Source organism: Cupriavidus phytohabitans, assembly GCF_017815025.1.
GTDB lineage: Bacteria > Pseudomonadota > Gammaproteobacteria > Burkholderiales > Burkholderiaceae > Cupriavidus.
In genome coordinates, this window is sequence record NZ_JAGIQB010000049.1 from 1 (window position 1) to 56,137 (window position 56,137).

56 protein-coding genes and 2 pseudogenes are annotated in these 56,137 nt (G+C 63.2%); 43 read left to right on the top strand and 15 right to left on the bottom strand.

What is annotated here, in order from left to right; translation table 11 throughout:
- Positions 1–491: 491 nt before the first annotated feature.
- Positions 492–1,157 carry a GntR family transcriptional regulator gene (locus J8I34_RS26790; RefSeq protein WP_209774529.1) on the top strand — a complete coding sequence of 222 codons (666 nt, stop codon included), beginning with the start codon at positions 492–494 and terminating at the stop codon, positions 1,155–1,157.
- A 34-nt stretch (positions 1,158–1,191) separates the two neighbouring features.
- On the opposite strand, the gene J8I34_RS26795 is transcribed toward J8I34_RS26790, so the two are convergent.
- The 9 genes from J8I34_RS26795 to J8I34_RS26835 form a co-directional block, all read right to left on the bottom strand.
- A complete protein-coding gene (locus J8I34_RS26795) occupies positions 1,192–2,382 on the bottom strand; it encodes a porin (RefSeq protein ID WP_209807391.1) in 1,191 nt (396 codons plus the stop codon).
- Between the two features lie 95 nt (positions 2,383–2,477).
- Positions 2,478–3,029 carry a flavin reductase family protein gene (locus tag J8I34_RS26800; RefSeq protein ID WP_209807392.1) on the bottom strand — a complete coding sequence of 184 codons (552 nt, stop codon included), beginning with the start codon at positions 3,027–3,029 and terminating at the stop codon, positions 2,478–2,480.
- A gap of 21 nt (positions 3,030–3,050) precedes the next feature.
- Positions 3,051–3,797 (bottom strand): dienelactone hydrolase family protein, encoded by a 747-nt coding sequence (locus J8I34_RS26805; protein WP_209807393.1) that lies wholly within the window; start codon positions 3,795–3,797, stop codon positions 3,051–3,053.
- A gap of 17 nt (positions 3,798–3,814) precedes the next feature.
- A complete protein-coding gene (locus tag J8I34_RS26810; RefSeq protein WP_209807394.1) occupies positions 3,815–4,489 on the bottom strand; it encodes a 4-carboxy-4-hydroxy-2-oxoadipate aldolase/oxaloacetate decarboxylase in 675 nt (224 codons plus the stop codon).
- Positions 4,486–5,163: an RraA family protein gene (locus tag J8I34_RS26815; protein WP_209807395.1), complete on the bottom strand. Its 678-nt coding sequence runs from the start codon at positions 5,161–5,163 to the stop codon at positions 4,486–4,488. The genes J8I34_RS26810 and J8I34_RS26815 overlap by 4 nt, the downstream gene beginning before the upstream one ends.
- Positions 5,164–5,166: 3 nt before the next feature.
- Positions 5,167–5,829 (bottom strand): RraA family protein, encoded by a 663-nt coding sequence (locus tag J8I34_RS26820; protein WP_209807396.1) that lies wholly within the window; start codon positions 5,827–5,829, stop codon positions 5,167–5,169.
- On the bottom strand, positions 5,826–6,842 hold the full coding sequence (locus J8I34_RS26825; protein ID WP_209807397.1) for a DODA-type extradiol aromatic ring-opening family dioxygenase: 1,017 nt from the start codon (positions 6,840–6,842) through the stop codon (positions 5,826–5,828). Before J8I34_RS26825 ends, J8I34_RS26820 begins: the two co-directional genes overlap by 4 nt.
- Before the next feature lie 30 nt (positions 6,843–6,872).
- On the bottom strand, positions 6,873–7,886 hold the full coding sequence (locus J8I34_RS26830) for an amidohydrolase family protein (protein WP_209774550.1): 1,014 nt from the start codon (positions 7,884–7,886) through the stop codon (positions 6,873–6,875).
- A gap of 28 nt (positions 7,887–7,914) precedes the next feature.
- On the bottom strand, positions 7,915–8,877 hold the full coding sequence (locus J8I34_RS26835; protein ID WP_209807398.1) for a PDR/VanB family oxidoreductase: 963 nt from the start codon (positions 8,875–8,877) through the stop codon (positions 7,915–7,917).
- A gap of 279 nt (positions 8,878–9,156) precedes the next feature.
- Here J8I34_RS26835 and J8I34_RS26840 point away from each other — a divergent pair, with 279 nt between their 5' ends.
- From J8I34_RS26840 to J8I34_RS26975, 28 genes are all read left to right on the top strand, one after another.
- Positions 9,157–10,296: a WD40/YVTN/BNR-like repeat-containing protein gene (locus J8I34_RS26840; protein WP_245176153.1), complete on the top strand. Its 1,140-nt coding sequence runs from the start codon at positions 9,157–9,159 to the stop codon at positions 10,294–10,296.
- A gap of 106 nt (positions 10,297–10,402) precedes the next feature.
- Entirely contained in the window at positions 10,403–11,620 is a 1,218-nt protein-coding gene (locus tag J8I34_RS26845) for an acyl-CoA dehydrogenase family protein (protein ID WP_209807400.1), read from the top strand.
- 23 nt (positions 11,621–11,643) lie between these two features.
- Positions 11,644–11,952, top strand: a complete 309-nt coding sequence (locus J8I34_RS26850) for a hypothetical protein (protein ID WP_209807401.1) — start codon at positions 11,644–11,646, stop codon at positions 11,950–11,952.
- A 61-nt stretch (positions 11,953–12,013) separates the two neighbouring features.
- On the top strand, positions 12,014–13,267 hold the full coding sequence (locus tag J8I34_RS26855; protein WP_116331608.1) for a Rieske 2Fe-2S domain-containing protein: 1,254 nt from the start codon (positions 12,014–12,016) through the stop codon (positions 13,265–13,267).
- Between the two features lie 7 nt (positions 13,268–13,274).
- A complete protein-coding gene (locus J8I34_RS26860) occupies positions 13,275–14,072 on the top strand; it encodes an amidohydrolase family protein (RefSeq protein ID WP_209774559.1) in 798 nt (265 codons plus the stop codon).
- A gap of 1 nt (position 14,073) precedes the next feature.
- Positions 14,074–15,177 (top strand): zinc-dependent alcohol dehydrogenase, encoded by a 1,104-nt coding sequence (locus tag J8I34_RS26865; protein ID WP_209807402.1) that lies wholly within the window; start codon positions 14,074–14,076, stop codon positions 15,175–15,177.
- A gap of 87 nt (positions 15,178–15,264) precedes the next feature.
- Positions 15,265–16,116, top strand: coding sequence for an amidohydrolase family protein (locus J8I34_RS26870; protein ID WP_209807403.1), 852 nt, complete (start codon positions 15,265–15,267; stop codon positions 16,114–16,116).
- A 1-nt stretch (position 16,117) separates the two neighbouring features.
- Positions 16,118–16,813, top strand: a complete 696-nt coding sequence (locus J8I34_RS26875; protein WP_209807404.1) for a GntR family transcriptional regulator — start codon at positions 16,118–16,120, stop codon at positions 16,811–16,813.
- Between the two features lie 313 nt (positions 16,814–17,126).
- A complete protein-coding gene (locus tag J8I34_RS26880; RefSeq protein WP_209807405.1) occupies positions 17,127–18,203 on the top strand; it encodes a porin in 1,077 nt (358 codons plus the stop codon).
- A gap of 18 nt (positions 18,204–18,221) precedes the next feature.
- Positions 18,222–18,713 carry a hypothetical protein gene (locus J8I34_RS26885; protein ID WP_209807406.1) on the top strand — a complete coding sequence of 164 codons (492 nt, stop codon included), beginning with the start codon at positions 18,222–18,224 and terminating at the stop codon, positions 18,711–18,713.
- On the top strand, positions 18,710–19,249 hold the full coding sequence (locus tag J8I34_RS26890) for a DoxX family protein (protein ID WP_209807407.1): 540 nt from the start codon (positions 18,710–18,712) through the stop codon (positions 19,247–19,249). The genes J8I34_RS26885 and J8I34_RS26890 overlap by 4 nt, the downstream gene beginning before the upstream one ends.
- A 51-nt stretch (positions 19,250–19,300) precedes the next feature.
- Positions 19,301–20,350, top strand: coding sequence for a Rieske 2Fe-2S domain-containing protein (locus J8I34_RS26895; protein WP_209807408.1), 1,050 nt, complete (start codon positions 19,301–19,303; stop codon positions 20,348–20,350).
- A 25-nt stretch (positions 20,351–20,375) separates the two neighbouring features.
- A complete protein-coding gene (locus tag J8I34_RS26900) occupies positions 20,376–21,947 on the top strand; it encodes an FAD-dependent oxidoreductase (protein WP_209807409.1) in 1,572 nt (523 codons plus the stop codon).
- 45 nt (positions 21,948–21,992) lie between these two features.
- Positions 21,993–23,357, top strand: coding sequence for an MFS transporter (locus J8I34_RS26905; RefSeq protein WP_209807410.1), 1,365 nt, complete (start codon positions 21,993–21,995; stop codon positions 23,355–23,357).
- Between the two features lie 64 nt (positions 23,358–23,421).
- The gene (locus J8I34_RS26910; RefSeq protein WP_209807411.1) at positions 23,422–23,889 is read left to right on the top strand and encodes a hypothetical protein; all 468 of its coding nucleotides are present in this window, start codon (positions 23,422–23,424) and stop codon (positions 23,887–23,889) included.
- 93 nt (positions 23,890–23,982) lie between these two features.
- Positions 23,983–24,156, top strand: coding sequence for a hypothetical protein (locus J8I34_RS26915; RefSeq protein WP_209774577.1), 174 nt, complete (start codon positions 23,983–23,985; stop codon positions 24,154–24,156).
- Between the two features lie 7 nt (positions 24,157–24,163).
- The gene (locus tag J8I34_RS26920; protein ID WP_209807412.1) at positions 24,164–25,336 is read left to right on the top strand and encodes a mandelate racemase/muconate lactonizing enzyme family protein; all 1,173 of its coding nucleotides are present in this window, start codon (positions 24,164–24,166) and stop codon (positions 25,334–25,336) included.
- Positions 25,337–25,383: 47 nt separating this feature from the next.
- On the top strand, positions 25,384–25,881 hold the full coding sequence (locus tag J8I34_RS26925; protein WP_209807413.1) for a hypothetical protein: 498 nt from the start codon (positions 25,384–25,386) through the stop codon (positions 25,879–25,881).
- Between the two features lie 24 nt (positions 25,882–25,905).
- Positions 25,906–26,094, top strand: a complete 189-nt coding sequence (locus J8I34_RS26930) for a hypothetical protein (protein WP_115665994.1) — start codon at positions 25,906–25,908, stop codon at positions 26,092–26,094.
- A 121-nt stretch (positions 26,095–26,215) separates the two neighbouring features.
- The gene (locus tag J8I34_RS26935) at positions 26,216–26,710 is read left to right on the top strand and encodes a hypothetical protein (protein ID WP_209774582.1); all 495 of its coding nucleotides are present in this window, start codon (positions 26,216–26,218) and stop codon (positions 26,708–26,710) included.
- Positions 26,711–26,724: 14 nt separating this feature from the next.
- Positions 26,725–26,943, top strand: a complete 219-nt coding sequence (locus J8I34_RS26940) for a hypothetical protein (RefSeq protein WP_209774583.1) — start codon at positions 26,725–26,727, stop codon at positions 26,941–26,943.
- 20 nt (positions 26,944–26,963) lie between these two features.
- A complete protein-coding gene (locus J8I34_RS26945; protein WP_371748145.1) occupies positions 26,964–28,274 on the top strand; it encodes an MFS transporter in 1,311 nt (436 codons plus the stop codon).
- A gap of 36 nt (positions 28,275–28,310) precedes the next feature.
- Positions 28,311–28,976, top strand: a complete 666-nt coding sequence (locus J8I34_RS26950; protein WP_209807414.1) for a GntR family transcriptional regulator — start codon at positions 28,311–28,313, stop codon at positions 28,974–28,976.
- 384 nt (positions 28,977–29,360) lie between these two features.
- On the top strand, positions 29,361–30,407 hold the full coding sequence (gene gtdA / locus J8I34_RS26955; protein ID WP_209807415.1) for a gentisate 1,2-dioxygenase: 1,047 nt from the start codon (positions 29,361–29,363) through the stop codon (positions 30,405–30,407).
- Positions 30,408–30,506: 99 nt separating this feature from the next.
- Positions 30,507–31,205, top strand: a complete 699-nt coding sequence (locus J8I34_RS26960) for a fumarylacetoacetate hydrolase family protein (RefSeq protein ID WP_209807416.1) — start codon at positions 30,507–30,509, stop codon at positions 31,203–31,205.
- 20 nt (positions 31,206–31,225) lie between these two features.
- Complete coding sequence (maiA, locus tag J8I34_RS26965) at positions 31,226–31,867, top strand: maleylacetoacetate isomerase (RefSeq protein WP_209807417.1); 642 nt, start codon at positions 31,226–31,228, stop codon at positions 31,865–31,867.
- Positions 31,868–31,899: 32 nt separating this feature from the next.
- Positions 31,900–33,111, top strand: coding sequence for a 3-hydroxybenzoate 6-monooxygenase (locus J8I34_RS26970; RefSeq protein WP_209807418.1), 1,212 nt, complete (start codon positions 31,900–31,902; stop codon positions 33,109–33,111).
- A 156-nt stretch (positions 33,112–33,267) separates the two neighbouring features.
- Positions 33,268–34,305 carry a TRAP transporter substrate-binding protein gene (locus J8I34_RS26975; RefSeq protein ID WP_209807419.1) on the top strand — a complete coding sequence of 346 codons (1,038 nt, stop codon included), beginning with the start codon at positions 33,268–33,270 and terminating at the stop codon, positions 34,303–34,305.
- A gap of 276 nt (positions 34,306–34,581) precedes the next feature.
- Here J8I34_RS26975 and J8I34_RS34865 read toward each other — a convergent pair whose 3' ends face one another.
- Entirely contained in the window at positions 34,582–34,734 is a 153-nt protein-coding gene (locus J8I34_RS34865) for a transposase (RefSeq protein ID WP_245176154.1), read from the bottom strand.
- 277 nt (positions 34,735–35,011) lie between these two features.
- On the opposite strand from J8I34_RS34865, the pseudogene J8I34_RS26985 reads away from it, so the two are divergent.
- The 3 genes and pseudogenes from J8I34_RS26985 to J8I34_RS26995 all read left to right on the top strand — a co-directional run.
- Positions 35,012–36,443 (top strand): annotated as a pseudogene (locus tag J8I34_RS26985) (ISKra4 family transposase); the annotation flags it as partial.
- Positions 36,444–36,447: 4 nt separating this feature from the next.
- Positions 36,448–37,353 (top strand): FecR domain-containing protein, encoded by a 906-nt coding sequence (locus tag J8I34_RS26990; RefSeq protein ID WP_209807436.1) that lies wholly within the window; start codon positions 36,448–36,450, stop codon positions 37,351–37,353.
- A 199-nt stretch (positions 37,354–37,552) separates the two neighbouring features.
- The gene (locus J8I34_RS26995; protein WP_209807420.1) at positions 37,553–37,831 is read left to right on the top strand and encodes a hypothetical protein; all 279 of its coding nucleotides are present in this window, start codon (positions 37,553–37,555) and stop codon (positions 37,829–37,831) included.
- A gap of 516 nt (positions 37,832–38,347) precedes the next feature.
- Here J8I34_RS26995 and J8I34_RS27000 read toward each other — a convergent pair.
- From J8I34_RS27000 to J8I34_RS27010, 3 genes are all read right to left on the bottom strand, one after another.
- Complete coding sequence (locus tag J8I34_RS27000; protein ID WP_245176155.1) at positions 38,348–39,022, bottom strand: TetR/AcrR family transcriptional regulator; 675 nt, start codon at positions 39,020–39,022, stop codon at positions 38,348–38,350.
- A gap of 437 nt (positions 39,023–39,459) precedes the next feature.
- Positions 39,460–40,596 (bottom strand): porin, encoded by a 1,137-nt coding sequence (locus J8I34_RS27005; protein ID WP_209807422.1) that lies wholly within the window; start codon positions 40,594–40,596, stop codon positions 39,460–39,462.
- A gap of 89 nt (positions 40,597–40,685) precedes the next feature.
- Positions 40,686–40,847, bottom strand: a complete 162-nt coding sequence (locus J8I34_RS27010; protein WP_209807423.1) for a hypothetical protein — start codon at positions 40,845–40,847, stop codon at positions 40,686–40,688.
- Between the two features lie 390 nt (positions 40,848–41,237).
- Here J8I34_RS27010 and J8I34_RS27015 point away from each other — a divergent pair, with 390 nt between their 5' ends.
- From J8I34_RS27015 to J8I34_RS27065, 11 genes are all read left to right on the top strand, one after another.
- Positions 41,238–42,083: a phytanoyl-CoA dioxygenase family protein gene (locus tag J8I34_RS27015; RefSeq protein ID WP_371748146.1), complete on the top strand. Its 846-nt coding sequence runs from the start codon at positions 41,238–41,240 to the stop codon at positions 42,081–42,083.
- A 35-nt stretch (positions 42,084–42,118) separates the two neighbouring features.
- On the top strand, positions 42,119–42,517 hold the full coding sequence (locus J8I34_RS27020) for a RidA family protein (RefSeq protein ID WP_209807424.1): 399 nt from the start codon (positions 42,119–42,121) through the stop codon (positions 42,515–42,517).
- A gap of 14 nt (positions 42,518–42,531) precedes the next feature.
- Positions 42,532–43,362: a phytanoyl-CoA dioxygenase family protein gene (locus J8I34_RS27025; protein ID WP_209807425.1), complete on the top strand. Its 831-nt coding sequence runs from the start codon at positions 42,532–42,534 to the stop codon at positions 43,360–43,362.
- A 112-nt stretch (positions 43,363–43,474) separates the two neighbouring features.
- On the top strand, positions 43,475–44,923 hold the full coding sequence (locus J8I34_RS27030; protein WP_209807426.1) for an MFS transporter: 1,449 nt from the start codon (positions 43,475–43,477) through the stop codon (positions 44,921–44,923).
- Between the two features lie 37 nt (positions 44,924–44,960).
- Complete coding sequence (locus J8I34_RS27035) at positions 44,961–47,267, top strand: molybdopterin-dependent oxidoreductase (RefSeq protein WP_209807427.1); 2,307 nt, start codon at positions 44,961–44,963, stop codon at positions 47,265–47,267.
- A gap of 133 nt (positions 47,268–47,400) precedes the next feature.
- Positions 47,401–48,432: a phosphotransferase gene (locus tag J8I34_RS27040; RefSeq protein ID WP_209807438.1), complete on the top strand. Its 1,032-nt coding sequence runs from the start codon at positions 47,401–47,403 to the stop codon at positions 48,430–48,432.
- Positions 48,433–48,509: 77 nt separating this feature from the next.
- Positions 48,510–49,274, top strand: a complete 765-nt coding sequence (locus J8I34_RS27045) for an SDR family oxidoreductase (RefSeq protein WP_209807428.1) — start codon at positions 48,510–48,512, stop codon at positions 49,272–49,274.
- A 113-nt stretch (positions 49,275–49,387) separates the two neighbouring features.
- Positions 49,388–50,506 carry a Re/Si-specific NAD(P)(+) transhydrogenase subunit alpha gene (locus J8I34_RS27050; protein ID WP_209807429.1) on the top strand — a complete coding sequence of 373 codons (1,119 nt, stop codon included), beginning with the start codon at positions 49,388–49,390 and terminating at the stop codon, positions 50,504–50,506.
- 10 nt (positions 50,507–50,516) lie between these two features.
- Entirely contained in the window at positions 50,517–50,858 is a 342-nt protein-coding gene (locus tag J8I34_RS27055; RefSeq protein WP_209807430.1) for an NAD(P) transhydrogenase subunit alpha part 2, read from the top strand.
- Complete coding sequence (locus J8I34_RS27060; RefSeq protein WP_209807431.1) at positions 50,858–52,336, top strand: NAD(P)(+) transhydrogenase (Re/Si-specific) subunit beta; 1,479 nt, start codon at positions 50,858–50,860, stop codon at positions 52,334–52,336. Before J8I34_RS27055 ends, J8I34_RS27060 begins: the two co-directional genes overlap by 1 nt.
- A gap of 204 nt (positions 52,337–52,540) precedes the next feature.
- Positions 52,541–53,467, top strand: coding sequence for an MBL fold metallo-hydrolase (locus J8I34_RS27065; RefSeq protein ID WP_245176156.1), 927 nt, complete (start codon positions 52,541–52,543; stop codon positions 53,465–53,467).
- A gap of 386 nt (positions 53,468–53,853) precedes the next feature.
- Here the strand turns inward: J8I34_RS27065 and J8I34_RS27070 are convergent.
- Positions 53,854–54,033 (bottom strand): annotated as a pseudogene (locus J8I34_RS27070) (SDR family oxidoreductase); the annotation flags it as partial.
- Positions 54,034–54,617: 584 nt separating this feature from the next.
- Positions 54,618–55,556, bottom strand: a complete 939-nt coding sequence (locus tag J8I34_RS27080; protein WP_209807434.1) for a GSU2403 family nucleotidyltransferase fold protein — start codon at positions 55,554–55,556, stop codon at positions 54,618–54,620.
- Positions 55,557–56,137: the final 581 nt, after the last annotated feature.

A 56,137-nucleotide genomic window follows, 5' to 3' on the forward strand; every position in this document is an offset into this window, starting at 1 on the left:
TAATCGACTCGCTCGCGCGCACATAACCGTGAGAAATCAAAGCATTATGCGCGCCGCCAGCTCAAAGTTCGGCCTAGACTCAGCGTCGGGAGCGGGCCAGCACCTCGGCCTGCGCCGCCCATTCCGGCCGCGTGCCCGCAGGCAGCCAGTCGCCATGCCGAACCCTTCCTTGAGAATCAGGTGTCGACACGCACGATAGGGGCTTCTCGCGCCCAGTGACCGGCGCACCGGCGGCCGTGTTTCCCCGGACTGCGGGCTAATGACCCCGGGGGCTGTGAACCATGGACGCCTCCGGATTGCAAGCCGATTAACATGGTGGTCGCCAGGTGAAGGCAGCATGCTTATCTGCGGTCGGCCCGCTGGAGCGGGCTAGCGATGCTGGAGGGCGCGACCGCGCGTCCCGTACGGAAGCGCGGATCCCGCCTCGGAAGGGCCGATTCGAGGTATGATTGCATTCAATATTGCATATCTCCTTCTGACCCAGTCATACCGTGTCCACCGCAGAACTACAAGGCATCGACATTCCCGCCCAGATCGCCCAGGAAATCCGCAAGTTAATTAACCGCGGACAGTTGCCGCCCGGGCTGCAGCTACGGCAATCCGACCTGGCCGACCGCTTCGGCATCAGCCGCGTCCCCGTGCGCGAAGCGCTGAAGTTGCTGGCGGCCGAAAGCATCATCGAGCACGATCCAAACCGGGGCTTCTTCGTCGCGCCGTTGTCGACCGACGAGGCACGCCAGCTTTACCTGATGCGGCAACTGCTGGAAGCGGAACTGCTTTCCACTATCGAGTGGCCCACGCCCGCGCAACTCAAGCAGTTCAAGACGATGCTGACCGAACTCGACGAACTGCTCTCGACCGGTAACCGCTCGGAATGGATCGAGCACCATCGCGCGTTCCACGATGCGGTGTTCGAGCTGTCGCCGAACAAGGTGCTCAAGCGCGAGGCGCTGCGGCTGATGCGGCTGACCGACCGCTACCGTGCGCTGGCCGCCGATATCACGCTGCGCGACCAGCACCTGAACGCCAACATCGAGCAGAAGCTCGTGAAGGCGTTGAGTACCAAGGACCGGGAAATGTTGCTGGATGCCTACGCCGAAGGCCGCAAGATGGTGGCCGAGGGGCTGATGCAGATCCTTGCGGCGCGCGGCGTATGAAGTGGGGCACGCTCCAGCGCCCCGCGTACTGCCGTCAGAAGCGGTGCATCATGCCGACTGCCGCCACGGACTGGATCTTCCCGCTGGCAAGGATGTTGCCGATCTGCGCGGCATAGGCGCCGTTGGTGCGCTGGTAGACCCCCACCAGATAGACCGCGGTCCGCTTGGAGAAGGTGTACGTCAAATGGAGCGCGCCCTGGTGGATGATCACGTTCTTCAGTTGCTCGTTGCCGTTCTCGTAGGTATAGGCGCCGCTGAGAATCAGGTCCGGCGTCAGTTCGTAGCCGATGCCGCCGGCTAGAGCGTAGATCCTCGCTCCGCTGAACGTGTTGCGCGCCTGGCTGTACATGCCCGAGAAATCGAAGCGCGAAACCTTGGTGCGGGCGCCGGCGAGGAAGTTGGCGATGCCGCTCTGCCCGCCATTGACCGCGCCGTAGTTCTGCTCGGTATAGACCACGGCGGCGCGCGTTTCTCCGTGGTGATACCCGATCGCCGCGCTCTTGCCTGACCCGTTCCGGAAGTCTCCCGCGACTTGGCCGAAGCTGTACATCAGCCCGGCCGAAAAGCCATCGATCTCGTCGCTCGTCACTTTGATGGCGTTCGACATTCGCTTGCCGCCCACGCGGTCCCAGTTGATGGCCGACATGCCCACCGGCGCGCCAGCGGCATTGGTGTAGGGCGCGTATGGCGCACCAGCGGCAAGGCCGGCGCCGATCTGCGCAGGGCCCTCGAGACCGAGCAGATCCGCGCCGAAACTGCCGGTGCGGAAGTTGAGCATGCCGCCCGCGATGCCGGTGGCGGGGTCGATGGCGCCGATCAGGAAGTAGTCGAACGCGAAGTCGTTCTGCTGCCCGAGGCGCAAGCCACCGATCCCGACCTTGCGCATGCCGACCCAGGCCGAATTCTCGAACAATGCGCCGCGCGACTGCGGATCGAGCGCCCCGGTGCTGAGGGAAATCATCGAGTCCAGGCTGAACGATGCCTGCAGGCCGCCGCCGAGGTCCTCGATGCCGCGCAGGTAGAACTTCGACGGGTAGATGGCGGAATCCTGCATGCGGACGTTCGAATGGCCGCCGTTGTCGCGATAGACGGCGGCACTCTCGTCCAGCAGACCGCCGATGGTGACGCTGCCCTGCGCGTGTGTCACTGTGGTCGCGGCTGTCATTGCAATGCCGAATGACAGATGGCGAAGTGCCATGGCCGGCTTTTTCTTGCGAAAAGCCATTGCGTGTCTCCGTTGTTCGAATTTATTGTTGTGGTGCCTGCCATGCAGTGCAGCAGGTGGGTTTCGGTCGGCCGGCAGACTTGCGATGGTCCGCCTCAGCCAGCCGGTTCCGGGTCCCATGTCGGAATCCAGAGCAGTTCCCGCGCTGCGGCAGCGTCGGTCGACGAAAACTCGCCATAGCTGCCGTGCGCATACAGCAGCGGCCGCGCGCGGTCGGCGCGCGGCGTTGCGGTGTCGATGGCACCGAAGAGGATGCCGTGCGTGCCGACATCCACGGCACTGGCCACTCGGCAATCGAAGCTGACCAGCGCGTCACGGAGTACCGGCGCGCCAGTGCCGGCGCGTCCCCATACGCCGTCGGCGAACTTCTCCTCCGCCGGCATGGGACTGGCGAAGCGGTCGGCCAGCCGACGGCTTTCCAGCGCCAGCACGTTCACCGCGAAGATGCCGGACGCCTGGATCGCGTGGAACGACGCGCTGTTGCGGTTGACGCAGGCGAGCAGCGTGGGCGGATCGGCCGAGACCGAGCAGACGGCCGTGGCCGTCAGTCCCGCCCGCGACCCGTCCGCCGACAGCGTGGTGATCAGGCAGACGTGTCCGGCGAGGCAGCGCATCGCTGCCTTGAACTGGTTGGCGTCGATGCTCATGGCGAGTTCTCCGTCCCGAGGCTATGCGACCGTACTAGCGGTAGCGAGATGGCGGGCAAAGTGCAGCACAGTGCGACCATGCGCCTGCATCGCGGCGAGCGGCTGATAGCTGGCACGCTCCCAGCAGTTGAAGCCGTGGCTCGCGCCGGGATAGACGACGAACTTCGCCGTGTCCCGGTCGGCGAAGGCTGTCCTGACGCGCTCGACCGCGGCGAGCGGGATCATGGGATCGGTCTCGCCGTAGTGGAACAGCATCGGGCAACGCACGGCGGCCGCCTTCTGCAACTGGTCCTGGATGCCGCCGCCGTAGTAGCACGCGGCGGTGTCCACCAGTCCCGCAGCGGCGGCCAGATAGGCCAGGCGGCCACCGATGCAGAAGCCGAGCGCCCCCACGCCGCCCGTGACCTCGGGACGCTCGCGCAGCGAGCGCACGGTGCCTTTCAGGTCGGCCTCGATCTCTGCCATGTCGGCGCGGATGAGCATGTCGCGCGCGCGAGCGGCGTCGTCGCCCACATAGCCGAACGATTCGCGTGGCGCCTGCCGCCAGAACACGTCGGGCGCGAGCACGACAAAGCCCAGTTGCGCGTACTGCTCGGCCACGGTCCGGATATGGCGGTTCACGCCGAAGATTTCCTGGAAGAGGACAATGCCGGGGCCCGTTTTCGCCGGCGGCAGCGCGAGATAGCCCTGGTACGCGCGGCCATCGGCAGCCGGGATGTCGATCCAGCTCGTGCAAATGGTCGCTTCTTCGTCGATACGTTGGTTCATGTCGCCCCTCTTTCCGCTCAGTTCCAGCCGAAGATGTCGAGCGTGGTCTCGCCCGCACGGAGCCGCCGGCACTGATCTGCCTCATTCGCCTCTCGCGCGAGCGCTGCCTCGACCACCTTGCCCGCGCGGTCCCGCGGAACGCAGACCACGCCGTCGCCATCACCGACGATCAGGTCGCCGGCATGGACGGTGACGTCGCCGAACACGGCCGGCGCATTGATCCAGCCGCGCGCACCGAAGTCCTTGCCGGTGCCGCGAATGCACAGGCCGCGGGCGAACACCGGAAAGCCGATCTCTTCCAGCAGCACGCCGTCGCGCACGCAGCCGTCGATGACCAGACCGGCAAGGCCGCGCACCTGGCTGGCGGTGGACATGACTTCGCCCCAGTAGCCGTGCTCGAAGGCGTCGCTGACCGACACCACCAGCACGTCGCCTGGTTGCGCGGCATAGATGGCGCGGTGCAGCCACAGGTTGTCGCCGCCCGGTGCATGCACTGTGACGGCGGGGCCGCACAGCCTGAATCCCGGTGCGACCGGCTTGATCGCGGACGGAAGGGCGCCGATCTTGCCGCCTGCCTCGTGCAGCGTGGCCGTGGGGATGGCGCGGGCGGCGTCGACGATGTGCGGAGCGGTACGCGCGAAATCCAGTTGCGTGGTGTCGCGCGGATCGATGCGGTCGATGGGCAAGGTCATGCTTTCGCTCCTTCGGCGCGCGTCTGCAGTTGGTGGTAGCGGTACTGGGCGCGGGCCTCGTCCAGACGCATGCCGCCGGCGACTACCTTGCGAATGGCGTTCTCGGCGGCTTCGATCTCTTCGGCGGCCGCCAGGATGCGCTCCTCGTGATCACGCGGGATCGATACCAGCCCGTCTGCGTCACCACGCAGGATGTCGCCCGGGGCCACGCGCACGTCGCCGATATTTACCGGCACATTGGTGGCCTCCACCTGCACGCGGTCCTTGCCGGTGCGCATCCAGTTGTCGCGCGAGAACACCGGATAGCCAAGCGACAGGCACAGGTGCACATCGCGGTTGATGCCGTCGATCACGGTGCCGGCGATGCCGCGGCGATGGGCGATCTCCGTCATGATGTCGCCCCAGACCGTGGCATCGGTGCGGCCACCGTTGTCGAGCACGATCACGTGACCGGGCGGCACATCGTCGATAAAGTCGCCGACGGTGCCCGGCGGGCTGGCGGCCGGGCCGTAGAGGATGGTGAAGGCGCGGCCGGCCATGCGGAAGCCGGCATCGCGCGGCTTGATGGCGCGGCACTGGCCGACGATGCCGAGACGGTCCAGCGCGTCGCTGAGCGTGGCGGTGTCGAGCCTGCCGGCGCGGGAGACGTTGCGGTCTTCGATCTGTTCTGACATGTCTTAATCCTTCAGCATGAATTCGTAGTTGCCGCCCATGACCTGGCTCATCGGCGTGCCGGCCAGAACGGCCTTGGCCATGCGGGCTTCGCGGGCGACGATGCCTTCCGCGGCTTCCAGCACGCGGTCGATGTTCGCCGCGGCGATGAAGATGACCGCGCTGCGGTCGGCGAGAACGTAGTCGCCCGCATCGACGTCCACGTCCCACACGCGGATCGGCACGTTGGTGCCTTTCTCGACAACGCGGCCGCGCGCAGTGCGCGCGGTGAGGGAAGAGGCGAAGACGGGAAAGCTCATCGCGCGCGCTTCGTCGATGTCGCGCACGGGACCATCGGCCACCACGCCTGCGATACCCTTCACCTTCGCGCCGAGCGACAGCAGGCCGCCCCAGCTACCCGCCTCGACACCGGTGCGCTGCTCGACGACGATGACGTCGTCCGCGCCACCGGCCTCAATGGCGGTGGTGCCCAAGTGACGGGGCTCGCCCGGTGGCGGCGCGCCCGTGCCGAGCTTCACGGTAATCACGCGACCGGCGATGCGGCCGTCACCGGCTTCCTGCCGCACACCGCTTACCACGCCCGGCAGGCCGAGCTTGTCGAGCGTGTCGGACACCGCGCAGCAATCCAGCCGGCGCAGGCGGCGCACATATTCCTCAGGGGTGCTCATTGGATGGGTTCCTTGTTGTTGTCGGGCCGCCAGCAGGCGAAGCCCATGGCATTGCCCGTTCCGGCCTCGCTGCGATAGCAGGGCACGTAGTCGATCACTTCCATGCTGAAGCCGAGCTCGTCCATCGCGCCGGCCACGGGAATCCAGTTCTTGACCTCGGAGGTACCGGCCTGGAAGATCGCCTCGCCCAGCCCCTCCACGGGTGCGAAGTCATGCGCACGCATGCTGTCGAGGATCAACTGATCGACGGTCTCGTCGATGACGAAGTGGGTCAGGCCGCCCGAGGCGATGATGGCTACGCGCGCGTCGCTGTCCCACGACCGGATGGCCCGCGCCAGCGAACGTCCGAACGCATGGCAACGGCCGGCGGTCGGCTGGTTGGGCGGATAGAACGTGTTGATCAGCACCGGCACGGTGGGAATCACCTGGTCCTTCATCAGTTGCCGGAACACGAAGCCAAAGGCGTGCGGTGTCTCTGTCGCGGAAAGGTGTTTCAGTGCTGTGATGTCAAAGCCGTCGGCCACCGTGCATTCGATCAGGTGGCGGCCCAGCGCCGGCACGCCAGCATAGGTTGCTTCCGGCGGCATGTAGCCGGGCATGGCGTGGGCTACGCCTGGCGGCAGCCGCGACAGCTTCTCGTCGCTGATCATGTTGTTGACGATGGTTTCGCCCCACATCACGCTGAAAGCGGGCACCAGCATGTCGTCGAAGATTTCCATCTGGTCGTTGCCGACCATCACTGCCACATCGGGGCGGGCTTCGGCCAGCACCTGCGACATGCGTTCGATGGCCTGCATGCAGCGGGCGTGCCGGGCTTCCCACACTTCCGGCGTGATCTGCGCGGCCAGGTTTTCCGACGCGCGATGCCGCACCAGCTCGTCGAACGTCCACGTCCGGCCCTGGTAGTGATGCAGGCTGCGGCGGTCGTCGGGCAGGCGCGAGCCCCATGTGTGCGGCGGCGTGACCAGCATGGGACCATGCGAGGTGCCCATGCCGAGTACGATTTCTGCCATGGTCGGTCTCCTCCGGGTGTCGTCGCGCGCTTAGCGGTACGCCGCCAGGTCGAGATTGAACAGCTTCTGCGCGTTGCCGAAGAAGATCTGGTCCTTCTCTTCCGGCGACAGCCAGTCGAAGCCCTGGATGAACGGCTTGATGTCGTCGAAGGTGCGGCCGGTGGCAGGATTGGTCTGCGAGCCCACGCCGGGGCACTCGGCGCCGAACAGGCAGCGGTCCGCGCCGACGGTCTTGATCAGCAGGCGCAGCGATTCCTCCGAATACAGCACGGTGTCGTAGTAGAGATTGCGCATTCCGGCGAGGAAGTCGCGGCCCGCGCGCGCGGCGCCGGACTGGAAGCGGCCGATCTGGTAGGGGATCGAGCCGCCGCCGTGCGACACCAGGATCTTCAGCGACGGGAAGTCCTTGAACACGTCGGAGTTCACCAGGCCGAACACCGCGATGGTCTCTTCATTGATGAAGTGGACCGTGTACGGCGAGCGCGCGGAGTGCGAGCCGGTGGCGTGGATGTGCGCGGGAATGTCGAGCTCGCACAGCTTCTCGTAGAGCGGATACCAGTAGCGGTCGCCCAGCGGCGGCGCTTCGGACCCGTTGTTCTCGAATGGGTCCGGATTGAGCAGCACGCCGCGGAAGCCCAGTTCCTTCACGCAGCGTTCCAGTTCCGGCAGCACCACTTCGATGGGATCGCCCGCCACCTGCGGCAGGCCACCCACGCCGATGAAGCGCTTGGGCAGCAGCTTCACCGTGCGGGCGATGATGTTGTTGGTCTCTTCCGTGAACCAGTGCACCAGCTTGCCCGGCTTCGTGCTGTGCATCATCTGGAACGGACGCGGCGACAGCAGCTGGACGGTGGTGCCCGCGCGGTCGAGCAGGTCGATGTGCCCGGCCGGACCCATCTCCTTGCGGTTGGCGTAGTGCAGGATCTCTTCGTCCGTCACCTCGGGCATCCTGCGCCCGTGCTCGCCGCGGTGCGACAGGATGTGAGCCTTGTAGACCCAGAGTTCGGCGGGCGGGCTGACGTGGCCGTGGCAGTCAATGATCATGGGATGTCTCCGGTTGGAATGAAATGACTTACAGATCGAGGACCAGCCGCTCGCCCTTGCAGCCCGAGCAGCAGATCATCATGGTGTTGTTGGCCGCCTTCTCCGGTTCGGAGAGGATGGCGTCGCGATGGTCGGGAATGCCGGACAGCACGCGCGTCTCGCAGGCGCCGCACACGCCTTCCTCGCAGGAGTGCGCCACTTCCACGCCGGCATCCTTGAGCACCTGCAGGATGGTCTTGCCACCGGGTACCTGCAGCGATTTGCCGCTGCGCTTCAGTTCGACCGTGTAGCCGCCGTCCAGCGCGGCTTCCTGCTTCGCGGTGAAATACTCGACGTGGACCTGCGCCGCAGGCAGGTGGGCCGTGGCTGCCTCGAAGGCCGCCAGCATCGGGCCCGGGCCGCAGCAATAGAAGTGCGTGTTGGCCGGATGCGCCTTCACGACTTCGGCGATGTCGAGCACGCCGCCTGCTTCCGCGTCGATGTGCAGGTGCAGGTTTTGGTAGCCGCGCAGTTCCTCGAGGAAGGCGACGTCGACCCGGTCGCGGCACGAGTACACCAGTGTCATCGAGCGGCCCAGCGCCTTCAGGCGCCTTGCCATGCACAGGATGGGCGTGATGCCGATGCCGCCACCGACCAGCACCGAATGCTCGGCCTCTTCATTCAGCGGGAAATTGTTGCGCGGCGGCTCGACCTGGATCACCGCGCCGGGGCGCAACTGCTCGTGCATGAAGCTGGAGCCGCCGCGGCTTTTGGGGTCGCGCTTCACCCCTACCTGGTAGCGCCGCGGCTCGCGGCCACCTTCGAGCACCGAGTACTGGCGCACTAGGCCATTGGGCAGGTGCAAGCCGATATGGGAACCGGGCTCGCACGGCGGCAGCGCGGCACCTGCCGGGGAAGCGAAGGCGTAGAGCAGCGTGTCGCGGGCGAGGAATTGAATCGACTCCAGGCGCAACTCAAGGAGGGCGCCCGTGGACTGGGGCAGGTCGTTCATGTGTGTCTCCAGTGACGACGTTCAGGGATGCGGCGAGGCGTATGCCTGCCGGCGCCTGGCGTCCGAAGCGGGCGGGTGGGCTGGGCCGTTGTCGCTCGCTTCGTCGTTGACGCGAAATTCTTTTTTGCATATTATTTCGACTAACAAGAAAAAAGTCAAAGCATGTTGATGCACGGACTTCCTCGGGCATCGGCCCGAAGGCACATCACTGGCGGAAACCGGCGGCGGCATCGTGCAGCGCAGTAGCACCGTCCGCGTCACATGGAAATGGAGAACAAATTGATCGCAGTCCTTTCTTGCAACGGCGGCACGGTCACACAAGGCAGCGGCCTGGCCACCCAACTCTTCGTCGCCACCTTGCGTGGCATGCATGTATTCGAGCGGACAGGGCAGGGCGCGCCCTGGCAGCGGACCCGCTCGGCGCTGGAAGACCGTCACGTGAGCGCGCTGCTGTTTGAGCCGCAGTCGGGGCTGCTGTTTGCCGGCGCGCACGGCAAGGGCGGCATGTGGGTCAGCCGCGACCTCGGCGTCACCTGGGAGCCCCGCGGCAACGGCCTGAAAAGCGAGCACGTCTACACGCTGGCGGCCCAGCAGCGCGACGGCCGCGTGGTGCTATATCTCGGCACCGAGCCCTCGGCCCTGTATCGCAGCGACGATCTCGGCGAGAACTGGGTGGAAGTCTCGGCCATGCTGTCCGTGCCGGACCAGGACAAGTGGACGTTCCCGCCGCCGCCGCACGTGGCGCATGTCAAGAATGTCGCCTTTCATCCGGCGCAACCGCACACGCTGTACGTGTGCATCGAGCAGGGCGCGTTGCTGAAGACGACGGACGACGGTGCCACCTGGACCGAGCCTCGCAGCTATGAGTCCGCGCAGGACAAGTTCTATCACGACAACCACCGCGTTCTGATCCGCCCGTCGAACCCCGCACAGCTTTTCATGTGTGGCGGTGAAGGCCTGCACTACAGCGCTGACGCCGGCGAGACCTGGACCCATCTGATGACGCGCGGGGACCGCATCGGCTATCCCGATGCCATGTTCATCGACCCGCGCGACGAGAACGTGCTGTACCTTGGCGGGCCCGGCAACGCCCCGCGCGAGTGGGGCGCCAAGCGCAGCGCCGATGCCACCGTGCTGCGCAGCCGCGACGGCGGCGCAACGTGGGAGGAAATCCGCAACGGCCTGCCGGCAGAAGTCATCGGCAACATCGAGGGCATGGGCTTGTATCAGTGGGACGACCAGGTGATGCTGCTGGCCGGTACCGCGACCGGCGAAACCTACGCCAGCGAAGACGGTGGCGAGAACTGGTACACGATTGCCGACGACCTGCCCCCGATCTCGAAGGGTGGCCACTACCGCTGGTTCCTGCAAGTCGACGAGCGCGAGAAGGTAGAGGACCGCATGCGCACCGGCAGCTGACGGCCGCTCCCCCGGGCCGAACCATTCAGAAACGACGAACCTTGCCTCGCCGCGGCGTCACCGGCGCGCGGCGCGGAGGCGTACGTCCTCACACAGGAGACAAGACGTGAGCACATCCCCCCTGGCAACCTCTTCCGGCAGCCTGCCCGTACTGGCCAGCCATTACGCTGCCATTGCCGCGGCGCGTGCGCTGCACGACAAGATTCGCGCCCGCGCCGATCGCACCGAAAGCGAGCGCATCGTATCGGCGGAGACCATCCGCGACCTGATGGATGCGGGCCTGTTCGGCGTCGTGACGCCGCGCATGTTTGGCGGTTCGGAACTGGGCTTCGCCACGCTGGTCGACGTGACTGCCGAGATCGCCTCGGCGTGCGGCTCGACCGGCTGGGTCTACGGCGTGCTGGCCGGCCATAGCTGGATGCTGAACCTGTTCCCGTTGCAGGCGCAGCGCGAGGTGATGAGCGCCGACCGCGTGCTGACCGCCACCGTGTTCCGGCTCGGCGGCACCGTCACCGAAGTGGACGGCGGCTATCGGCTGGTCAATGGCGACGGCCGCTTCTGCTCCGGCATCGACCACGTGCAATGGGTCATTGTCGGAAATGCGGTGCAGCGCGAAGGCCAGCCGCCCGAACCGCGCTTCTTCGTGGTGCCGCGCGAAGACATCGAGATTGTCGACGACTGGTTCACTGCCGGCATGCGCGGCACCGGCAGCCGTTCCATCCGCATTGCCGAAACCTTCATTCCGGCGCATCGCTCGGTATCGGTGAAGGACATGATGTCGGGCATGGCCGATGAAACCGGATCGGTGCGCGCACCGATCTACCGGATGCCGTTCCAGAACGTCACGCCGTTCTCGCTGGTGGGCGCGCCACTAGGCATGGCGCGTGCGGCGGTGCGGTCCTTCTCGGAAGGGCTGGCGGCGCGCCTGGCCACGTTCAGCAGCGAGCAGGCAGCCGAGCAGTCGGCCACGTTCGCACGGGTGGCGGAAGCGGTGGCCGAGATTGACGCGGCGCTGGCGGTGGTGCGCGAGGATGCGCGCCGCGTGGACAGTGCGGACGATCCGCGCTCGATCAGCGATCTTGATTGGGCACGCATTCCGCGCGACTGGGCCTATGCCGCGCAGAAGGCGCGCTATGCGGTGAACGCGCTGTTCGAGGCCGCCGGCGGGTCCGGCATCTACAACAGTTCCGAGTTGCAGCGAATCTGGCGCGACGCAAATTCCGCCGCCCAGCACTTCGCCTTTACGTGGGACAGCGCCATGACCGGCTACGGACGTGCGGTCATTGGCCTGCAGCCCTCGAAATTCGGCCCCAAGGGCCGGTAACGGCGCGCAGAGTGGAGAGCCCCATGCATGCCGACGAACTGACTTCCATCGACGACTACTCGGCCGCCACGCTGTCGTCGATCTGCGAGCGGATAGCGGTTTCCCGCGAGGTAGAACACATGATCTACCGGGAATCCGAACTGGACGAAGTCTGGCGCCTGCTCGACGCCGACGTCGCCAACGCTGCGCGCGACGGGCGCAGCGCACAGCAATTGCAGCGCCTCGAGGCGATGCGCTCGCTGGTGATCGAAGCACACGACCTGGTTGGCAACGACGGAGACACCGTTGCCGCCCGTGAACGACTCGGCCGCGCCATCGCGCTTCTGGACTGAAGCCGGCGCACGCCGTTTTTCCCCACAAAGACGATACACCGATTCAAGGATAGGAGGACCTATGCTCACTCGCGAAGATAACAATGTGCTGACCCAGGTTGGCCGCGGCACCCCGATGGGCGAACTGATCCGGCGCTTCTGGATCCCGGCGCTTCTGGCGTCCGAGATTGCGGAACCGGGTGGCAAGCCGGTGCGCGTGCGGTTGCTCGGCGAAGACCTCGTCGCCTTCCGCGATACCGACGGCAAGGTGGGCCTGCTCGACGAGCAATGCCCGCACCGCCGCGCATCGCTGGCGCTGGGCGACAACTCCGACGGCGGCCTGCGCTGCCTCTACCACGGCTGGAAGTTCGCCACCGACGGCACCTGCCTGGACACGCCGACCGAGCCATCCGGCTCCGCCTTCTGCTCGCGGATTCGCGCGCAGGCTTACCCGACGCGCGAAGCGGGCGGCGTGATCTGGACCTACATGGGCCCTGCCGCCGAGGAGCCGCAGTTCCCGGAATTCGAGTGGTTATCATACCCGGCCGTCAACGCCGTGCCTTTCAAGGTGCTGGAAGACTGCAATTACGCGCAGGCGGTGGAAGGCACCATCGACTCGGCCCATGCCGGCGTGCTGCATCGCGAGCAGCCGTGGAGCGCGCCCGCCAAGTACGACCATGAGCGCGATCTGCAGCCGAAAATCGAGGTGGAGTACACCAAGTACGGTTTGCGCTATGCCGGCGTGCGCAACTTCCGCGAGGAAGGCAAGCTGCACGCGCGCGTGACCGAGGTGGTGCTGCCGTTCTTCACGCTGATTCCGCCCGATGGTTTCGGCGTGCGCAAGAATCGTCGCATGGCCAACGCCTTCGTGCCGCGCGACGACGAATCCACCTGGCACGTCCAGTGGTTCTTCGACGACACCCAACCGGTGGATGTTGCCTATCGCATCGAGGAGGGGGGCCATTGGGTCGACGAGAACTTCCGCAAGAAGCTCAATATCGACAACTGGTACCAGCAGGACCGCGAGTGGATGAAGACGGGTTCGATGTCGGGCATCAAGGGCATCCTGACGCAGGACCACGCCGTCAGCGAAACGCAGGGCCGCATCCTGGACCGTACCAAGGAACACCTCGGCACGTCCGACGTGGCCGTGGTGGCTTGGCGCCGCCAGATGATCCGTACTGCCCGCGCGCTGGCCGAACGCGCCGAGGTGCCCAGCGTGCTGACCGCGCCAATTCCGTTCCCGCAGATCCGCGCGGCCACGGTGATTTTCAGCAACGAGCGCACGTGGAAGCAGGAAGTCCCGCTCAATCCCGACGTGGCCCTGACGGCCTGACGCGACGATGCTGATCGACAGCCACGCGCATGTCTCGCCGGTCTGGTACGAGCCGGTGGAGACGTTGCTCGGCCAGATGACGCGCCACGGCGTGGCGCGCGCGGTGCTGACGCAGATGATCGGGCAGGTGGACAACCGCTACCAGGCGGACTGCGTGCGCGCGCATCCGGGCCGCTTCGCCAGCGTGGTCTGGATCGACTCGGCCGCGCCGGAGGCTCCGCAGTTGCTGGCCAGGCTGGCGGAGGAAGGGGCCGCCGGCGTGCGCCTGCGCCCCGGCGCCCGCTCGCCCGGCGACGATCCGCTGGCGATCTGGAAGGCCGCGGAGGCTTGCGGCCTGCCGGTCAGTTGCGTTGGCAATGCCGAAGCGTTTACCGCTCCGGCCTTTGCCAAGCTGCTGGAGGCGGTGCCCCGCCTGACGGTCGTACTCGAGCACCTGGGCGACACCAGCAAGCCCATGGAGACGGTGGCTGACGGCGAGTTGCGCTATACCGTGCTGCGGCTGGCCCGCTTCAACAACGTGTGTCTCAAGGTCCCCGGTCTCGGCGAATTGGCGCCGCGCGCGCCCGGCGCTTTGCGGGATGGCCCCACGTTCGGCGGTGCGGCAGCGGCGCTGCTGGAGGCAGCCATCGCCGCGTTCGGCGCGCAGCGCTTGATGTGGGGCAGCGATTTCCCCGTGGTGAGCAGCCGCGAAGGCTATGGCAATGCCCTGCGCCTAGTGCGGGAATGCCTCCTCGACCATCCGGCAGTGGTCCTCGAGGCCATTCTTGGTGGTACCGCGCGCCGCATATTTTGGAAGGAAATTTGACATGACAAGGAAAGTACTGGCGGCAGTCAAGACCGGTGTCGAGACCACCGAGCTGAGGGAGTTCGACTACCCACGAGTGCAGCCGGACTCTGGCATCCTCAAGGTCGAGGCGAGCGGCGTGGGCGGCAGCGACCCGGAGCTCTATCGCAAGCCCGAGCACGCTCCCGTCATCATGGGGCACGAGAACGTCGGCACGCTCGTGGAGGTTGGCCCCGTCGCGCAGCAGCGGTGGGGCGTCAAAGCAGGCGACCGCGTGGCGCTGCACGAATACCTGCCGTGCTGGCATTGTGAATGGTGCATGAAGGGCGACTTCCGACTGTGCATGGAGGTGGACTTCTTCAATGTGAAAGACCGGCTCAACACCCTGCGTTTCGGCATGTCAACCTGCACCATCGCGCCGCACCTATGGGGCGGCTATGCGCAGTACATGCACCTGCCGCTGAACACGGTCATGCACGTGATCCCGCCCGATATGCCCGCCGTCCACGCCACGCTGGCGGTGCCGTTCGGCAACGGCGTGCAGTGGGCTTCCAATGACGGCGGTGCAGGCCCCGGCAAGGCGGTACTCGTATTTGGTCCCGGACAGCAGGGGTTGGGTTGCGTGCTGGCGGCCAAGGCTGCAGGGTCATTGACGGTGATCCTGGCCGGCATGACACGCGACCGCAGCCGGCTCGACCTGTCGCTGCGCCTCGGTGCGGACCATGCCATCGACGTGCAGAACCAGGATCTCCATGCCGAGGTCATGCGCCTGACGAAGGGTCGCGGCGTCGACGTGGTGGTGGATACCACCGGCGACCCGACTGGCGAGGTGGCTCAGCTTGCCATTGGCCTGGCTGCCAAGGGTGCGTACTTGAGCCTGAACGGCCTGGCGCAGAGCGTACCGATCGGCGAGATCAAGAAGCGCTACCTGACGGTGCGTGCCCCGCGCGGTCGCAGCTACGCGGCGGTGGAACTCGCCCTGCGCTACATCGGTTCCGGCCGCTATCCGCTCGATGAAGTGTGCTCGCATACCTTCGGGTTGGCGCAGACGCACGAGGCGATCCTGGCCACGGCCGGTCGTGGCGTGGAGGGCGCCGTCCACGTAACGGTGGACCCTTGGAAGTGAACGGCCAGCTTTTCTCTCCAGCTCGAGGGAGCGGGGCGCAAGGAACCGGACACCACTTCACTTCATTACTCACAGGAGACAAAGCCAATGATCGACAGTCATGCACACCTGATTTCCGCTGATGCGGAACGCTATCCGACTTCGCCACTGAGCGGAGAGCTGGAGCCCGGCGCGCTCGACAATCCCGTGACAGCGGAGCGCCTGCTGGCGCTGATGGACGAGCAAGGCATCGAGCGCGCGCTGGCGGTGCAACGGGCGCATATCTACGGTTTCAACAACGCCTATGTGTGCGATGCAGCCCAGCGGTATCCGGAACGCCTGCGCGCGCTTGGCATGGTTGACGCGCTCGACCCGGACATCCGCCGGCAGGTGCGGCACTGGGTCGGCGAGCGCGGCGCGGTCGGCATTCGCCTGACCGAGCCCTTCAAGGGCGCGGATCCGTCCTGGTTCGCATCGCCCGAGGCGATGGCAGCTTGGGAGACCGTGTCGGAACTGGGCGGATCGGTGCGGCTGCACTTCTATCGCTGGAATCGCGAGGCTGCCCTGAAGGCGCTCAAGCCGGTACTATTGCGGTTTCCGCAGACCACCGTGGTGCTGGATCACTTCTCCAATATCGCGGGCGAAAGCGGCGCGCCGGACCACGGCGTCGATGCCCCGCTGCTCGAGATGGTGGAGCATCCCAACGTCTACCTGCTGTACTCGATGATCAACCTCGGCAAACTCGCCGCCGCCCAGATGCAGGGAGCGCCGATGGTCGAACGAGTGGTGCGCGCGTTCGGCGCGGATCGCGTGATGTGGGGGTCCGACGTCGCGCAGTCCAAGGGCAGCTACGCGCAGATGGTGGCGCTGGCGAAGGAGTCGGTGTCGCTGCTGTCTGAAGCCGACCAGCACAAGGTTCTGCACGACACCGCGCACGCTGTGTACTGGGGAGCGCGCTGAGATGGGCCGGCGCGAGGTGTTCGATCCTCCCGCGGGCGTAACGCCTCGCGCCACCGATACCGATATGCCGTCGCGGCTCGCGGCTGATATTCGGGAACTGATCAACGAAGGGAAACTGTCGCCAGGACAGCAGTTGCGGCAGCAGGACCTGGCCCGGCGCTTCGGCATCAGCCGGGTGCCGGTGCGGGAAACGCTGAGCCTGCTGGTGGCCGAGGCCGCGGTCTGCCACGACCCGAATCGCGGTTTCTACGTTGCGCCGCTGTCGAGTAGCGAGGCGCGGCAACTCTATCGCATACGCCATCTGCTCGAGACGCAACTGCTGTCGACGGTGAGATGGCCCGACGCCGGCGAACTGGCGGACCTGCGCATGCGGCTCGCGCTGCTCGACCACCATCTCACGGAGCGCGCTGGCGCCGCGTGGGTTCGCGCCCACCGGGAGTTCCATGCTGCCATCTTCGCCTTGTCACCCGACGCGGTGCTCAGGCGCGAAGTGATGCGATTGATGCGGCAGACGGATCGCTATAGGGCGATGGCCGCGCCAGATATTGCCGGCTATCGCTTCCCGGCCGATCCGGAACATCATCTCGTCGAAACGCTCGCCGCGCAAGACCGCGCGGCGTTGCTGGAAGCCTACCGCCGCGACCGCAGCGCGCTGGAGGAGCGCCTGCTGGCGTCGCTGACCGCGCGCGGTCTCTGAAGTCACATCTCGACGCTGTATATCTCCGTGCGCGACCACACGCGGACGGGGACGGCGCTCGTCCGTGCGTTTTGGTGGAGTGGGGGAGGAGCGGGGTTTACCCCGTAATGCCAAAGAAAAGATTGAAGTACCGCGTGTCGCTGTATAAGATTCGCAATACTAAATTGAATATTATTTTGACTGAAGGAAACGGAGGAATTCCCCTTCTGGATCAAGAGCACCTTCGGACACAGCGGCCAGAGACGCCGTTGGCCAGTATGTAGCACCCAATGCCAGCCCACTGGCAAGAACATAACGACTAGAAGGAGACGACGTGGACAAAAGACTCGCCGGAATCGCGGTTGCCGGCTTTTTCCCCCTTGCCGCATCTGCCACCAGCGTGACTATCTACGGGGTTGCTGACAGCTTTGTCGGCTATTTTCGCAATTCGGAGAAGAGCGTCACGAGCCTGAACAGCGGTGGCCTGGCTGGCTCACGCTGGGGTATGCGCGGCACCGAAGACCTCTCGGCGGACCTCAAGGCCGTGTTCGTGCTTGAGGGCGGCTACAACATGGATACCGGTACCAACGCGCAGGGCGGCCGGCTGTTCGGCCGTCGCGCAACTGTCGGTATGCGCAGCAATACTTATGGCGAGATCGCGCTGGGCCGGCAGCCCACGCCGGGTTACGACTTCGCGGCTATTTTCGATCCCGTACTGATGGCTCCGGGTTCGGTGGCAGCGTCGCTCACCGGCGAGTCGAGCAACCCGTGGATGTTCAACCCGCTCAATGACCCGGCCCGCTCGGATAACGCGGTCCGCTACAACTCGCCATCCTTCGGCGGCGTAACGGTTTCGGCAGCGCATGTGTTCAGCGAGAATGCGGGCACGCCGGTCAACCGCAACTACGACATCGTCACGTTCCTCTACACGGCCAACAAGCTGAGCGCCGGCTACGGCTTTGCCCGCGCCACGGGAACGACCAACCTGACACCGGACACCAGCCGTCAGCTCGAGCACGCCTTCGCGGCCTCTTACGAGACGCCCTGGGCCACGCTGTACGCCAACTATCAGTTGCGCTACCGGCTCGGCGCGGCGCATGACTCGGCGTGGCAAGTCGGCACCACCATTCCGGTTGGCGCGGCGGGCAATCTGAAGCTTGCCTACGGCATGCGCGACAGCGGAGTGACGAACGGCCTCCCGGATAACACGCCGACGGCGGACGTGGCCGCCTGGGCCATCGGCTACACCTACGAATTATCCAAGCGCACGACGCTCTACGCGTTCTTCAAGCGCCTCGAAAACCGCGGTTCGTCAAAGCAGACGATTTATCCACCCGGCGGGCTCGCTGCACCCACCCAGTTGCACGAGAAAGTGAACGCGCTTGGCGCGGGCATCTATCACCGTTTCTGACGCAGCCGGAGTTCCTTGATGAAAACGAATACCGCAATGAATGCGAGCAAGACCCGCGCGCTCTCCATCGGAGTCGGCATCGCGATCGCACTATCGTTCGCTTACAGCCTGCATTTCAATCCGCGATGGTATGGCGACAACGGCCCCGGCGTGGGAAAGCTCCCGCGCACTATCGTGCTGGACTATATGAAGCAGGCATACGACAACGGTCGGGGCGCGCAGGCCGCGCAGGGATATTTCTCGCCAAAGATAGTCGACCACAATCCCGGCTCGATCGAGCTGCGCGATGGCCCGCCGATCCGCCACGAGATCCGACAGGTGATTGCCGAAGGCCTGGTTGTCGCTGTTTACCACCGTGTGGAAGCGGCGCGTGGCGAGCCCGCTGTCGATGTGCTTGACGTGTTCAGGACAGGCGCCTATACGGGCCGGATCGCCGAAAGGCGGCGTTTCGTCCAATTCCCGCCGGCCGGCGAGGCCGCGAAGACTGCCCATTCCGGAGATGCCAAATGAGTACACCGTCCTTTGCGAAAAAGAGGCTGGACGCTGCCATCGCAGGCCGTCTGGTCATCACCCTGATGCGGCTGGTCCTCGGCGCCTGGATGATCAACAGCGGCCTTAGCCATTGGCTGACGAACTTTGGATTCCCACCCATCTTCCCTCAGCCACTTGGCACCCTGCCCGCTTCGAATGCGATGCTGGTCACGCTGATCGAGACCGGTGTGTTCGACATCGTCAAGGCGTGCGAACTGATAGCGGGCTTGCTCCTGTTGCTTGACCTGTTCGTCCCCCTCGCGCTGGCGATGACCTTGCCGATCTCGTTCATGGTCTTCTTCAACGCCATTGTCCTTAACCTGCGGTTCGGCATGCTGCTCAGCACCTCCATGAGCGTGTGGTGCCTGTATCTGAACGTCATCCTGATTCTGGCCTACCTGCGCTACTACCTGCCGATGCTGGCGTGCCGGACATCGCCGGGGGGTCTCGAAGACTTCAAGCGCCTGCCGGCTGCCGTCTTCACTTCGTGCTCCGACGAACAACGAAGTACGTGAACCTCGCTCATCAAGGTCGCTGATCCTCAAAACACAACCTGGAGTAAAGAAATGTTCCTTCGCAATTGTTGGTACATGGTCGGATGGTCTACTGACTTTGCCGACGACGCCATCGTGCCCTTTACCGTGATGGACGAGCCGCTGGCCGTCTATCGCAAGACCGACGGAAGCCTGGCTGCGCTGGAAGATCGCTGCTGCCACCGCCTTGCGCCGCTGTCGGTCGGCCGCAAAGAGGGCGACGAACTGCGCTGCATGTACCACGGCCTGAAGTTCGCCGCGGACGGGCGTTGCACGGAAGTGCCGGGCCAGGACCGCATCTCCCCGCGCGTGTGCGTGCGGGCCTACCCGATCGTGGAGAAGCACGGCGCGGCATGGGTCTGGATGGGCGAGGCGGAGAAGGCGGACGAGGCGCTGGTGCCGCCCATCATCGGGCCGGACAACGCCGAGTGGGCGATGCAATGCTCGACCTTCGACATGGACGTGAATGCCGAACTGATCTCCGACAACCTGCTCGACCTCTCGCACGCGCCGTTCGTGCACGAAGCCACCTTCGGTGCCAGCGATCCCGTCGCGCTGAAGATGATGAAGGAAAGTGAGACGAAACGCGGCGTCACGCAACTGGAGCGCGGCGTGCTGGCCGACCGCTGGCAGCTGGGCCGCCAGTCCAATCCGTACTTCGGCGCGCGCCCGTGCGATGACCGCGTCGTCAGTCTGTTCCTGGTGCCGGGCGTGTTTATCCTCACCATCACTTCCTACGAGCCGGGCGTGCTCGAGCGCAGCGAGGGCGGCGACGTAACCGAGATGCCGATCTTCAAGCGCTGCACTTGCCAGATGATCACGCCCATCAGCAAGAACAAGTCGCGCTTCTTCTTCAACTTCGGGCCGTGGGCCGCCGCCGCTGAACTGAAGCAACACTGCTTCGGCATCGCCGACGCCGCTTTCCAGGAAGACAAGCGGATCATCGAGGCGCAGCAGGACATGATCCACCGTTCGCCTGGCCGCAAGTATGTGTTGCTTCCGATGGACCAGCCGATCGTCCGCTACAACGAGATCTACGCCCGCCTGCTGTCCGACGAGCAGCGGGTTGCCGAGCCGGCCTGAACCGATAGGACCCTGAGATAAGAAGATGGAACAGAAGACGGATGCAGTGAGCTGGTCGCCGCCGACGTGGGACGACGAGGCCGACATGGTGGTGGTCGGCTACGGCGGCGCGGGCGCGACGTTCGCCTTCGCAGCAGCCGAGGCCGGCGCCGACGTGCTGGTGTTGGAAAAGGGCGATCGCGGCGGTGGCAATTCGGTTTGCGTCGCGGGCGGGCTCATCATGACCTCGACCGACGAGGACGCCACGTTCGACTACATGAACTGGCTGTGCGCGGGCCAGACCGACGAGCCGGTCCTGCGCAACTTCGTCACGGGCCTGAAGGACATCCCGGCCTTCCAGCACAAGCTGGAGCTGCCGCTGAAGGACAACCCCCGGCCCTTCAGTGCGCCAGGATTCTTCCCCGAGTTTCCGGGCGCGCCGGGCGCCGCCAGTATCCACGGCATGAGCGTGGTGGCCGCGCCCGGCGGGGCAGGGCTGTACAACGCCATCGCCGCCGTGGCCGAGAAGCACGGCGCGCGCGTTCAGTGCAATACCACGGTGACGCAGCTCGTGCAGGATCCGGTGTCGCGCGTCATCCTCGGCGTGCTTGCCCGCACCGTCGACGGCCGCACCATCGCTGTCAAGGCACGCAAGGCGACCGTGCTTGCCAGTGGCGGCTTCGAGTTCGACGCCGCGATGTGCCGGCAGTACCTGACACCGTGCCCCATCCATTTCCTTGGCAGCCCGAACCTGACCGGCGACGGCATCCGCATGGCGCAGGAAGTCGGTGCGCAGCTCTGGCACATGAATGCCGTGGCGGGGCCGCTGAACTTGGGCATCAAGGTGGACGGCGGTCGCGTGTACGTGACGTACGACCTCAACAAGGTCGCAGGTTTCGGCTACAACTCGGGGGCCTTCAAGGATGGCGGCAGCCTGATCTGGGTGAACCGCCAGGCAGCCCGGTTCCACAACGAGACCACCGATACGGCCGATGTCCGCCACGGCCTGGGCAATCGCGCCACCTGGCTGGCCACCAACCCCGATGTGCCCGAATTCATCAACGTGCCCGCCTTCCACATCTTCGACGAGAAGGTCCGCGCGGGCGGCGCCGCCATGACGACGCTGAACTCGCGCACTCCTCCCTGGAGCCAGGACAACCTCGCCGAATTGGAGAACGGCTGGATCATCCAGGCCGACACGCTGGAGGAGCTGGCGCTGAAGTGCCGCTGGGACGCCGAGCCCGGCGCCTGGCCCGCCGGCCATCTCGACCCCGATGCGCTGAAGACCACGGTGGCGCGCTACAACGCGCAATGCGTAGCCGGCGAGGACACCGACTTCGGTCGCAAGAACTTCCTCGTCCCGCTCGATAAGGGACCGTACTACGCCATCGGCCCGATGCTGCCGACCTTCCTGAACACGCACGGCGGCCCTCGTCACGACGCCCGCCAGCGCGTGCTCGACCAACGCGGCGCTCCCATCCCGCGCCTGTACGCCATCGGCGAATGCGGCTCGCTGTGGGGCCCTTACTACAACTCGATGGGCGACATTGCGGAGTTCATCGTGTCGGGCCGCACCGCCGCGCGCGCGGCGCTGGAAGAAGCCGCCTGGGACCGCTGAGGCCCGCGCAACGAGAGTTCGAAGAACCGAAAACTGGAGACAATCATGTTGGAAAGCCCCACCACAATCCAGTCGCCGCCGCGCAGGTCCGCAGCGGTCGCGCCGGCGCCGGCGAAATCGGCGGTGGCGCCAGGCGGCTGGGCCTTGCTGTTCGTGCTCACCCTGGTTTATATCGTGTCGTTCATCGACCGTGGCGCCATCTCGCTGGTGGTCGGCCCCATCAAGCAGGATCTCAACGCCACCGACCTGGAAGTGAGCTGGCTGCTCGGGCTGTCGTTCATGCTGCTGTACAGCGTGCTTGGCATTCCCGCTGGATACTTGGTCGACCTGTACAGGCGAAAGTATCTGCTGAGCGGCGCCATCCTGATGTGGTCCGGCGTGCAGATGCTGTGCGGACTGAGCAATACGTACTGGCAACTGTTCCTCGCGCGTATCGGCTTGGGCGTAGGGGAGGCCATGCTGCCGCCGGCGGCATCGTCGATGATCCGCGACGCCTTTCCGCCGGAGCGGCGCGGGCTGGCGTTCGGCATCTACAACATCGGGCCGCTGCTGGGCAGCGGGCTCGCGCTGGTGCTTGGCAGCTTCCTGCTGACGTTCGCGGCCAGCGGCAAGCTGGCCGGCGTGCCGCTGCTGGGCACGCTGAAGCCCTGGCAATTCGTGCTGATCGTGCCGGGGCTGCTGGGCGTGCCGCTGGCCGCATTGATGCTGCTGCTGCGCGAGCCACCACGACGCGATGCCGTCGCCCAAGCGGATCGCGTCACCTATCCGGCTGCACTGCGCTTCGCATGGCAGCACCGTGCCGTCTACGGGCCGCTGTGGATCGCCATCTGCCTCTACGGTATCGCCATCGGCAGCCAACTGGCGTGGCTGCCTGAAATTATCAACCGCTCGATGGGCATCGCCCGCCCCGAGATCGGCAAGGCGCTTGGTGCGATTAGCGTAGTGGCTTCACCGCTGGGCCTGCTGTTCTTCGGCAGTGTGGCGGACAAACTGCAGAAGCGGTGGAGCGACGCACCGGTTCGCGTCGCGATCGGCTCGACCGCCGTGGCCGCGCTTATCACCGCCTGTTTCCCGCTGATCCACAGCGCCCAGCTCGGCGCCATCGCCTACGGCGCACAGACCTTCTTCTTCGTGATCTTCGCCGTAGCCGGCGGTGCCACCATGGCCAATTTCACGCCGGGCAACATGATGGGCAAGCTGACGGCGCTCTATTACCTCATCACCAACCTGCTTGGGCTGGCGCTCGGTCCCACCGTCTGTGCGCTGGTGGCGCGGCTGTTCTTCGACGGCCCCAACGCGCTCGGCCATGCGTTTGTGTGGTGTTACGTAGTCTCGGTCGGCATAGCCGTGTGCCTGCTGGTGTGCGTCTCACGAGCGCTCGGGGCAGCAAGTCAGCGTCGCTCCTCCTGATCCACGGCCTCGTGTCGCGCCTCGCCCACCATCCATTTTGTCTGACCGCAAAAAGGAAACTGCAATGCATGCCGCTGAGAAATCGCCATGGAAATATCTTGTCCTTTGGCTCAGGTTGTACTTCGCCATTCACTATCTGGCTTCAGGCTTGAATTACGTCATCTTCAACTTCGTTCCGGATTTCAGTCATGCCGGGCGCGTGGGGCCGTATCTTCATGCCATGGCGGATATCGGTTTTTACCAGGTAGTCAAGTACCTCGAGGTCGTGCTGGGGACGATGTTGCTTTTCAATCTGGCAGTGCCGCTTGCGCTGATCGTGATGGCGGGCATCAGCGTCACGATCATCTACTTGAATCTCTTCATTTCTCCCGCACCGCGGCAGTTGTTCACCGGGCTCCAGGAGTTGCTTCTGAACGGCGCCCTGCTGCTCGCCTACGGGGGGTACTACGCGAACTTCTGTCGCGTCAAGACCAGGCCATTCTGGTTTTGGGACGGGTTGTCGCACCCGTCACGCGCTGAAACGAGGGAGTAAGGGCGACTCGCGGGACGGCATGCCGTCAACGCTTCGATTCAAGCAAGCCGCCAGATTGGACATGCAGCGCCGGTTTGGCAGGAGGAGATAAACGTGATCAAGGATCTAGTCATTGTTGTGGCGGTGATCGTGGCGACGATACTCATCGTCATGGCTGCCTCTACCAGCTTCGGTGCAAGACCACTGCGGATCTACGACTACGGCCCGCCGCTGGCCGCGGGCGTTATTGCCGTGGTTGCGCTGCTCCGCGACGCCAGAAGGAAATGATGTCGCCATGAAAATCACCAAAGTCGAATGCATTCCGGTATCGATGCCGCTGAAGAAGCCGCTGCGATTGCCGAACGTCACCATCACCAAACTCGATACGCTGCTGCTGCGACTGCATACCGACAGCGGCCTGGTGGGCATCGCGGAATCCGGCGATACGTCCTCGTGGTACCGCGGCGAAAGCCAGGCCTCGATGGTCGCCATGATCTGCGACATATTCGCTCCGCGCATTCTGCTCGGTGAAGACCCACGCAACATCGAGAAGATCGTCGGCGCGATGGACACGCTGGCGCGCGACAACAACCAGGCCAAGGGACTGGTCGACTGCGCGCTGCACGACCTGAAGGGCAAGGCGCTGGGCGTGCCGGTCTACCAGTTGCTCGGCGGGCGCACACGCGAATCGGCGCCGCTCGGCTGGGTGCTGTCGGCCGGCGCGCCGGACCAGGTGGCCGAGGCAGCGCTGGCGGCCCGGGAAGCCGGTTTCGTCGCCTTCAAGCTGAAGGTGGGGCGCGGCACCTTCGACAACGACGTGGCGACCGCGGCCGCCGTGCGCGAGGCGCTGGGCGCCAGCGCGCGCATCTGCCTGGACGCCAATGGCTCGTGGAACTACGAGCAGGCCCTGCGCACGATCCGACGGCTCGATGCGTCTCGACTGGACTTTGTCGAGCAGCCCCTGCCGCATTGGGACATCGAGGGCATGGCGCGCCTGCGACAGCGCATCGAGACACCGCTGTACGCCGACGAGGCAGCACAGGAGCTGCATCACCTGAAGGAAATTGCCGAGCGGCGCGCCGCCGACGGCGTAATCCTGAAGGTGCAGAAGGTCGGCGGCCTCTTGAAGGCCCAGCGCTTCCTCGCCGTGGCCCAGATGTTCGACCTGCCGGTGATGTGCAGCACGCTGATCGGCTCCGGCGTGGAGGCCTGCCCGACGGCCCACCTGTGGGTGGCGAACCAGTGGGCCTGCCAGTTCATCAGCGAGAGCACCGGGCCGCTGGCCGTGCATGGTGTCTGGAACAGCGAAGACATTGCGCAGGGTGCGGACCTTGCCCTGCAAGGCGCGCGATTCCAGCGCGGCCATGTATCCCCCGGCGACGGACCGGGCCTCGGCGTGGAACTGAACGAGACACTGCTCGCGCAGATTCGCACCGAGGGCCGTCCGGCGCGGGTGGTCAACCTGTAGGGCCCCCTGATCCCGCCAGGATTTCAATTTATCTCAAGGAGACAGACATGAGCAGGGCCAATCAATCACCTTGGAAGTACGCGATCCTGTGGTTGCGTATCTATTTTGGCGCGCACCTCTTCTACTCTGGTGCCCGCTTCATCCTGACTTCGTACGTGCCCGAGATACCGGGCATCGGGGGCGCTTATGTAGCCGCGGCCTCGGACATCTACATCTTCCAGATCATCAAGTATATGGAATGCGTCCTGGGCCTGATGCTGCTGACCAATCGCGGCGTGTTGCTGGCGCTGATACTCGAGATGCCGGCTACGGTCAACATCTTCTGGCTGAACACCTTCATCGTGGCCACGCCGCGCCAGCTCTTCACGGGCCCACAGGAGTTGTTCATGAATGGCGCCCTGCTGCTTGCCTACGGTGGGTACTACGTGTCGGTCCTGCAGGCGAAAGTCGAGCCGATGTGGCTGTGGGACGGACTGAAGAAGGTGGCAAGCGCGCGCGAACGCGGCGAGGCCCCACCTACCTCGGTCCAACAGATTGAAGCCTGACAAAAGCCTGAACCGGAGACTGCAATGAAGAAAGAGATGTGGATTGGCGTGGCCATGTGCGTGTTCTTGTCCGTGGCTGCCTGCATCGGCTCGACAGGGCTGGGCTATGCGGAATATCGCCCGCTGCGCAATTTTGACTATTTCGCGCTTGGGGTGTCATGGACCTTCCTGATCGTGACGCTCATCAAGGATCGCGACAGCAACAAGTCATGAGCGGGGGCATCGGCATGACGCCGGTGTGACCGGGGCGCCGGTCGGGGCAGTAGTTGCCGGCGGCGCCCAGCCGGCTGAAGCAAGCCGGCGGTGAACAATAACTAAACAGAGGAGACATCAAATGAACAGGGATGTGCGATCCCCGTGGAAATACGTGGTCGCCTGGTTGCGGATCTACTTTGGTGCCAACCTGATCTATTCCAGCGTTCGCTACATCGCCACCGGCTTCATTCCGGAGATACCCGGAGCCGCCGGCGCCTATGTGGATGCGGCGAAGGCCATCTACATCTACCAGGGCATCAAGTTCCTCGAATGCTTCTGTGGGATCTTGCTCGTGACCAACCGGAACGTGCTGCTGGCCCTGGTGCTGGAGATGCCGACCACCTTCAATATCTTCTGGATGAACACGTTTATCGTGGGCACGCCGCGCCAGTTGTTTTCCGGCCCGCAGGAACTGCTGATGAACGTCTCGCTGCTGTTGGCGTATGGCGGGCACTACGCGACGATCCTGCAGGCCCGGGTCGAGCCGGTATGGCTGTGGGACGGATGGAAGACGCTGGTGCGATCGCGCGAAGGCGCCGGTCGGGTGCGCGTGGTTCAGCAGGCCGACGCCTGAACCGGGAGACTGCGATGAAGAAACCAATGTGGATTGCTGTCGGTATCTGTCTGCTCATCACGCTCGCCGCGTGCATCGGCTCGACCGGACTGGGCTATGCGGATTATCGTCCGCTGCGCTATCGCGACTGCTTTGCGCTGGTAGCGGCATGGCTCTACATCTTCGTGATGTTCGTCAAGGATTGCCGGGCAAGCCGTTCCGGCGGGGCGAAGCGTGGCAACGCCGATGGCTGATCATTAATTATTGACTTCTCGTGCTCGAGAGTTGGGCGGCGCCTGGAAACGGCTGTCGCTCTTTTTTTCTTATGGTGTCCCTTATGCAGTTACCCCACGGCCTCCGCGCACTCTCCTCCCGCAGCTTCCGCCTGTTCATGGCGGGGCAGGGTGCCGCGCAAGTGGGCAACTGGCAGCAGTTGATCGCCACGTCCTGGCTGGCCTATGCGCTCTCCGGTTCGACGCAGGTTCTGGGCCTGGCCGCCTTCGCGCTGCAGATTCCCTTTCTGCTGATGGCGCCGGTGACGGGGCCGCTGCTGGACCGTCTCGATACCCGGCGCGTGCTGATGGTGGCGAATGCCGTCGCGTGCATGCAGTCGGTGGCGATGCTGTCGCTGGTGGCAACCGGCCTGCTGCGGCCCTGGCATATTGTGGTGGCGAATCTGGTGCTCGGCATCGTGAATGCGTTCGATTCGCCGGCGCGGCAATCGCTATTGTCGCAGATGGTGGAGCGCAAGGAAGATCTCGCCAACGCCATCGCTCTCAATTCCAGCATGATGGCGGGTGCTCGATTCGTCGGCCCGACGATCGCTGGGGCCATCATCGCCACTTTCGGCCAGGTGTGGGCGTTCGCGGCCAACGCGATCCTGCGCTTTTCGATCATCGCGGCGTTGTGCGCCATGCGCCTGGCGCCCGCGCAGCGCGCGGCGCAGCCGGAGCCTTGGCTCAGGCAGTTCGCGGCTGGGCTGCGCTACGCGAATCGCTTCACGCCGTGCCGCAACAGCCTGTGGCTGCTGGCAACGATGAGCTTTACCATCCAGACCCATGCCGCAATGATGCCGTGGTTCGTGCGGGAGCGCTTCCACGGGGACTCGCGCACGCTGGGCATGCTGCTTGGCGCGGCGGGGCTTGGCGCGCTGGCTGGGATGCTGTATCTGGCGATGCGGCGCGGTGTCGGCTGGCTGCTGGCGACGATCGGCTACGCCTCGGTCATGGCTGCGCTCGCCACCATCGGATTCGCCCTGGCGCCGGTGGTATGGACGGGATTCGCGATGCTGTTCCTCGTCGGCATGGGCACCATGCTGGCGGCGGCTTCGGTCAATACGCTGATCCAGCTCGCAGCGCCCGAGGGCTTTCGTGGCAGGGTCGCGTCGCTGTACGTGGTGGCGTTCCTGGGCATTTCGCCCGTGGGCGCCTTGTTCTGGGGCTGGACGGCGGAGTACGTCGGCACACCGGCTGCGCTGACGACCTGCGGCGTGATGCTGTTGCTGGCATCGGCTTTGTACATGACGAACGTCTCGGCCATGCGCGAGCAGTTCCAACCGGTGTACAGTCGCATGAACCTGTCATGATTGCAGGCGTCCCCGTCCGTCCATCCACTGCCGAACATGAACAATGTAGAAGTCAAGGGCGTCGACCTTCCCGCCCAGATCGCCCAGCAAGTCCGCAAGCTGGTTAATCGCGGCACCCTTGCCCCAGGGCTGCAATTGCGCCAGTCCGACCTGGCCGACCGTTTCGGCATCAGCCGCGTGCCGGTGCGAGAGGCGCTCAAGCTGCTGGCGGCCGAAGGCATCATCGAACACGATCCTAATCGCGGCTTTTTCGTCGCTCCGCTTTCGACCGACGAAGCCCGTCAGCTCTACCGCTACCGGTTCCTGCTGGAGCGGGAGCTGCTGAAGACGGTCGATTGGCCGGACAGCACGCAGATGAAGGCACTGAAGGTCATGCTGGAACGGCTCGACAGCTACCTCGACAAGGGTCAGCGCGCGGAGTGGATTGACGAATACCAGGATTTCTATGCACTGCTGTTCGACCTGTCGCCGGACAAGATCCTGCGGCGCGAGGCAGTTCGCCTGATCAGGCTGACCGACCGCTACCGGGCGCTGGCCTCGGAGGTGAGGGTGCCGGGCGAACAACGGATCGCCCACCTGGAGCACGCTCTGTTGGCCGCCATGTCGAAACGGGACCGCGCGCAACTTATCCGCAGTTTCGAACGTGAGCGCGAAAAGATCCTGACGTCGATGCTGGCGAGGATCGACGCGCGCGGACTGTAGCCCGCTTCAGAACATCGTGGTGATGCCGAGGCGGCAGGGACCCTGCTGGTTGTCGGAGCAGGGCATCCCGGCCAGCAGCGCGTTGTCATCGCGCGATCATTGACGCCTATCCCGCGCCGCTAGCCCCCGAAGCCGCCGCGATGCGCGTGCATCTCTCGCACGCTGCAACGCCCATCCGACTGCCGATCCTTGATTAAGAATGCAGAATTGAATAATATATAACCTACAAAGCGGGTTGGCCAGCCCTGCTGCATGCCGCGTCGTGTCATGTCCGTCTCCGTTCGGTGGTCTCGAAGGGGAAGCTGTCGCGGCGGAGTTCGTCGGCTCCAGGTCGGGAACGGCCGATGCTCGCCGCCATGTGCAAGCCATCACTACGGAGACATTATGGACGCACGCCAACCCGACACCGATCGTGCCGCTTATTACGCCGATATCGGCCGCAGCCACATGAGCGCCCTCTGGGAATCGCTGCACTCGCTGGTGCCGCCGCAGCCCCAACCGCAGATTTTGCCGGCCATCTGGAAGTACAGACAGATCCGGCCGCTGGTGATGCAGGCTGGCGACGTCATCAGTGCAGAGGAAGCCGTGCGCCGCGTGCTTGTACTGGAGAATCCGGGTCGGCCTGGCAAGTCGGGCATCACCGGTTCGCTCTACGCCGGGCTGCAACTGATCTTGCCGGGCGAAGTGGCGCCGAGCCATCGCCATACGCAGTCGGCGCTGCGCTTCATCGTGGAGGGTCAGGGTGCCTGGACGGCCGTGAATGGCGAGCGTACGACCATGCGCCCGGGCGACTTCATCATCACGCCGTCGTGGACGTGGCATGACCACGGCAACCCGGCCGTCGAGAACGGCGGCGAGCCGGTGGTCTGGCTCGACGGGCTCGATATCCCGCTGGTGCAGTTCTTCGACGGCGGCTTTGCCGAGAACTACCCGGAGGCGCAGCAGCCGGTCACGCGGACCGAGGGTGACAGCTTCGCCCGCTTCGGCCACAACATGGTGCCGGTGCGCCACAAGGTTTCCGACCCGACCTCGCCGATTTTCAGCTATCCGTACGACCGTTCCCGCGAGGCGCTCGACCAACTCTACCGTAACGGCGAACTCGATGCCTGGGACGGCGTGAAGCTGCGCTACGTCAACCCTGCCACCGGCGGCTGGCCGATGCCGACCATCGCCACCTTCATGCAATACCTGCCGGCCGGCTTCCAGGGCCGCACGTATTGCAGCACGGACGCGACCGTCTACAGCGTGGTCGAGGGGCGCGGCACCGTGCGCATCGGCGACGAACAGTTCCAGTTCGAGCCGCGCGATACCTTCGTGGTGCCCTCGTGGGCTCCTGTGCAACTCGCCGCGCTGGACGACGCCGTGCTGTTCAGCTACTCCGACCGCCCCGTGCTGTCCGCGCTCAACCTGTTGCGCGAATCGCGCACCTGATCCGATTTCCCTTCGATAAAAGCCAACGGGGCGCGCCGCCACAGGCGCTGCCTCGGCCCCGCTCAACCTGCGTTTGCCAATTCTTTGACCGAGTCTGTCATGTCCTACATCTTCGCGCCCCCTGCAACTGTCTCCATCCCTGTCGCAGGCAGCGACGACCAGTTCGCCGTCCGCCGCGTGTACTGCGTCGGCCGCAACTACGCCGCCCATGCCCGCGAGATGGGCTTCGATCCCGACCGCGAGCCGCCGTTCTTCTTCTGCAAGCCCGCCGACGCCATCGTGCCGGTGCGGGACGGTCAAGTGCTGGAGCTGCAGTATCCCGCGCAGACCACCAACTACCACTATGAAGCTGAACTCGTGGCGGTGATCGGCAAGGCCGGCTCCGACATCCCCGTCAACCGGGCGCTCGAACACGTGTGGGGCTACGCAGTGGGCCTCGACATGACCCGCCGCGACCTGCAGATGAAGATGCGCGAGATGGGCCGTCCGTGGGAAATCGGCAAGGCGTTCGACGCTTCCGCTCCGGTCGCCCCGATTCACCCGGCCAGCAAGATCGGACACCCCACCGACGCGGCGATCTGGCTGTCAGTCGACGGCGAGACGAAGCAACGCAGCAACGTTACACACTTGATCTGGTCGGTGGCCGAGACGGTGGCGTACCTGTCGCAGTTCTTCCGGCTGGAACCGGGCGACGTGATCTTCACCGGCACGCCGGAAGGCGTGGGCGCGGTGAACGCCGGCGAGACGATGGTGACGGGCGTGGACGGGCTCGGCGAACTGACCGTGCGCGTGGTCTGACGGAAATTACGGGAGTCGTCATGCAGCTCTATAGTTTCTTCAACAGTTCCACGTCGTACCGCGTGCGCATCGCCCTCGCGCTCAAGGGGCTGACGTACGAGTACCTGCCGGTGAACATCCGCGTCGGAGAACATCATGACGGGGAATACGTGAAAGGAATCAACCCGTCCGCGTCGGTGCCGGCGCTAATCGATGGCCACTTCGCGCTCGGGCAGTCGCTGGCGATCCTGGACTACCTCGATGCGCGCCATCCGGAGCCGCGCCTGCTGCCGGCGAGCGGCGAACTGCGCGCGCGGGTGCTCGAACTGGCGTATCTGGTGAGCTGCGACATGCACCCGGTGAACAACCTGCGCATTCTCAAGTACCTGCAAAGCGAGCTGAAGGTGTCGCCCGAGCAGAAGGACGCGTGGTATCGCCACTGGATCGACGAAGGCATGGCGGGCGTCGAGCGCCTGCTTTCCCGGTATGGGGAAGGGCCGTGGTGCTTCGGCTCGCAGCCCACGCTGGCCGACGTCTGCCTCGTGCCGCAGATCGCCAATGCCTTGCGCATGGGCTGCGATCTTTCCGTTTACCCGAAGGCGATGGCCGTCTTTACCCACGCCAGCGCGCACCCCGCTTTCGCTCTGGCCGTCCCGGCGCGGCAGCCGGACTACACCGCCTGAGTGCAAGAACGCCCAGGTCCAGGAGACGACACATGCAATCGAATCAATCCGACAGGAAAGTCTTGGTCATCGGCGGCGGCATCGGCGGCCTTGCCGCGGCGCTCGCGCTGGCGAAGCAGGGCATCCGCATCGAGTTGCTGGAGCAGGCCGACCGGATCGGCGAGATCGGCGCCGGCATCCAACTCGCCGCCAATGCCTTCGCCGCGCTCGACGCGCTGGGGGTGGGACAGGCTGCGCGCGACCGGGCCGTGTTCACCGACCAGATGATCTTGAAGGACGCGCTCGACGCCGGCGACGTGGCCGCCGTGAACGTGGGCGCACCGTACCGCGAGCGCTTCGGCAATCCGTATGCGGTCATCCATCGCGCCGACATCCACCTGTCAATTCTGGAAGCAGTGCAGGACCATCCGCTAATCACGTTCCGCACCAGCACCCGGGTCGCAAAGCTGGAGCAGGGCGAGCGCGGCGTGACGGTGATCGACCAGCGCGGCGAATGCCACGTGGCCGATGCCGTGGTGGGCTGCGATGGAGTGAAGTCCGCTATCCGCCAGACGCTGATCGGCGACGAGGCGCGCGTCACCGGCCACGTCGTATACCGCTCCGTGGTGGACGTAGAAGACATGCCAAAGGACTTGCAAGTCAACGCGCCTTTGGTGTGGGCCGGCCCAAATTGCCATCTCGTGCACTACCCGCTGCGCGGCGGCCAGCAGTACAACCTCGTCGTCACGTTCCACAGCCGCGAGAAGGAAGAGTGGGGAGTGAAGGACGGCAGCAAGGAGGAGGTACTGTCGTACTTCGAGGGCATCCATCCGCTCCCGCACCAGATGCTCGACCGGCCATCGTCGTGGAAGCGCTGGGCCACGGCCGACCGCGAACCGGTCGAACGCTGGAGCTTTGGCCGCGCGACCATTCTTGGCGACGCGGCGCATCCGATGACGCAGTACGTCGCGCAGGGGGCCTGCCAGGCGCTCGAAGACGCGGTCACGCTCGGCGCAGCCGTGCAGGAAGCCAATGGAGATTTCGAGGCCGCGTTTACGTTGTACGAACAGGCCCGCATCCCGCGCACCGCGCGCGTGCTGTACGCCGCCCGCGACATGGGCCGCATCTATCACGCCAAGGGCGTCGACCGCTACGTGCGCAACTCGCTGTGGACCGGCCGCACCCAGTCGCAGTTCTACGACTCGCTGCAATGGCTGCATGGCTGGCGGGCTGAGAAATGCATGAGCCAGACGCCGTGGCTGTGAGAAGCGAGGTGAGGGAGAGGAACGCGTGTCACGCTTCTTACTGCTTTGCAAGAATCAGTAGAGCGCATCGTAGTGCATAACAAGGAGATAGGAATGCTCAAGAATTCAGCCGTATTGGGTCTTCTTACCTTATTGAGGTCGCTAAGGAATAGGCGAATGCTTGCAAGACTCGCTTGTTGCATCCCATTAGCCGGACTGGCAACCACGGCGGTGGCAGATCCGCTCTCCGCCGCGAAGCTGGACCCGAGAATCATCCATATCGCTGATTACCGTGGATATCTCCAGGCTGACCACCCGGTGCGCCGTGGCATGAACAAGTTCTCCGAACTGGTGGCCACCCGAAGTGGTGGCCGCATACTCGTGCAAGCCCCCTCAGAAACCATGCCGGGATCTCCATCAAGCCAGATCGCATCCTTGCAGGCGGGAGATGGCAGAACGCCAGAGTTGATGCTGCAAGCTACGATCGGGCTTGCTGACGTCGAGAAGGGCTTTGGTCTGATTGATCTTCCGTTCACGATCAGCAATCAAAAACAGGCCAATGCGTTGCTCGATGGCCCTTTCGGCGCCACCCTGTTGGATCGTCTGGCAAGCCGTAATCTGATCGGACTCGCATGGTGGGAGAACGGCTTCCGACATATGACGACTTCTACTATCCCCATCCTCCATGCGGACAACCTCATTGGCTTGAGGATTCGTGTCATTCCTTCGCCTTTGTTCGTTGAAAGCTTCAAGGAAATCGGGGCGGATCCGATTCCTTTGCCATTTTCTGAACTGCATGCTGCTTTGAAATCCAGGAGTGTCGCAGCGCAGGACAATTTCTATTCCCAGATAGTGACGGGCAAACTGTATGAGGTCCAGACCTATCTGAGTGTCACCCACCACTCTTACGGTGCCATGACATTGATCGCGAGCAAGCGCTTCTGGGACACGTTGGCGCCGGCTGACCAGGCACTGTTGCGCGACGCCGCGGGAGAGGCCGGCCAGTACCAGCGGCGCCTGATTCGCGAGGAGAATGCCAAGGTTCGTGCGGACCTTGAAGCCGAAGGAATGCGTATAAACGAGATGGATCCAACCGAGCTCAAAAAGTTGAGCGAGCGAGCCCGGCCAGTGCTTGCGCGCATTGCCAGGGACTATGACGCTTCCCTTTTTAACTTGTATAAGGTCGAACTAGATAGGATTCGTATGCTCCACTGAGCCAGGTTTTACCTGGGGTGACCATTACCGACGCGATGTTGCCCACACTCTTCAGGTCCAATGCCGGATGCGCTCGATCTTCCAACAACGAACACGCGGGACAATCCATGAAACTCGTCAGCTTTGTACACCGTGGCAGCCAAGGATTTGGCGTAGTCGTCGGCGACCAGATCATAGATCTTGGGCCACATCAGGCCGCCGTCGGCACCAGCCTTCACGAAGCGTTGTCGCGCGGCGCGCTGGGCTATATTGCTGATATCGCGACCACGGCTCGTTCTACGGCATCCGCTCGACGTTGTCGCCCAGGTTGCTCAGCAGATGCCAGCGATCCGAGACTTGCTTGGCCGCCGGCAGCGTGAGGTCGACCGCTTCGGAATAGGCCCCGGCCCGGTCCCTGGCGACGATCTCGATCGATGGGTGCGCACGCATCCACGCAGCCACCGCAATGGCGTCCCTACTGGCGAACACTTCGATCGGCTCACGTCGCGCTCCAGGTCGACGATGATCGTTCCGTACTGGTGACCGCGCGCGATCGCCCAGTCATCGATGCCGACGACCCGCGGTCGTGGTTTGCGCTTGCGCTCATGCACTCTGCGCAATTCCCGCATCACGGTGTCGGCACTCGTTCGCGGGAGCGTTAAAAACCTTGGGGATTCGAAGGCAGGGCGCCTAGGATTCCGGCAGATCACATCCGCCGGAGATCACGATGAAAATCACCGTTCGCGTTGAGGTCACCACGGATTATGGCGAGTCGGCCACATTTGAGATCTGCGATATTGACCGTCCTTATCGCGAACTCGACCCGGCGAAAGTCGGCCTGTCACTGGCTGAAGGGAAAGACGTACTCCAATTCAAAAAATAGTGGTGGCTATGCAGGCTGAAGAAGTCTGCATGCTTCGACGATTTTGCACTCGCTGTCACCGCTTCCTCGACCTCAAAGATCGACGGATTCGCAAGGTAGACACAGTTTTTGGTACCGTGCCGTTTCGCAGTGCTCGGATTATTTGCTGCCCGTGCGGGACACCCCTTCCAATGGAGGTCCCGTATAGCCCGATGACGGAGTACGTCCCGGAGCGGGCGACCAGCGAGTTGCTCGCGCTGGAAGCCAAGCTGTCGGCGCAGATGCCTTATCGGCAGGTTGTCTCAATGATGCGCGAGTTCCTGCCTGTACGGGAGACGTTGAACCATGTGACGGTCCGGAATAGGGCGCTGCGGGCGGGTGCTCGCATCGAGGCTGTCCAGTCACGGATGCGCGAACCTCCGAGCGAGGATACCGAGTGGACTCTGACTATAGACGGCGGCTTTCGTTCGAGGCCGGCGCAAATCAGAATGTTCCAGCTTTGAAGTTCTGACGGGGCGACTGACGGCCAAAGACCAAGCGTCTCACGTATTCGCGTTCGTGAGAAACAAGTTGCCGGATATTGCAGAGCGTCTTACCGCCTTCATACGAGCGGCATCAGGAACCGATCGTCCCCGGCTGTCGGTCATTACCGATGGCGCCAATGGACTTCAGTCGATCGCCGACCGATTGCCGTTTTCGTGTACGCCTGTGCTCGACTGGTTCCATATTTCGATGCGCGTGCGATATCTTGAGCAGATCGTCAAGGGCATGCGTGCTAAGACGGAGACGGAAAAAGCTGCTCGAGGTGTGTTGATTTCCCGCATTGACAGACTTCGCTGGTGCTTCTGGCATGCCCAGCTCGAGAAAGCCAAGAATCGGATGCAGGGTATCCTGACAATCTGTCGGGTGATCGTGCCTGAAACGCCGAGTGTTGCCGACAGTCTCTCACAGTTGGATTACCGGGCTCGAGAACTCGTTGCCTATGTCGACGCGAATGGCGGGGCGACGATCAATTACGGAGCACGACATCGTCGAAACAAGCCCATCTCAACCGCGACGGCCGAATCCGCGGTCAATCAGGTGCTGAACCAACGCATGTGCAAGCGTCAGCAAATGCGCTGGTCGCCGAACGGTGTCCATTTGCTTGCCCAGGTCCGTTGTGCCGTGATCAACGGTGACCTCGCAGAGAGACTTGCTAGGTATGAGCCACCAACGGAACACAGGTCAACGGAACTTGTTGATTTCTTGGAGCAACTCGGGCTCTTGGACTATGAACCCCAAGGTTTTTAACGCTCCCCACGCTGCAGAGCGACGACGTCACCGAAGCCGAGCGCCAGGCCTGGCGAAGCTGGCTGTCTCAATCGCCGGAACATGTACGGGCCTGGGAGCACATCGAGGCCGTCAGCCGCCGCTTTGCTCCCTTGCGCGATTGCGGGTCGGATGCCGCCATTGCCGGCATCGAGGCGGCACGGCGCGGTGTCGAGGGCCGTCGCCGGGTGCTCGGCGGAATCGGCGGCCTGTTCGCACTCGGCCTGGCCGGCTGGCGGCATGCGGCGCTGCCCGAAGTCGTCATGGCCTGGGGGGCGGATTACCGCACCGCCACCGGAGAGCAACGCGAAATCGCGCTGGCAGACGGCACCCGGGTCTGGCTCAATACCGACAGCGCCCTGAGCGTCGATTACCGGGCCGACGCCCGCCTGCTCAAACTGGTGGCCGGGGAGATTCTCGTCCAGACTGCTGGCGATCGGAGCGGTCGGCCCTTCTATGTGGAAACCCGCTTCGGCCGCATGCAGGCGCTGGGGACCCGTTTCACGGTCAACCATAACCAAGACCGCACCCGGCTCGACTTGTTCGAAAGCGCTGTCGAAATCCGCAATGCGGCTGGCGGCGTCAAACGCCTTGAAGCCGGGCAACGGGCGGAATTCACCACCGATCGCATCTCCGCGATCGGGCCGGCCGAACGCGCGCGCGAAGCCTGGCATCGCGGGGTGGTCCTGGCGGAAAACATCCCGCTCAGCCAATTGATCGACGAACTTGCGCGCTACCAGCGCGCCCACATCAGCGTTGCACCGGAGGTTGCCGGACTCAGTGTGATGGGCGTCTATCCCGCCGACGATCCGGACCGCGCGCTGGCCATGCTGGAGAACACCCTGCCGATTCGGGTACGTCGAACCCTGGCCTGGTGGATCACGGCGGAGGCGCGTTGAATCTGGCGCACCCCGCGACAGTTTCTCGAGACTTTTTTCGCTGACCGGTTCCCCTTTTTTCACCTCATCCGATTTACCAGGTGAGAGGCAAGCCGCTCAAGCATCGCCAGCCACCCACGCGGCGCGTGGTACCCGCCCGGAGAGCCGGTGACCGTGCTGGCCGTTCGCCTCGTGCGCGCAGGTAGCCAGCGTGACTTTCTTGACGGCCCTCGACCCGATCAACACAGCATTTGAGGAAAACCGTCCCATGACCAGTCGTCGCGCCGACGCGGGGGATATTGCCAACCGCAACATCGCTTCCACCACGCCACATTCGCCATCTGCAATCGGACCGGCATTCAGGTTTGCACCGCGTCCGCTGGCCTTTGCCGTACACATCGCCATGGCCGGGACCCTGGTGGCTGCCGTCGGCTGGATGCCGGAAGCCTCGGCGCAGGAGCGCGCGGCGCAATCCGGCAGCGCAGGCCAGAACCTATGACATCCCCGCCGGACCGCTGGCCGGCGCCCTGAACCGCTTTCCATAACGAGCGAACCTTCATCGCACCGGCTTTTTCCTGGCGCCCGAGCGCGGCAACCGAGTTCACGCTCCTGGCGGAGTATCAAAAGCAAACGGGCAACTTCGCCAACGCACTACCCGCGGAGGGCACCGTCCTCGCCAACCCGAGCGGAACCTCCGCCCGCGACGGAGCGTCCGTGCCTGCAACCTTCATTGGGTGCTCTCTGCCTTTGTCTTGGAACGAAGGCGGGCTCGGAAGCTAAACATATCGCATGGCTCGGAAAGCATTCCGCATAGAGCATCCACGTCGGGCGTTGTGGGCGCCGTTGCCATCTTTGCACATCCACATAGCCCGGTGCGCGTAGCGCTACTTGATGCGGATAATGCTGCGAACCCATCAAACATAACCTCCAGGCGTAGTTACTTCACGCTGGAACGACCGTCACCGTACAGCCCAGGCAGTTTGGCAATATAGTGCTGATCTAAGTACCTCGGTGATTAGATGCCATTCGCCGGAGGCTGGTGAGCGAAAGGGGGGGCGATCAGAGCGCCCAAGGCTTCGATCAACGCCTGGATACGCTTGGGTGTGAATCGCTTCGGCTCGACCGGGTACATTAGGATCCAGCCATCACCCATGGCGCACAGCTGATCGGCCAGCACGTCAGCCGAAATATCGCGGCGAACGGTCCCCTGCTCCTGCGCGGTCCGGAGGATCGACGCGTAGACTCGTCGATAGCGCGCGTAGCGTCTGGCAATGACGTCAGCAAAGACGGGCTCATACCGGCCTTGCGCGAGCAACTCGGAAAGTTCAGGCAAGAAGCTTTCGCTGCGCTGATTCAGTCGCAGCCAGCAACCCAGAAGCGACTGAATATCGCCGCTTTGCCGAACGGACTCGAGCATGGCATCGTAGCGATCAAATGCGCTTTCCAGTAGAGCAACGACGAGCTCTTCCTTATTTGCAAAATAGTACGTCACGGCACCGGTCGTATGACCCGCTTGTTGTGCCACTGAGCGCAATGATCCTTTTGCATACCCCTCCCGCGCAATCACCAATGCTGCGGCTTTCAGCAATTCCTGGCGCTTCGCCTCACGGTCACCCGCAGGGCGGCCACGGGTCGTGACTTGATCGGTCCGACTATCGTCGTGCTTTGGCTTGACTTTTCTCTCTGGCATTTGTCGGGAATCTACAAACAACGGGGCGCGTACGTAATCATTCCTTCTGACCATTCCTTTCGTCAATACGCCGTCATTGCCCGCATTGCGGGAAAGCCGGCACGTCAATGGGGCACTGAGGAAAGGACTGCGCCGACTCTAGAGCGACAAGACATGTCATCGGCAATGAGTCGATAGGCGTTTGTCGATGCATGGCTCAGTAGATATCATTACGGCCTTGTGGCAGACGGTCAATTTTGCCACGAACCAGCATCCAATGGGAAAAGGCCCCCTCGGAAAACTGGAACTCCGCAGCTCTATGTGCAATGTTGCGGAGTCTACGCGATTACCAAGCCGCAGTGGACGAGCAACGTATCTACGATAAGGGGACCCCAGCTGCTTGTCAAAAAAGGGCACATACGTGCCCCGGTAAGTCTGCATCCGTGCTTCAGTTGTTTTCAGAACTTGTGGCGGAGGCCCATGGCAGTTCCCAACATATTGTTCCTGGCGCCGCCCGGCTGGTAACCATTAGCGTAGCCGATAGAGGCGGTATCCAGGCACAGGCCGGAATTCTTGGCGAACACCGTGGTCCAGTAAAGGTCCGTACGCTTCGACAAGCTATAGTCGACGATGAACGTGACTTGCCAAGGGTTGCCTGGCGGTTTCAACGCGGGCGTTGTCGAAGAGTGGAAAGCCTGGTAGTAGTAGTCCAACGTCAGGCTGAGAGAAGGTGCTGCCTCATAGGAAACCCCTGCCCAATACAAGTCGTCACGCACTTGCGTTTGTCCGGACGCGGCTGCTTTGCCCCATCGATAGCCGCCCATAATTTGGATGGGGCCAAAGGCGTAGCTGGCCGCGGCGGCAGCCTTTTTGCTGGTGGCGATATCAAGGAGCCCACCGTTACTGGCAATGCTCGGATTGACCTGGTCATAGGATAGCGTGGCGCCGAACGAGCCCGCACGATAGGTCGTCTGGCCACCGAAGCCACTATCGCGGCGGATCTGGCCCGGAACCTCTCCGCTGCCACTGATGTTGACGCCGCCCGGACTGCTGAAGGTGGGCCCGATACCGAATGACCAGTGGGCACCTACCGTAAGCGGCCCAAATGTCCCGGTGTACTTGACCGTATTGTCTTGTCGGTAGGCAGCGCCCAACAGGGCGATGACTGGCTCATACAAGACTGCCAGCGCGGCGGGCGAAAAGGGGGCCAATGCATCCAGCATCGAAGTGTACTGGCGGCCGAAGGTGACTTTGCCAAAGGTTGCGTTCTGCAGGCCTACGAATGCCTGACGGCCGAACAGGCGACCGCCTTGCAGAGATTTGCCGTCGTCCGCGCCAAAGCCGCTTTCCAGAACAAAGATACCGCTCAGACCGCCGCCCAGGCCTTCGTTGCCACGCAGCCCCCAGCGCGAACTGGACAGGCCGCCGCCATTCATCGCGTAGCGGGTACCTGAACCACCGCTCGGCGTCTTCATATTCGTGGTGACTTCGACGTTCGTGTCCAGCACGCCGTACAGCGTGACGGTGGGCTCAGCGTGGCCTACGCCTGCTACGGTGCCAAGTGTGGTAAGCGCGATCAGCCATTTCTTCTTCATGCTCGATGTTCCCTTCAGATAGGATTGGGCCCGGTGCGCGCAAAAGCCTCCGTCGCGCGCACATAACGTCATGTGAACCGAGACTGCCTTTACTCGACGGTCTTGCCGGAACCGGCCGCCGCCACTGCACGAACTTCGATACCTGGACTTAGCGCCGCCACTTTGCACAGCGCCAGCGCTTCCTTGGTTGAGACAGTCGTCGATGACAACAGCTTCTCGATCCGCGGGACAAGCTTCGCGCTTGCACTCATGCACGGTTGATCCTCTGATTCGGGCAGTTGCGTAGCCGTTACAGCACTCCAGCACGGCCGCATCCCTTGTCGATATCCCCTGACAGGTCGTCCGGAAGCGAATTCATATTTAGAGTAACAGTCGTTATGTTTAACGAAGAATGAGGGTATTCCCTGCGGAGACTCTTCGTCAGCATGCCAGTGCGCGATGTTGCAAATGAGGCTTCCAGTGCGCCAGCAGTGCTTCCCATCAGCCCGCCGCTCAAGGACAACCGATATCACAAAACGTATGTTGTGCAAATATGGGAATGTATTTACAAAACGATTGTTGTGTTAACCTCGGGCGAGGGCTAAAGTGAATCATCCTAGAGACGGAAGTGTGTGCCGTCCAAGCCACCAAGGAGCTTCACTATGCTGACCACCCCCGAGATGCGCGAGCAGTTCCGCAACGACGGTGTCACTATCTTCAGGAACTGCCTCAACGAAGCGCAACTGGCCCAGTGCTACGACGCCTTCAAGTGGGACATGGCTAACCCCGGCCCGCACGTCTACAAGGGCGGCCTCATCGGCACCACGTTGCACACCCACATCGACATTGCTAACCCCGAAGCCAAGTCCAAGCTGGACGACCTGGCGGCCTCGTTGCCTTTCGGCCAGATCTTCCAGGAACTGTGGGGCTCGAAAAACGTCTGGTACTTCGCTGAGGAAATCTTCGCCAAGGAAGGGGGAAAAAGCGGCCGAGGTCCCTGGCACCAGGACACAGCGAACCTGCCGTGGGCGGGCCGCCATTGGGGCAATGCCTGGATCAGTTTTCAGAAGTTGCCCAAGAAGAATTCGCTGGAGATCGTGCGAGGTTCGCATCTGGGTATCCAGTACGACGGCTCCAGCTTTGATAGCGCCGACGATCCGACCGATCCGCTCTATGGCGATGGCACCTATCCTCGTCTCCCGCACATCGACAACGAGCTTGCTCGGGATCCCAATTCCTGGGATATCGTCTCCTTTGACATCAATCCTGGCGACATCGTCTTGCTGCACCCGCGTTCGTTGCATGGCGGTGCACAGGTCGACGCCGACTGCCCGAAGCGCCACACACTGGTGCTGCGCTTCTTCGGTGACGACGCCACCTTTCGCGAGTTGCCCACGTGCAACCCCAAGTACGCCCGCAACGGCCCGCTCTTCCAGGAAGAAATGGCCAAGCTCAATCAGGGCGATGCGTTCCGCTCCCCGGTCTTCCGCCAAGTTGCCGGGGTCTGATATCACTACGGAGTACCAACATCGTGAAGCGAAAAATGATCAACCCCGCGCCATTCAAGGAGCGGCATTACGACCAACTGCATTTCTCGTCCGCCACCCGTGTCGGCGACATGATCTGGGTATCGGGCCAGGTGGGCCTTGATGTGGCCACTGGCAGGCCGGGCGAGGGCATGGCCGAGCAGGCTCGACTGGCCTTCCTCAACCTGAAGTGCGTGCTGGAGGAGGCGGGTGCGACGATGGCGGACATCGTCGAGATCATGACTTTCCACATCGACCTGCATGGCCCGGACATTCGAGACTTCGTGAGCGCGAAGGACGAGTTCCTGCCTGAGCGCTACCCCTCCTGGACTGCGGTAGGCGTGACCCAACTGGCGAATCCGGCGTTTCTCGTCGAAGTTCGTGCCGTCGCGGTGGCCGGCTGCGGCACCGATTGACTGGGGAGGCTCACATGCAGGTGACTGAACAAATGAAGCTGGACCTGGCACGGGACGGTGCCTTCGTTGCACAAGGCTTGTTATCTCCTGAAGGGCTCAAGCGGATGCGCGAGGCTTTCGATTATGGGATTGAACATCCCAGTCCGCAGCACGGTTACATATTCAAAGGCACGCCGGACGAGCATTTCAACGACTACGGCAACATCGCCAACCGAGATGTACATGTCGCGACGATCAAGGCGCTGGCGCTTGATGAATTCGTGGCGTCGCTATGGAACTCCCAGCATGTATGGTTCAAAGGCGAGGAGATCTTCATCAAAAAGGGCGGGAAGGCTGGGCGATCGCCGTGGCATCAGGATAACTCGTACACGCCAGTAAGCGGGCCGCAGATGCTCAACATTTGGACCTGTTTTGAACGGATACCTCGCAAGAACGCGCTCGAAGTCGTGCGCGGCTCGCATCTCGGCATTCAGTACAACGGCAACTCTTATACAGACCCGGGCAAGCCCACTAAGCCGTTGTGGCTCAACACCGACTGGCCGGATCTCCCGGATATCGAGGCTGAGCGGGCCAAGGATCCAGCGTCGTGGGACGTTCTTTCCTGGGATCTCGAACCTGGGGATGCTTTGGTGTTCCACTCCGGCGCGTTGCACGGTGGCGCTCCCGTGACCCCGGACTGCCCGGACCGCCACACCCTTGTCTACCGATTCTTTGGCGACAAGCTGTTCTACCGGCCACTGCCGACCGGGGGCTGCAACTACCCCTACGACATTAGCGCGCTCAACGAGCCGTCGCTGAAGACTGGTGAACCGTTTCGCGCCGCATGGTGTACGCAACTGCGCTGATACGAACATCGTCTGGTGAGGAAGGGAGGGAGTGAATGTTTCCGGATGCGGACGCGGCTGCATCACGGGAGCAGAAGACCAATATCGGCAGCACCGCCAACGGAGACAAACTGTGAATCACATCGACGGAACGAAGTCAGCCTCAGTCAGTACCTCTCACCCCTCCCACGTGTTGGCGCGGTTCGACCGCTTGCCAACCATGGGCGCGCATTACGCCTGGGCGGCACTGCTCGCGGTCAACTTGATGCTGGAGTACTACGACAACGCCATCTTTTCTTATGCCGCCCCGACCATCAAGGCACACACGGGCATGAGCACCGAGCAGATCGGTGTCATCAGCAGCGCCCTCTACGTGGGGATGGTGATCGGCGCGCTCGTCGGCGGTTGGCTTTCTGACAGGGTGGGGCGCCGTCCGGTGCTGGTGTGGGGTACGGTCATGTACTCGCTCGGCGTGATTGTGACGGCATTCGTGCCGGAGTACGAAATGATCCTGGCTTCCCGCTTCGTCACCGGCCTGGGCGTGCAGGCGGCCACGTCTGTGTTACTGGTCTACATCTCCGAGATGTTCCCACGTGATGCACGCGGACGCTTCCTCTCCCTCGTGACAATGGGCTACACGGCCTCGGCGGTGATCGCGGCGGCGCTGGCCATGTTCTACCTGCCCACTGGCGGACCGAATACCTGGCGTTACCTGTTCCTGGCCGGCGGCATCGGCTTGCTGATTGCGCCCGTCGTGCATTTCTGCCTGCCCGAGTCGGTGCGCTGGTGTATCTCGCGCGGAAAGGTTGAGCAAGCCGCGCAGATAGTCGCCCGCCTGGAAGCGCGTGCGTTGCGCAACGGTCCGCTCGACGAACCCGATCTGCTAGCAGCGCACGGCGGTGCCACACATGCCACCTTGCGGGACCTGCTGCGGAACAACGTGGTCCTGCGCAACCTGATCGTTCTGTTTGTGTCCTATTTCGGGGTGTACCTGGCTTACTACACCTGGATAAACTGGAGTGTGTACGCGCTGGTGTATGACCTCAAGTACACCCAGAAGGATGCGTACTTCATCATGTTCATCTGGGTCGTGGTCTACGGCGTCATGCCTTTCATCGCCATGCGGCTGCTGGATCGGTGGGAGCGCAAGAACACCATCCTCTGCATGTCGGTGTGCTGTGCTCTGGTGCTGGGAGTGCTGGGCCTCTCCACCAGCTATTGGGCCGTGGCCGCTATTGGTGGCGTGCTCGCCGTCTTTAGCGGCTTCGTACTCAACGCCTACTACACCTACATTCCCGAGACAATGCCCACGCAGTTGCGCGCCTTGGGCAACGGCATCGTGATGTCGGGTGCGCGAGTCGGCGGCGTGGTGTCCGGCGTGATGGGCGCGGCGCTGGTCACTGCGGGTGGCCTAAAGTACGTAACATGGACCGCCGCCGCAATCTACATCGCTTTCGCCATCCCCGTGCTTATTTTTGGCCCACGCACCACGAACCGTTCGCTGGAAGCCGTGGCCGACGAAGAACTGGGCCTGGGCAAGGAAGGCGGCGCGCCCAAGCCGGCCGCGCGCGCTGCGGTCTGAAATCCCTTCCACTTGCCCTGGCTGTAAGGAGTCGTTCATGTTGCCTGTTCAAAAAAACCGGGTGGTCTCCACGCACTGGGGCACCTACAACGTCTCGGTCGACCAGGGCCGGGTGTCCAATATTCGATCCTGGTCGGGCGACCCTGCGCCGGCTCCGGTCTGGGAGGGCCTGGATGGCACGCAGACCGGGTTGAGGGTTGCCTCACCCGCCATACGAAAGTCGTTTTTTGACAAGCAGCATCGTGCAGGTGGTGAGGGCCGCGGGCGCGAGCCTTTCGTCGAGGTGGATTGGAAGATCGCGCTTGACATGGCCGCCGAGCAGATGGAAAGGGTGCGCTCGACGCATGGCAACCCGGCGATCTTTGGCGGATCCTATGGATGGGCCAGCGCCGGACGATTCAACCACGCGCAAAGCCAGATTCACCGTTTTCTGAACCTCCTTGGAGGTTACACGCGATCGGTCAATTCTTATAGCTATGGCGCTGGGGAGGTGATCATTCCCCGAGTGGTCGGCTCCATGCACAGCCTCGCGGGCAGGCACACGTCGCTGAAATCCATGATTCGAAGTACCCGGCTGCTGGTCACCTTTGGAGGATTGCCAGAAAAGAATGCACAGATGAACGCTGGTGGCGTCACGCGGCATCACTACCGCGACACGCTCGGGCAACTCGCGCAGGCTGGCGTGCGCTTGGTATCTGTCAGCCCGCTTCGGGATGACACCAGCGCACCATGCGAATGGATTCCCATACGTCCGCAGACCGATGTGGCGCTGATGCTCGGCTTGGCCTACGTCTTGGAAGCGGAGAACCTGGTCAACCGCTCATTCCTGGACCGCTACACGGTCGGATACGACCGCTTCCGGCATTACCTGTTGGGCGAGTCCGACGGCGTGCCAAAGACACCGCAGTGGGCATCGTCCATATGCCGCATTCCCGCACCGGACATTACGCAGCTCGCGCGTGATATGGCACAGCAACGGACCATGATCACAATGTCATGGTCGCTGCAGCGGGCTGAGAATGGAGAGCAACCGTACTGGATGACTGTTGCCCTCGCATCGATGATTGGCCAAATCGGCCTGGAGGGCGGTGGATTTGGGTTCGGCTATGCCGCCGTCAATGGGATCGGGCTTGACTCGATCACCGTGAAGATTCCCGCGCTGCCGCAGGGCAGGAACCTGGTGGCTTCGTTTATTCCCGTGGCGCGCATCTCGGACATGCTACTCAACAAAGGGCAATCATTCCGTTACAACGGCGAGACCCTAACCTATCCCGACATACGGCTCATCTATTGGGCCGGCGGCAACCCGTTTCATCACCATCAGGATTTGAACCGCCTTCGAAAGGCCTGGGCGGTGCCAGAAGCCATCATCGTCAACGAGCCCTGGTGGACAGCAACCGCCAAGCACGCTGACATCGTGTTCCCCACGACTATCGCGTACGAGCGAAACGATATCGCTGGCGCCAGCACAGATCCCTTTATTATTGCCTCCGCTGCACATGTGAAGCCCTATGCGAATGCGCGGAATGATTATGAGGTTTTCTCTGAGCTCGCCGCGCGATTTGGATTCCTGGAGAAATTCACGGAAGGCAAGAGCGAAGAGGATTGGCTGCGATCGTTCTACGCGCAGATCAAAGAACAGGGCGACGCGCAAGGTCTGAACTTCCCGCAGTTCGATGAATTCTGGGCGAAGGGAATGATCGAGGTTCCGACCCAGGAATCCTCCGCGGTCTTCTCAGAATTCATCCAGGACCCGTTAGGGCAGCCTTTGCAAACGCCGTCGGGTCGAATTGAGATCTTCTCACAGACCATCTGCGACTTCGGGATCAAGGGCCAGCCCGGGCATCCGGTCTGGATCGAGCCTGATGAATGGCTGGGGTCTCCCCAGGTGCTCGAGTTTCCTTTGCATCTACTATCGAACCAGCCAACATCCAAGCTCCACAGCCAATATGACCATGCGCCGCACAGCAGAAAACTGAAAATCGCTGACCGGGAACCGATACGGATTCACCCCATCGATGCAGCGAGCCGAAACATTGAAACCGGGATGATCGTCCGTGTATTCAATGCACGCGGCAGCTGCCTTGCTGGTGCGGTGGTGTCTGATGCCGTGATTCCAGGCGTGGTGCAAATGGCCACGGGTGCCTGGCTGGACTTGGACTTTGATGATGGAGATGGCCCTCCTTTGGACAAGCATGGCAACGCAAATGTGTTGACGCGCGACGTTGGCACATCGGAGATCGCGCAGGGCAGCACAGCAAATTCATGCCTTGTCCAGCTCGAACGCTATGCCGGTGTTCTACCGGCGACAACCTGCTTCGAGCCACCTGAGATCGTCGGCTGATCATTGGTGAGTCCCCCTTGCCACCACATTGATTTAGCCATCGTTGGCGATGACTGCTCAGCCCGGCGCTGCGCGTTTGCCATGCTCACTACCATTCGCGGCAGAGCTACGGCATGGAAATTGGAAGGAAATGATGAAGAAAATGTCCCAACAGCTCGATATCGCAAGCCTGGAGCGCTATCTGGAGGACCGCGTTCCTGGTTTCGAGGGGCCTGTCTACGCAGAGAAGTTCGCTGGCGGTCAGTCGAATCCGACCTTTCTACTGCAGGCGCGCAGCGGCCGCTACGTGCTTAGGCGACAGCCCCCGGGTGAGCTGCTGAAGTCCGCGCACGCTGTGGATCGCGAATTCCGGATCCTGACTGCGTTGTCAGAGACCGAAGTGCCGGTCGCGCGCGCGCATCACCTGTGCGAGGACCGTGACGTGATCGGCAGCATGTTTTACGTGATGAGTTTCGAGGACGGGCGGATCTTTTGGAATCCGGCCCTGCCGGAGTTGCCGCGGCCGGATCGAGCCGCCTGCTACGACGCAGTTTTGCGAACAATGGCAGAGCTCCATGACGTCGACGTCGAAGCGGTAGGACTCGGTGACTTCGGCCGGCAGGGCAACTACTTCGAGCGCCAGATCGATGTCTGGACGAAACAGTACCGAGCGGCAGAGACCGAGCGGCTCGCCGCGATGGAAGCGTTAATTGACTGGCTGCCGGATGCGTGCCCCGAAGACGCTGGTCCGCCGACGCTAGTGCATGGCGACTACCGGATGGATAACGTAATGTTCGAGCGCGATAGCTACCGCGTGAAGGCGTTACTCGACTGGGAACTGTCGACGCTGGGAAATCCGCTCGCTGATCTCGCCTACTTTTGCATGTGCCTGCGGCTGCCGTCGGATGGACATCTCCCGGGGCTTGCGGGTAAGGATCGCGTCGCGCTCGGCGTGCCGCAGGAAACGCAAATTATCGAGCGCTATTGCGAGCTGCGCGGCATCGAACCGATCCGCGACTGGCATTTCTATCTCGCGTTCAGCTTCTTCAGGCTCGCGGCGATCGCGCAGGGTGTGAAGGCTCGTGCGCTGAAGGGCAATGCGTCCAGCACGGCTGCCCTGCAAGTCGGGGAGATGGCGGGTACGCTGGCCGAGGAGGCTGTGCGCGTGATCGATGCGCACGGCTGACATGCTGGTCGCTCACGACCCACGCGAACGGTATCGACGCAAATCATCGAATCTCGAATCAATTTGAAGAACAATATATGGCAACGAATCTATTCGACTTAACCGGAAAGATCGCGCTCGTGACCGGTGCGAGCCGCGGCATAGGCGAGGAAATTGCGAAGCTGCTCGCTGAGCAGGGCGCGTACGTGATTGTCTCGAGCCGCAAGCTCGATGACTGCCAGGCCGTCGCCGAAGAGATCGTCAAGACGGGCGGCCAGGCGGATGCGCTGGCGTGCCACGTCGGGCGGATGGAGGACGTTGCTGCGGCGTTCGAGCATCTCCGCAGCAAGCACGACCGTCTCGACATCCTCGTTAACAACGCGGCAGCGAATCCGTACTTTGGCCACATTCTCGACACCGATCTTGCCGCGTACGAGAAGACGGTCGAAGTGAACGTCCGCGGCTACTTCTTCATGTCAGTCGAAGCCGGCAGGATGATGAAGGCGCAAGGCGGCGGCGCCATCGTCAATACCGCGTCGGTGAACGCGCTGCAGCCAGCCGAAAAGCAGGGCATCTACTCGATCACGAAGGCCGCGGTCGTCAACATGACGAAGGCGTTCGCGAAGGAATGCGGGCCGCTCGGCATCAGGGTGAACGCGCTGCTTCCTGGCCTCACAAGGACCAAGTTCGCGGGCGCTCTGTTCGAGGACCCCCTGATCTACGAGCGATGGCTCGCGGAGATCCCGCTGCGTCGTCACGGGGAGCCACGCGAAATGGCCGGCACGGTGCTCTACCTTGTGTCGAATGCTTCAAGCTATACGAATGGCGAATGCATTGTCGTCGACGGCGGCCTGACAATCTGAGGCGGCGAGAAAGTCCGCTGTTGCGCGGGTGAGGTCGTGGTGTTAAGTAGGCCCGCCGCGCATGTTAGATGGAAGTCAGACGACCATGAACAACTTCAAAAAATTAGGCGCAAATGAATATCGGAGTGCCCGTTGAAACGCTTGCGTGCGAATCACGCGTCGCCGCCACCCCGGAGACCGTCAAGAAATACGTTGCCCAGGGCCACAAGGTGGTGGTGCAGGCCGGCGCCGGCCTGAACGCCAGCCAGCCCGATGGCGCGTATGAGGCGGTCGGCGCCACCATCGGCAGCGCCGCCGACGCGCTCGGCGCGCAACTGGTGCTGAAGGTGCGCGCGCCCGATGCCGGCGAGCTGGCGCAGATGAAGCCCGGCGCGGTGCTGGTGGGCATGCTCAATCCCTTCGATGCCGAGAACAACGCGCGCATGTCGGCCGCCAACATCACCGCCTTCGCGCTCGAAGCCGCGCCGCGCACCACGCGCGCGCAGAGCATGGACGTACTGTCGTCGCAAGCCAATATCGCCGGCTACAAGGCCGTGCTGGTGGCCGCGCACCACTACCAGCGCTTCATGCCGATGCTGATGACCGCCGCCGGCACCGTCAAGGCCGCGCGCGTGCTGATCCTCGGCGCAGGTGTGGCCGGCCTGCAGGCCATCGCCACCGCCAAGCGCCTGGGCGCGGTGATCGAAGCCTCGGACGTGCGCCCGGCGGTCAAGGAACAGATCGAATCGCTCGGCGCCAAGTTCGTGGACGTGCCCTTCCTGACCGACGAAGAGCGCGAGATCGCGCGGGGCGTGGGCGGCTACGCGCGCCCGATGCCGCCGGACTGGATGAAGCGCCAGGCCGAGCTGGTGCACCAGCGCGCGCTCCAGGCCGACATCGTCATCACCACCGCGCTGATCCCGGGCCGCAAGGCGCCGGTGCTGCTGCAGGAAGCCACCGTCGCGCAGATGAAGCCCGGCTCGGTGGTGGTGGACCTGGCCGCCGCGCAGGGCGGCAACTGCCCACTGACGGTAGCCGACCAGGTGGTCAACCACAACGGCGTGATCCTGATCGGACATACCAACCTCGCCAGCATGGTAGCGGCCGACGCCTCGGCGCTCTACGCCCGCAACGTGCTGGACTTCCTCAAGCTGATTCTGGACAGGGAAGGCGAGCTGGTGATCAACAAAGACGACGACATCGTCGCGGCCTGCCTGATGACAGGGCAAGCCGAAGCGGCGCTGGCCGGTTAAGGAGAAGTCGATGGTGATGGTGAACCACACGGTGATCAACCTGATCATCTTCGTGCTGGCGATCTACGTGGGTTACCACGTGGTCTGGACGGTCACGCCGGCCCTGCATACGCCGCTGATGGCGGTAACCAACGCGATCTCGGCCATCATCATCGTCGGCGCGATGCTGGCCGCGGGTCTGACCGAAGGCGCCACGGGCCGCATCATGGGCACGCTGGCGGTGGCATTGGCCGCGGTCAATGTATTCGGCGGCTTCCTGGTGACCCAGCGCATGCTGGAGATGTTCAAGAGGAAGGAACCGAAGGCCAAGGCGCCCGAGGCCAAGCCGGCACTGGCCAAGGAGGGCGCGTGATGGCGGGCCTTGTCAGCATGAACCTCGTCACCCTGCTCTACCTGGTGGCCTCGGTCTGCTTTATCCAGGCGCTCAAGGGGCTGTCGCACCCGGCCTCGGCGCGCAAGGGCAATGCTTTCGGCATGATCGGCATGGCCATTGCGGTGGTCACCACGCTGGTGCTGATCGTCAAGCTGAAGAATGAATTCCTCGCGGCGGGCACGGCCCAGTCGTCGGTGGGCACTGGCCTGACGCTGATCTTCGCGGCGCTGGTGGTCGGCGGCGGCATCGGCGCCTACGTCGCGCGCAAGGTGCAGATGACGAAGATGCCGGAACTGGTCGCGGCGATGCACTCGCTGATCGGCCTGGCCGCGGTGTTCATCGCGGTGGCGGCGGTGGCCGAGCCGGCGGCGTTCGGCATCAGCCCGGCCGGCTCGCACCTGATCCCGCTGGGCAACCGCATCGAGCTCTTTATCGGCTGCTTCGTCGGCGCGATCACGTTCTCGGGCTCGGTAATCGCCTTCGGCAAGCTGGCCGGGCGCTACAAGTTCCGCCTGTTCCAGGGCGCGCCGGTGGTGTTTGCCGGCCAGCACATGCTGAACCTGGCGCTGGCGGTGGCCATGGTCGGCTTCGGCATCGCCTTCTTCATGACGCAGGAGTGGCTGCCGTTCCTGGTGATGCTGGCGATCGCCTTCGTGCTGGGCGTGCTGATCATCATCCCGATCGGCGGCGCCGACATGCCGGTGGTGGTGTCGATGCTGAACTCGTACTCGGGCTGGGCGGCCGCCGGCATCGGCTTCTCGCTGAACAACCCGATGCTGATCATCGCCGGCTCGCTGGTGGGATCCAGCGGTGCGATCCTGTCGTACATCATGTGCAAGGCGATGAACCGCTCGTTCTTTAACGTGATCCTGGGCGGCTTCGGCGGCGACGCCGCGGCGGCCACGGGGGGCGGCGCGCAGGCGCAGCGCAACGTCAAGTCGGGCTCGGCGGACGACGCCGCCTTCCTGATGGGCAACGCCGAGACCGTGATCATCGTGCCCGGCTACGGCCTGGCGGTGGCGCGCGCCCAGCACGCGCTGAAGGAGCTGACCGAGAAGCTGTCCGAGAAGGGCGTGACCGTGAAGTACGCGATCCACCCGGTGGCGGGCCGCATGCCGGGCCACATGAACGTGCTGCTGGCCGAGGCCGAGGTGCCGTACGACCAGGTCTTCGAGATGGAAGACATCAACAGCGAGTTCGGCCAGGCCGACGTGGTGCTGGTGCTGGGCGCCAACGACGTGGTCAACCCGGCGGCCAAGACCGATCCCAAGTCGCCGATCGCCGGGATGCCGATCCTGGAGGCGTACAAGGCCAAGACCATCATCGTCAACAAGCGCTCGATGGCCGCCGGCTACGCCGGGCTGGACAACGAACTGTTCTACATGGACAAGACCATGATGGTGTTCGGCGACGCCAAGAAGGTAGTCGAGGACATGTTCAAGGCGGTCGAAGCATAACTCTGACGCGGGGAGTGAAGGCGTCTACGTTCTATAACGACATCTCAAGTTCGCTCTGGCCTGCGAATTGCAAGCATCTTTTATTTATGATGACTAATGTTATTATAAATAGACAGAGAACCAAGCTGCGCAGCCGATCCGATCGCTACCGGAACGCCCCGGCTGCGGTGAGATCGCTAACGACTGCCAGGGACGATGATCGACATGAGCACAGCTTTCAGCAATTCGGGCATGAAGCGAAACATCCAGCGCGTGGATTTCGGGCGCGTTTCGGTCTTCTTCGGCGAGAAGAGGGGCAAATACCCCGACGGAAACCAGGTATTGATACGAGGCTCCGAGACTCGCGCGGCGTTCGACACGCCGCTTGTCGCGAACTACATCGGCCCTGAGTTTGACGCGACCGAACTGGTGGTGATGGGCCATGTGCATGAGGACCATATGGCGGGGTTGCATCGCATTCCTTATGCATCCGTATATGTGCACGAACGGGACTTACCAGCGGCAAGGAGCTGGGAAGGCATGATCGCCGCTTTCGGCAATGCGGAGTTTGCGTCGGAGACGCTGCTCAAGTTCCAGCGCGAATTTTTTTATGAGCCGCGGCCCGACGCGCAGGGTTACGTAGACGGGGCGTGCTGGGATCTCGGGCAGACCGGAATTCGCGCTTTTCACCTGCCGGGGCACACCGCGGGCCATACCGTTCTTCTTGTCGAACCGGAGGGCGTGGCTTTCACTGGCGACATCGACATGACCGGATTCGGGCCCTATTATGGTGACGTGGGTTCCAGCCTGACGGACTTCCGTCGCAGCCTCGCGCGGTTGCCTGAGATTCCGGCCAAGGTTTGGGTCACGTCCCATCACCGAGGCGTCTACACCGATCGTGAACAATTCCTGCGTGATCTCGCTGCCTATGTGGCCAAGCTGGACGAGCGCGAACAGCGCTTGATGGCCTTGCTGCGCGAATCCCCAAAGACACTGGGGCAGCTGGTCGACCAACGGCTACTGTATCCGCCGGGCTATGAAGGCTTGTGGGTGGTCAACGCCGAAACCCGTACGATTTCCCAGCATCTGGCTGAGTTACTTGCCGACGGGCGGGTTGAGGTGAGTGCAGACGGCGTCTACCGAATGGGATGAATCCCTGCGGGCCACCTCGGTGCTGGCCCTCACGTCATGTTCCGCTTCGGATCGAAGTAGCAACATCGCATCGGGTATGCAGCGGCAACGTTTGACGAGTGGCGGGCTTCGTACCAGGCCTGGAAGCCTATTGTGGACATCCAGTTCCGAGCCAACCAGGTTCTAGACGGTGCGCAGCTTGTGCATGCGCGCACGCGTCAGCCAGACGCCGGCCTGCGCGGCGTCTGGCGCGGCATCAATGAGGGAGAAACCACCTATGCCGGCGCGCCGCATACGCAAAGGCGCTGCCTGTGCCTTTCAACTTACCTCACCTCACCATCGCCCCAGCCGGGCAAGCAGGGTGGCGGCCCGTCACGAACCACACGTTGCCTCAAACGCGTTCAGGTTCAGGCGCACGTGATAGAAACCCCGCCATCGGCCAGTGAGTCAGTGCCGGTGACTAACGACGAGTCATCCGACGCCGGGTACAGCACCGAACGGGCCAATTCTTCCGGCCGCGCCACGCGCTTGAGCGCATGCAGGCTGGTGATAAAGGCCTGCGACTCCGTTGTGTCACTCATGCTGCGTTACAGAAGCGGAAGTGAGGCATGAGCGAAAAAGGGGACGCAACTACCTTGCTGCGCCGGGGCGCCAACAGTGGGGTGACGCCGTGGCCGAGGCTTGGCGGACGCAGGTTTGGAAATTTCGGAAGAGAACGGGGCGGTGGCACGAATGATGATCTGCGACCGCATGCGAAGCGTTGAGAAGCCTTAGGAAATCAGAAATGCAATTAATCGCCAGCAAGCTAACCACAACAGCGATGTCAGCTACCAAGGAGGAAGGCGTACTTTTGAGCTGGAAGGTCGATGGTATATTTTCACTTACGTGAAAGTACTTTTCTATATATGCCGAGGCCGCTTCCTGAATCCAACGCTACTATCACGCGCGACCATCCGCAGCATTGACCAACTTGGCGACCGGATACGGGCAACGCGGGCAGGGGAAGGTATGCCCATTGACCAGGCCGCCATTTATTGCGGCGTTTCCGTCGGCATGCTGTCCAAGCTGGAGAACGGCAAGGGCGTCAATCTGGAGCACGCGCTGCGCGTGATGGACGGACTGGGTTTGACGATGCTCGTCGTGCCGAGGGCGTATGGCAACGCGCGGTCTACTAAACACCGAGCCGGAAGCGGTTGGCGAGCTCTTCCACGATCGATGCCTGCAGCCTGTCGCGAGAAATCTTGAGGGGATCGCGCTCTGCGGTCGATGCCATCCAGCGCTTGAAGTCAACGAATGCGGCTGGACTGATCGTCGTCATCCGCGCCATTCTTCCGGTCACGGAAACGATGGGCGCAGAGAATGGAGGCGACCCCAACAGGACATTTGCGCGTCGCGCCTGCACTGCCCAGAGGTCGTCCTCGTCGTCGGTTAGCTGGAGCGGATGAGGGTCAAGATCGGCGGCCTCGCGGCGCAGGATGTCCACCTCGAAGCCCTTTGCATTCACTGCCGTAAAGAGTTGATCATCCCGAATCTCGAACGTGCTATCTACCTTGCGTAGGACATCCAGCATCGAGAGGTCCAGGTTCTTCATTCGGGAAGCAAACTGGAGGCGTTTGCGCGTATCCCAAAGGAGATCAACGTCGCGAGTTGCGAGGGCGCGTTCTTGCAGGCGGACCCCGGCTGCGGCTTCATACGCATAGAGGGCATGTGTCCCAATCACGATGAAATGCTCGGCGATATTGAGCCGAGTCATCATGTGAAGGATGGCCACGAGGATGTCTGGGGCCCGGCCGACGCGGATCGCGCGGTTCAGCCGCCGGTGCCGGTCGAGCTCGTCCGCGAGCGTCTTGAGCCGAGCCTCGGCGGCTTCCTTGCGTGCGTTGAACCGCGCGTACATGTCTTCAGTCGTTTCCGAACGCACCCCGAGGCTTTTCTGTTTGTTGTCGACGCTGGTTCGAATCAGGTACTCGCGGCCCTTCGTGGTTCGCCAAAGCATGCCGCCGCGAACCTCTGCAGCCTTGGCGCGCGCCGATTCCCACGCTTCGAACACCGCCTTCGCGTCGATATACTGGCGCAGCGCATCCTCATCCAACTCGATCCACGGATCCATGGGTTTCAGTATAAAAAAGCTACATGCTGATTTTATACTGAAACCCAAACATTGCGCCGTGTTGGCCTTGAGCATCGCAGGCGCGCCGAAATCGCCCAAAGAAGCACGCCGGCTACAGCGGGCTCGGACATCGTGCGACCGGCGCTCACGTATGCGCGACTAATCACACGGTCGCAACACTTTGATTTCTGTGGGATTTTCCTGCTCAAGTACGCTTTTCGACAGTTGCTGAAAGGCAACGCCGAGGCCATGAATGCTCAGTATTCCTGAGACTACGTCGAACTGGCCAAAACCGCAGCTGCTTCACAGCGCGTGCGAAACGCCCCACAGGAACGCTGTTTTGCATTGAAAAGCTACAGTCGCATCAATGATGAGCGTAAAAAGCCTACGGTCGCACGAATGTTGAGCCTGGGTCGCACGAACCTCCTTCTTCAACAGTAGGGAAGCGGTACGCGGGGGATCGCGAACCGTTATGAAGCCCCCTTGGCACGCCACGGTCGCAGTATTAGGGATGGTCTGAAAAACCTCTGCCAACGGAAGGGCGGCAGAGACGTTAAATGAGGATCACGAAAGCTGCATGA

What these genes read in the sequence shown, in the direction of transcription:
- J8I34_RS27040 (WP_209807438.1), top strand. Translation starts at nt 47,401, where the DNA reads ATGAAGAAAATGTCCCAACAGCTCGATATCGCAAGCCTGGAGCGCTAT.
- gtdA (WP_209807415.1), top strand. Translation starts at nt 29,361, where the DNA reads ATGGACGCACGCCAACCCGACACCGATCGTGCCGCTTATTACGCCGAT.
- J8I34_RS27000 (WP_245176155.1), bottom strand. Translation starts at nt 39,022, where the DNA reads ATGCCAGAGAGAAAAGTCAAGCCAAAGCACGACGATAGTCGGACCGAT.
- J8I34_RS27020 (WP_209807424.1), top strand. Translation starts at nt 42,119, where the DNA reads ATGATCAACCCCGCGCCATTCAAGGAGCGGCATTACGACCAACTGCAT.
- J8I34_RS26805 (WP_209807393.1), bottom strand. Translation starts at nt 3,797, where the DNA reads ATGAACCAACGTATCGACGAAGAAGCGACCATTTGCACGAGCTGGATC.
- J8I34_RS27065 (WP_245176156.1), top strand. Translation starts at nt 52,541, where the DNA reads ATGAGCACAGCTTTCAGCAATTCGGGCATGAAGCGAAACATCCAGCGC.
- J8I34_RS27060 (WP_209807431.1), top strand. Translation starts at nt 50,858, where the DNA reads ATGGCGGGCCTTGTCAGCATGAACCTCGTCACCCTGCTCTACCTGGTG.
- J8I34_RS26815 (WP_209807395.1), bottom strand. Translation starts at nt 5,163, where the DNA reads ATGTCAGAACAGATCGAAGACCGCAACGTCTCCCGCGCCGGCAGGCTC.
- J8I34_RS26820 (WP_209807396.1), bottom strand. Translation starts at nt 5,829, where the DNA reads ATGAGCACCCCTGAGGAATATGTGCGCCGCCTGCGCCGGCTGGATTGC.
- J8I34_RS26855 (WP_116331608.1), top strand. Translation starts at nt 12,014, where the DNA reads ATGCTCACTCGCGAAGATAACAATGTGCTGACCCAGGTTGGCCGCGGC.
- J8I34_RS27005 (WP_209807422.1), bottom strand. Translation starts at nt 40,596, where the DNA reads ATGAAGAAGAAATGGCTGATCGCGCTTACCACACTTGGCACCGTAGCA.
- J8I34_RS26920 (WP_209807412.1), top strand. Translation starts at nt 24,164, where the DNA reads ATGAAAATCACCAAAGTCGAATGCATTCCGGTATCGATGCCGCTGAAG.
- J8I34_RS26970 (WP_209807418.1), top strand. Translation starts at nt 31,900, where the DNA reads ATGCAATCGAATCAATCCGACAGGAAAGTCTTGGTCATCGGCGGCGGC.
- J8I34_RS26895 (WP_209807408.1), top strand. Translation starts at nt 19,301, where the DNA reads ATGTTCCTTCGCAATTGTTGGTACATGGTCGGATGGTCTACTGACTTT.
- J8I34_RS26865 (WP_209807402.1), top strand. Translation starts at nt 14,074, where the DNA reads ATGACAAGGAAAGTACTGGCGGCAGTCAAGACCGGTGTCGAGACCACC.
- J8I34_RS27055 (WP_209807430.1), top strand. Translation starts at nt 50,517, where the DNA reads ATGGTGATGGTGAACCACACGGTGATCAACCTGATCATCTTCGTGCTG.
- J8I34_RS26800 (WP_209807392.1), bottom strand. Translation starts at nt 3,029, where the DNA reads ATGAGCATCGACGCCAACCAGTTCAAGGCAGCGATGCGCTGCCTCGCC.
- J8I34_RS26925 (WP_209807413.1), top strand. Translation starts at nt 25,384, where the DNA reads ATGAGCAGGGCCAATCAATCACCTTGGAAGTACGCGATCCTGTGGTTG.
- J8I34_RS26930 (WP_115665994.1), top strand. Translation starts at nt 25,906, where the DNA reads ATGAAGAAAGAGATGTGGATTGGCGTGGCCATGTGCGTGTTCTTGTCC.
- J8I34_RS27025 (WP_209807425.1), top strand. Translation starts at nt 42,532, where the DNA reads ATGCAGGTGACTGAACAAATGAAGCTGGACCTGGCACGGGACGGTGCC.
- J8I34_RS26940 (WP_209774583.1), top strand. Translation starts at nt 26,725, where the DNA reads ATGAAGAAACCAATGTGGATTGCTGTCGGTATCTGTCTGCTCATCACG.
- J8I34_RS26890 (WP_209807407.1), top strand. Translation starts at nt 18,710, where the DNA reads ATGAGTACACCGTCCTTTGCGAAAAAGAGGCTGGACGCTGCCATCGCA.
- J8I34_RS26900 (WP_209807409.1), top strand. Translation starts at nt 20,376, where the DNA reads ATGGAACAGAAGACGGATGCAGTGAGCTGGTCGCCGCCGACGTGGGAC.
- J8I34_RS27010 (WP_209807423.1), bottom strand. Translation starts at nt 40,847, where the DNA reads ATGAGTGCAAGCGCGAAGCTTGTCCCGCGGATCGAGAAGCTGTTGTCA.
- J8I34_RS27050 (WP_209807429.1), top strand. Translation starts at nt 49,388, where the DNA reads ATGAATATCGGAGTGCCCGTTGAAACGCTTGCGTGCGAATCACGCGTC.
- J8I34_RS26830 (WP_209774550.1), bottom strand. Translation starts at nt 7,886, where the DNA reads ATGATCATTGACTGCCACGGCCACGTCAGCCCGCCCGCCGAACTCTGG.
- J8I34_RS26960 (WP_209807416.1), top strand. Translation starts at nt 30,507, where the DNA reads ATGTCCTACATCTTCGCGCCCCCTGCAACTGTCTCCATCCCTGTCGCA.
- J8I34_RS26885 (WP_209807406.1), top strand. Translation starts at nt 18,222, where the DNA reads ATGAAAACGAATACCGCAATGAATGCGAGCAAGACCCGCGCGCTCTCC.
- J8I34_RS27015 (WP_371748146.1), top strand. Translation starts at nt 41,238, where the DNA reads ATGCTGACCACCCCCGAGATGCGCGAGCAGTTCCGCAACGACGGTGTC.
- J8I34_RS26870 (WP_209807403.1), top strand. Translation starts at nt 15,265, where the DNA reads ATGATCGACAGTCATGCACACCTGATTTCCGCTGATGCGGAACGCTAT.
- J8I34_RS27045 (WP_209807428.1), top strand. Translation starts at nt 48,510, where the DNA reads ATGGCAACGAATCTATTCGACTTAACCGGAAAGATCGCGCTCGTGACC.
- J8I34_RS26795 (WP_209807391.1), bottom strand. Translation starts at nt 2,382, where the DNA reads ATGGCTTTTCGCAAGAAAAAGCCGGCCATGGCACTTCGCCATCTGTCA.
- J8I34_RS26935 (WP_209774582.1), top strand. Translation starts at nt 26,216, where the DNA reads ATGAACAGGGATGTGCGATCCCCGTGGAAATACGTGGTCGCCTGGTTG.
- J8I34_RS26860 (WP_209774559.1), top strand. Translation starts at nt 13,275, where the DNA reads ATGCTGATCGACAGCCACGCGCATGTCTCGCCGGTCTGGTACGAGCCG.
- J8I34_RS34865 (WP_245176154.1), bottom strand. Translation starts at nt 34,734, where the DNA reads ATGCGTGCGCACCCATCGATCGAGATCGTCGCCAGGGACCGGGCCGGG.
- J8I34_RS26825 (WP_209807397.1), bottom strand. Translation starts at nt 6,842, where the DNA reads ATGGCAGAAATCGTACTCGGCATGGGCACCTCGCATGGTCCCATGCTG.
- J8I34_RS27035 (WP_209807427.1), top strand. Translation starts at nt 44,961, where the DNA reads ATGTTGCCTGTTCAAAAAAACCGGGTGGTCTCCACGCACTGGGGCACC.
- J8I34_RS26975 (WP_209807419.1), top strand. Translation starts at nt 33,268, where the DNA reads ATGCTTGCAAGACTCGCTTGTTGCATCCCATTAGCCGGACTGGCAACC.
- J8I34_RS26950 (WP_209807414.1), top strand. Translation starts at nt 28,311, where the DNA reads ATGAACAATGTAGAAGTCAAGGGCGTCGACCTTCCCGCCCAGATCGCC.
- J8I34_RS26835 (WP_209807398.1), bottom strand. Translation starts at nt 8,877, where the DNA reads ATGAACGACCTGCCCCAGTCCACGGGCGCCCTCCTTGAGTTGCGCCTG.
- J8I34_RS26905 (WP_209807410.1), top strand. Translation starts at nt 21,993, where the DNA reads ATGTTGGAAAGCCCCACCACAATCCAGTCGCCGCCGCGCAGGTCCGCA.
- J8I34_RS27080 (WP_209807434.1), bottom strand. Translation starts at nt 55,556, where the DNA reads ATGGATCCGTGGATCGAGTTGGATGAGGATGCGCTGCGCCAGTATATC.
- J8I34_RS26875 (WP_209807404.1), top strand. Translation starts at nt 16,118, where the DNA reads ATGGGCCGGCGCGAGGTGTTCGATCCTCCCGCGGGCGTAACGCCTCGC.
- J8I34_RS26810 (WP_209807394.1), bottom strand. Translation starts at nt 4,489, where the DNA reads ATGACCTTGCCCATCGACCGCATCGATCCGCGCGACACCACGCAACTG.
- J8I34_RS26850 (WP_209807401.1), top strand. Translation starts at nt 11,644, where the DNA reads ATGCATGCCGACGAACTGACTTCCATCGACGACTACTCGGCCGCCACG.
- maiA (WP_209807417.1), top strand. Translation starts at nt 31,226, where the DNA reads ATGCAGCTCTATAGTTTCTTCAACAGTTCCACGTCGTACCGCGTGCGC.
- J8I34_RS26910 (WP_209807411.1), top strand. Translation starts at nt 23,422, where the DNA reads ATGCATGCCGCTGAGAAATCGCCATGGAAATATCTTGTCCTTTGGCTC.